50 protein-coding genes and 2 tRNA genes (2 of these 52 running past the window's edge) are annotated in these 57,386 nt (G+C 57.6%); 14 read left to right on the top strand and 38 right to left on the bottom strand.

What is annotated here, in order from left to right:
• On the bottom strand, window positions 1-1,013 hold the 5' portion of the coding sequence (locus tag ACFQDI_RS12660; protein ID WP_377167059.1) for a hypothetical protein. 49 nt of this gene lie to the left of the window's left edge; only the first 1,013 of its 1,062 coding nucleotides appear in the window; the start codon lies at window positions 1,011-1,013; its stop codon lies beyond the left edge, outside the window.
• 136 nt (window positions 1,014-1,149) lie between these two features.
• Here ACFQDI_RS12660 and ACFQDI_RS12655 point away from each other — a divergent pair, with 136 nt between their 5' ends.
• From ACFQDI_RS12655 to ACFQDI_RS12645, 3 genes are all read left to right on the top strand, one after another.
• Window positions 1,150-1,377 (top strand): hypothetical protein, encoded by a 228-nt coding sequence (locus ACFQDI_RS12655; protein ID WP_377167057.1) that lies wholly within the window; start codon window positions 1,150-1,152, stop codon window positions 1,375-1,377.
• A 247-nt stretch (window positions 1,378-1,624) separates the two neighbouring features.
• Window positions 1,625-2,332 (top strand): class I SAM-dependent methyltransferase, encoded by a 708-nt coding sequence (locus ACFQDI_RS12650; protein ID WP_377167055.1) that lies wholly within the window; start codon window positions 1,625-1,627, stop codon window positions 2,330-2,332.
• Between the two features lie 40 nt (window positions 2,333-2,372).
• Entirely contained in the window at window positions 2,373-5,216 is a 2,844-nt protein-coding gene (locus ACFQDI_RS12645) for a DUF1553 domain-containing protein (RefSeq protein ID WP_377167053.1), read from the top strand.
• Window positions 5,217-5,235: 19 nt separating this feature from the next.
• Here the strand turns inward: ACFQDI_RS12645 and hemB are convergent, their stop codons facing one another.
• The 4 genes from hemB to ACFQDI_RS12625 form a co-directional block, all read right to left on the bottom strand.
• Window positions 5,236-6,210, bottom strand: a complete 975-nt coding sequence (gene hemB, locus ACFQDI_RS12640; RefSeq protein WP_377167051.1) for a porphobilinogen synthase — start codon at window positions 6,208-6,210, stop codon at window positions 5,236-5,238.
• 88 nt (window positions 6,211-6,298) lie between these two features.
• A tRNA-Met gene (locus tag ACFQDI_RS12635) sits at window positions 6,299-6,373 on the bottom strand.
• 8 nt (window positions 6,374-6,381) lie between these two features.
• Window positions 6,382-6,456: transfer RNA gene (locus ACFQDI_RS12630), tRNA-Asn, on the bottom strand.
• Window positions 6,457-6,547: 91 nt separating this feature from the next.
• Window positions 6,548-7,858: a phosphoribosylaminoimidazolesuccinocarboxamide synthase gene (locus ACFQDI_RS12625; RefSeq protein WP_377167049.1), complete on the bottom strand. Its 1,311-nt coding sequence runs from the start codon at window positions 7,856-7,858 to the stop codon at window positions 6,548-6,550.
• Window positions 7,859-8,022: 164 nt separating this feature from the next.
• On the opposite strand from ACFQDI_RS12625, the gene ACFQDI_RS12620 reads away from it, so the two are divergent.
• On the top strand, window positions 8,023-9,723 hold the full coding sequence (locus ACFQDI_RS12620; RefSeq protein ID WP_377167047.1) for a glutamine--tRNA ligase/YqeY domain fusion protein: 1,701 nt from the start codon (window positions 8,023-8,025) through the stop codon (window positions 9,721-9,723).
• Window positions 9,724-9,816: 93 nt separating this feature from the next.
• Here the strand turns inward: ACFQDI_RS12620 and ACFQDI_RS12615 are convergent, their stop codons facing one another.
• On the bottom strand, window positions 9,817-10,269 hold the full coding sequence (locus ACFQDI_RS12615; protein ID WP_377167045.1) for a hypothetical protein: 453 nt from the start codon (window positions 10,267-10,269) through the stop codon (window positions 9,817-9,819).
• A 131-nt stretch (window positions 10,270-10,400) separates the two neighbouring features.
• Complete coding sequence (locus tag ACFQDI_RS12610) at window positions 10,401-11,681, bottom strand: tetratricopeptide repeat protein (RefSeq protein WP_377167043.1); 1,281 nt, start codon at window positions 11,679-11,681, stop codon at window positions 10,401-10,403.
• A 157-nt stretch (window positions 11,682-11,838) separates the two neighbouring features.
• On the opposite strand from ACFQDI_RS12610, the gene ACFQDI_RS12605 reads away from it, so the two are divergent.
• Window positions 11,839-12,096, top strand: a complete 258-nt coding sequence (locus tag ACFQDI_RS12605) for a DUF1232 domain-containing protein (RefSeq protein ID WP_377167041.1) — start codon at window positions 11,839-11,841, stop codon at window positions 12,094-12,096.
• Between the two features lie 141 nt (window positions 12,097-12,237).
• On the opposite strand, the gene tgt is transcribed toward ACFQDI_RS12605, so the two are convergent.
• The 5 genes from tgt to ACFQDI_RS12580 form a co-directional block, all read right to left on the bottom strand.
• Complete coding sequence (gene tgt / locus ACFQDI_RS12600) at window positions 12,238-13,893, bottom strand: tRNA guanosine(34) transglycosylase Tgt (protein ID WP_377167039.1); 1,656 nt, start codon at window positions 13,891-13,893, stop codon at window positions 12,238-12,240.
• Between the two features lie 75 nt (window positions 13,894-13,968).
• Complete coding sequence (locus ACFQDI_RS12595) at window positions 13,969-15,978, bottom strand: ATP-dependent helicase (protein ID WP_377167037.1); 2,010 nt, start codon at window positions 15,976-15,978, stop codon at window positions 13,969-13,971.
• Window positions 15,975-17,084 carry a phosphoribosylglycinamide formyltransferase gene (gene purN, locus ACFQDI_RS12590; RefSeq protein WP_377167035.1) on the bottom strand — a complete coding sequence of 370 codons (1,110 nt, stop codon included), beginning with the start codon at window positions 17,082-17,084 and terminating at the stop codon, window positions 15,975-15,977. Before purN ends, ACFQDI_RS12595 begins: the two co-directional genes overlap by 4 nt.
• Window positions 17,085-17,272: 188 nt before the next feature.
• On the bottom strand, window positions 17,273-18,067 hold the full coding sequence (locus ACFQDI_RS12585; protein WP_377167033.1) for a hypothetical protein: 795 nt from the start codon (window positions 18,065-18,067) through the stop codon (window positions 17,273-17,275).
• A gap of 149 nt (window positions 18,068-18,216) precedes the next feature.
• The gene (locus ACFQDI_RS12580; RefSeq protein WP_377167031.1) at window positions 18,217-18,549 is read right to left on the bottom strand and encodes a HesB/IscA family protein; all 333 of its coding nucleotides are present in this window, start codon (window positions 18,547-18,549) and stop codon (window positions 18,217-18,219) included.
• A gap of 136 nt (window positions 18,550-18,685) precedes the next feature.
• Between ACFQDI_RS12580 and mutL the strand changes: the two genes are divergently transcribed.
• From mutL to ACFQDI_RS12555, 5 genes are all read left to right on the top strand, one after another.
• The gene (gene mutL, locus ACFQDI_RS12575) at window positions 18,686-20,629 is read left to right on the top strand and encodes a DNA mismatch repair endonuclease MutL (protein WP_377167029.1); all 1,944 of its coding nucleotides are present in this window, start codon (window positions 18,686-18,688) and stop codon (window positions 20,627-20,629) included.
• 230 nt (window positions 20,630-20,859) lie between these two features.
• The gene (locus tag ACFQDI_RS12570) at window positions 20,860-22,155 is read left to right on the top strand and encodes a DUF1501 domain-containing protein (protein WP_377167027.1); all 1,296 of its coding nucleotides are present in this window, start codon (window positions 20,860-20,862) and stop codon (window positions 22,153-22,155) included.
• Window positions 22,156-22,479: 324 nt separating this feature from the next.
• Window positions 22,480-22,890 carry a hypothetical protein gene (locus ACFQDI_RS12565; protein ID WP_377167025.1) on the top strand — a complete coding sequence of 137 codons (411 nt, stop codon included), beginning with the start codon at window positions 22,480-22,482 and terminating at the stop codon, window positions 22,888-22,890.
• Between the two features lie 396 nt (window positions 22,891-23,286).
• Window positions 23,287-24,573: a phosphopyruvate hydratase gene (gene eno, locus ACFQDI_RS12560; protein WP_377167023.1), complete on the top strand. Its 1,287-nt coding sequence runs from the start codon at window positions 23,287-23,289 to the stop codon at window positions 24,571-24,573.
• Between the two features lie 8 nt (window positions 24,574-24,581).
• Window positions 24,582-24,905, top strand: coding sequence for an FtsB family cell division protein (locus tag ACFQDI_RS12555; protein ID WP_377167021.1), 324 nt, complete (start codon window positions 24,582-24,584; stop codon window positions 24,903-24,905).
• 295 nt (window positions 24,906-25,200) lie between these two features.
• On the opposite strand, the gene ACFQDI_RS12550 is transcribed toward ACFQDI_RS12555, so the two are convergent.
• Together ACFQDI_RS12550 and ACFQDI_RS12545 are read right to left on the bottom strand one after the other, a co-directional pair.
• Complete coding sequence (locus ACFQDI_RS12550; protein ID WP_184337899.1) at window positions 25,201-25,440, bottom strand: acyl carrier protein; 240 nt, start codon at window positions 25,438-25,440, stop codon at window positions 25,201-25,203.
• Between the two features lie 94 nt (window positions 25,441-25,534).
• A complete protein-coding gene (locus ACFQDI_RS12545) occupies window positions 25,535-26,275 on the bottom strand; it encodes a hypothetical protein (RefSeq protein ID WP_377167019.1) in 741 nt (246 codons plus the stop codon).
• A 142-nt stretch (window positions 26,276-26,417) separates the two neighbouring features.
• Between ACFQDI_RS12545 and ACFQDI_RS12540 the strand changes: the two genes are divergently transcribed.
• Window positions 26,418-27,113 (top strand): zinc metallopeptidase, encoded by a 696-nt coding sequence (locus tag ACFQDI_RS12540; RefSeq protein WP_377167017.1) that lies wholly within the window; start codon window positions 26,418-26,420, stop codon window positions 27,111-27,113.
• 43 nt (window positions 27,114-27,156) lie between these two features.
• Window positions 27,157-28,230: an alpha/beta hydrolase gene (locus ACFQDI_RS12535; protein WP_377167015.1), complete on the top strand. Its 1,074-nt coding sequence runs from the start codon at window positions 27,157-27,159 to the stop codon at window positions 28,228-28,230.
• Here ACFQDI_RS12535 and ACFQDI_RS12530 read toward each other — a convergent pair.
• The 20 genes from ACFQDI_RS12530 to ACFQDI_RS12435 all read right to left on the bottom strand — a co-directional run bounded on the left by ACFQDI_RS12530 (window position 28,202) and on the right by ACFQDI_RS12435 (window position 51,558).
• A complete protein-coding gene (locus ACFQDI_RS12530; RefSeq protein WP_377167013.1) occupies window positions 28,202-29,419 on the bottom strand; it encodes a glycosyltransferase family 4 protein in 1,218 nt (405 codons plus the stop codon). The genes ACFQDI_RS12535 and ACFQDI_RS12530 overlap by 29 nt on opposite strands.
• Window positions 29,420-29,534: 115 nt before the next feature.
• Entirely contained in the window at window positions 29,535-30,470 is a 936-nt protein-coding gene (locus ACFQDI_RS12525) for a GDP-L-fucose synthase family protein (protein WP_377167778.1), read from the bottom strand.
• A 178-nt stretch (window positions 30,471-30,648) separates the two neighbouring features.
• Complete coding sequence (locus tag ACFQDI_RS12520) at window positions 30,649-31,824, bottom strand: glycosyltransferase (RefSeq protein WP_377167011.1); 1,176 nt, start codon at window positions 31,822-31,824, stop codon at window positions 30,649-30,651.
• A 1-nt stretch (window position 31,825) separates the two neighbouring features.
• Complete coding sequence (locus tag ACFQDI_RS12515; protein WP_377167009.1) at window positions 31,826-34,126, bottom strand: glycosyltransferase; 2,301 nt, start codon at window positions 34,124-34,126, stop codon at window positions 31,826-31,828.
• Window positions 34,123-35,013: a glycosyltransferase family 2 protein gene (locus ACFQDI_RS12510; RefSeq protein ID WP_377167007.1), complete on the bottom strand. Its 891-nt coding sequence runs from the start codon at window positions 35,011-35,013 to the stop codon at window positions 34,123-34,125. Before ACFQDI_RS12510 ends, ACFQDI_RS12515 begins: the two co-directional genes overlap by 4 nt.
• 30 nt (window positions 35,014-35,043) lie before the next feature.
• Window positions 35,044-36,492, bottom strand: a complete 1,449-nt coding sequence (locus tag ACFQDI_RS12505; protein WP_377167005.1) for a hypothetical protein — start codon at window positions 36,490-36,492, stop codon at window positions 35,044-35,046.
• 301 nt (window positions 36,493-36,793) lie between these two features.
• Window positions 36,794-37,513 (bottom strand): class I SAM-dependent methyltransferase, encoded by a 720-nt coding sequence (locus tag ACFQDI_RS12500; RefSeq protein WP_377167004.1) that lies wholly within the window; start codon window positions 37,511-37,513, stop codon window positions 36,794-36,796.
• A 56-nt stretch (window positions 37,514-37,569) separates the two neighbouring features.
• The gene (locus ACFQDI_RS12495; RefSeq protein WP_377167002.1) at window positions 37,570-38,694 is read right to left on the bottom strand and encodes a glycosyltransferase family 4 protein; all 1,125 of its coding nucleotides are present in this window, start codon (window positions 38,692-38,694) and stop codon (window positions 37,570-37,572) included.
• 27 nt (window positions 38,695-38,721) lie between these two features.
• On the bottom strand, window positions 38,722-39,945 hold the full coding sequence (locus ACFQDI_RS12490) for a glycosyltransferase family 4 protein (protein WP_377167000.1): 1,224 nt from the start codon (window positions 39,943-39,945) through the stop codon (window positions 38,722-38,724).
• Window positions 39,946-39,963: 18 nt separating this feature from the next.
• Window positions 39,964-40,863 carry a hypothetical protein gene (locus tag ACFQDI_RS12485; protein WP_377166998.1) on the bottom strand — a complete coding sequence of 300 codons (900 nt, stop codon included), beginning with the start codon at window positions 40,861-40,863 and terminating at the stop codon, window positions 39,964-39,966.
• 210 nt (window positions 40,864-41,073) lie between these two features.
• Window positions 41,074-41,805: an FkbM family methyltransferase gene (locus tag ACFQDI_RS12480; protein WP_377166996.1), complete on the bottom strand. Its 732-nt coding sequence runs from the start codon at window positions 41,803-41,805 to the stop codon at window positions 41,074-41,076.
• 76 nt (window positions 41,806-41,881) lie between these two features.
• Window positions 41,882-42,967 (bottom strand): glycosyltransferase family 9 protein, encoded by a 1,086-nt coding sequence (locus ACFQDI_RS12475; RefSeq protein ID WP_377166994.1) that lies wholly within the window; start codon window positions 42,965-42,967, stop codon window positions 41,882-41,884.
• A 6-nt stretch (window positions 42,968-42,973) separates the two neighbouring features.
• Window positions 42,974-43,762: an FkbM family methyltransferase gene (locus tag ACFQDI_RS12470; RefSeq protein ID WP_377166993.1), complete on the bottom strand. Its 789-nt coding sequence runs from the start codon at window positions 43,760-43,762 to the stop codon at window positions 42,974-42,976.
• A 140-nt stretch (window positions 43,763-43,902) separates the two neighbouring features.
• Window positions 43,903-44,784 (bottom strand): hypothetical protein, encoded by an 882-nt coding sequence (locus ACFQDI_RS12465; protein WP_377166991.1) that lies wholly within the window; start codon window positions 44,782-44,784, stop codon window positions 43,903-43,905.
• Between the two features lie 69 nt (window positions 44,785-44,853).
• Complete coding sequence (locus ACFQDI_RS12460) at window positions 44,854-45,831, bottom strand: exostosin domain-containing protein (protein WP_377166989.1); 978 nt, start codon at window positions 45,829-45,831, stop codon at window positions 44,854-44,856.
• A 25-nt stretch (window positions 45,832-45,856) separates the two neighbouring features.
• A complete protein-coding gene (locus ACFQDI_RS12455; RefSeq protein WP_377166987.1) occupies window positions 45,857-46,693 on the bottom strand; it encodes a methyltransferase in 837 nt (278 codons plus the stop codon).
• A 40-nt stretch (window positions 46,694-46,733) separates the two neighbouring features.
• Window positions 46,734-47,666 (bottom strand): hypothetical protein, encoded by a 933-nt coding sequence (locus ACFQDI_RS12450; protein ID WP_377166985.1) that lies wholly within the window; start codon window positions 47,664-47,666, stop codon window positions 46,734-46,736.
• 146 nt (window positions 47,667-47,812) lie between these two features.
• Window positions 47,813-48,691 carry an FkbM family methyltransferase gene (locus ACFQDI_RS12445; protein WP_377166983.1) on the bottom strand — a complete coding sequence of 293 codons (879 nt, stop codon included), beginning with the start codon at window positions 48,689-48,691 and terminating at the stop codon, window positions 47,813-47,815.
• 19 nt (window positions 48,692-48,710) lie between these two features.
• Window positions 48,711-49,979, bottom strand: a complete 1,269-nt coding sequence (locus ACFQDI_RS12440; RefSeq protein WP_377166981.1) for a lipopolysaccharide biosynthesis protein — start codon at window positions 49,977-49,979, stop codon at window positions 48,711-48,713.
• Between the two features lie 190 nt (window positions 49,980-50,169).
• Complete coding sequence (locus tag ACFQDI_RS12435; protein ID WP_377166979.1) at window positions 50,170-51,558, bottom strand: lipopolysaccharide biosynthesis protein; 1,389 nt, start codon at window positions 51,556-51,558, stop codon at window positions 50,170-50,172.
• Here ACFQDI_RS12435 and ACFQDI_RS12430 point away from each other — a divergent pair.
• The gene (locus tag ACFQDI_RS12430) at window positions 51,536-52,276 is read left to right on the top strand and encodes a glycosyltransferase family 25 protein (RefSeq protein WP_377166977.1); all 741 of its coding nucleotides are present in this window, start codon (window positions 51,536-51,538) and stop codon (window positions 52,274-52,276) included. The genes ACFQDI_RS12435 and ACFQDI_RS12430 overlap by 23 nt on opposite strands.
• A 72-nt stretch (window positions 52,277-52,348) precedes the next feature.
• Here ACFQDI_RS12430 and ACFQDI_RS12425 read toward each other — a convergent pair whose 3' ends face one another.
• The gene (locus ACFQDI_RS12425) at window positions 52,349-53,179 is read right to left on the bottom strand and encodes an FkbM family methyltransferase (protein WP_377166975.1); all 831 of its coding nucleotides are present in this window, start codon (window positions 53,177-53,179) and stop codon (window positions 52,349-52,351) included.
• Between the two features lie 69 nt (window positions 53,180-53,248).
• On the bottom strand, window positions 53,249-53,845 hold the full coding sequence (locus ACFQDI_RS12420; protein WP_377166971.1) for a WcaF family extracellular polysaccharide biosynthesis acetyltransferase: 597 nt from the start codon (window positions 53,843-53,845) through the stop codon (window positions 53,249-53,251).
• A 332-nt stretch (window positions 53,846-54,177) separates the two neighbouring features.
• Here ACFQDI_RS12420 and ACFQDI_RS12415 point away from each other — a divergent pair, with 332 nt between their 5' ends.
• Window positions 54,178-55,863, top strand: coding sequence for a formylglycine-generating enzyme family protein (locus tag ACFQDI_RS12415; RefSeq protein ID WP_377166969.1), 1,686 nt, complete (start codon window positions 54,178-54,180; stop codon window positions 55,861-55,863).
• Window positions 55,864-55,870: 7 nt separating this feature from the next.
• On the opposite strand, the gene ACFQDI_RS12410 is transcribed toward ACFQDI_RS12415, so the two are convergent.
• Window positions 55,871-56,251, bottom strand: a complete 381-nt coding sequence (locus ACFQDI_RS12410) for a RidA family protein (protein ID WP_377166967.1) — start codon at window positions 56,249-56,251, stop codon at window positions 55,871-55,873.
• Window positions 56,252-56,391: 140 nt separating this feature from the next.
• Window positions 56,392-57,386 carry the 3' portion of an efflux transporter outer membrane subunit gene (locus ACFQDI_RS12405; RefSeq protein WP_377166965.1) on the bottom strand. 415 nt of this gene lie beyond the right edge of the window, so 995 of the gene's 1,410 nt are visible here — the last part of the coding sequence; the start codon falls outside the window, past its right edge; the stop codon is at window positions 56,392-56,394.

The following is a 57,386-nucleotide window of genomic DNA, read 5'->3' as shown; positions in this document are numbered from 1 at the left end:
ACGTCGGCCACGCCGTCCCAGGCATAGGGGGCACGGGGGCGGCGGCGCATGGCTTCGTCACGCTCCAGGAAGCGGGGCATGAAGAATTCCTTGGTCAGAGTGGTGAGCTCCACGCGGCCCCAGGCGTCGTATTCGACGGTCTGGTCGGTGTTTTTGGGGTCCACGACACGGAGCACCGCGCGAGGCTGCGGGGCGTAGTAGGTGACGGAGAAGTTGTCTTCAGGAGTGAGGGGCACGCTGGCGGCCAGGCCCATGAGGGTGTTGCCGTAGGTGGGGTAGAAGCCGATGCGGTTTTCCAGCACTTCCTCGACGATGAAACGCACGTACTGGGGGGTCATGGTGGTGCCGCCCACGAAGCAGCCGCGAATGCCGGCGTCGTAGAGGTCCACTTTTTCGGCGAGGGCTTCCAGCAGCTTTGGGGTGGTGAAGATGGCGGAAATCTTGCGATTTTTGAGGAGCAGCACTGCCTGGTCGACCACGTGGTCCATGTACTGGCGGGCCACATCAAACTGCTTGTTGGAGATGAGCTTCTTCACGAAGCGGGGATCGAGATCGACAAAGTAGCAGGAGCTGCCGCGATAGTTGGCCAGGTGCTCAACGGCCAGGCGCAGGCGGCGGGGGCCGGTGGGGCCGACCATGATCCAGGATTCTCCCGGCGGGAAGTGCTTGTCGTCGAGCTTGTGGCTGAACTCTTCGTAGTCCACACGAAAGTCATTCCAACCGATGCGCTGCTTGGGCATGCCGGTGGTGCCGCCGGTTTCAAAGACGTTGAAGGGCTTGCCTTTGAAGGCGGCTGGGACCCAGACTTCCGGCTGCTGATCGCGGAGCCATTCGTCCTGGAAATGGGTGAAGTTTGCCAGGATGTCCTCGTAGCTGTTCACCTTGCCGCGGGGGTCGAAATTTTTCTTTGCCCAGTCGAGCCAGAAGGAGCAGCCGGTCTCCGGCGAGAAATGCCAGTTGATGATTTCGCGGACTTGGTTGTCGAGCTGGGCTTTGGCTACGTCTGGAGTCATGGGAGGCTGGTGGATTGGGGAGCAGTACTGTGAAAAGGGCGGCAGTAAACGAAAGTAGAAATCGCGGCCTTTCGGGCATTCCGCGCTGAATTTTTTTTCAGCAGCCTCGTCCCATGGGGCTACTAATTCGATTGCCATGAAAATCAAACATCTGCTCCTGTGCTCGATTGCCCTGCTCGCGATGACCTCTTGCTACGTAGGCCCTCCCTATGGGCGCCCCGTGGTGAGGCCTGTGGGGCGGCCCGTCATTGTCCCCGTCGGCGCGCGTCCTCACTACCATGGTGGCGTGAGATATTACACGCACCGGGGTGTCTGGTACCGCCCGCATGCCGGCGGTCACATCATTGTCCCGCGTCCGTACTGAATCTGGCCGCAAGGGAGTGGCAGGTCGGCTGAATGACGCCCTGCCGCCGCCTGACGGTGGACCGCCTGCCTTAGGCTGCATGGCGGCGCTCTCCCCTGCCCTTCATCCGCCCCTCGCCGGGCAGCTCTGGGCATGGCTGAAAAAATATGACAGCCAGAGCAGGATGTGCAAGGAAGCTGCCCCGCATGCTCCCCTTCAGCGCGGTGGCAGCGCTGCTCTGCTGCGCCAGCCCCGCATCCCGCCCATCATGAGCCTATCCCTTACCCAAGACGACAACACCGCGCTCTTTCGCAAAGCCTGGACCCTTTACGATGCGATCTCCGAGAAGAACTACATGTTTCACCGGGAGATCTACAGCCACGTGACCCGCATGCTGCAGAAACGCCATGAGCTGGGGGCCTACCACTTGCTGGATCTGGGCTGCGGCAATGCGCGCTTTCTGGCGCCATGCCTGCAAAGCGCGCCCCCGGCCAGCTATGACGGCGTGGACCTCTCAGCCTCGGCCCTGGAGGAGGCGCGATCGTACCTGAACGGGCTCTCCAACACCGGGCTGCACCACAAGGACATGCTGCTGGCGGTGGAAGACACGGACTCCGCCTTTGACATCATTTTCAGCGGCTTCGCCGTCCATCATCTGGATGCTGCGAGCAAGCAGCGCCTTTTCAGCGCCTGCGCGGAGCACCTGGCCCCGGAGGGGCAGTTCATCCTGGTGGATGTGGTGCGTGAAGAGGGGCAGACGCGGGAGCAGTACCTGGAGGCTTACCTGAACTGCATGCGCACGCAGTGGACGGAGGTGCACCCTGAGCACCTTGCCGAAGCCTGCGCGCATGTGGAGTCCTATGACTTCCCCGAGACTCTCGCCGAACTCGGCCAGATGGCAAAACGAGCGGGGCTTTCCGAGCCGCAGGTCATCGACAGCTACCAGCAGCACCACATCTTGCGGTTTACCGTCTGAAAGAGCCTGCAAACGGGTCTCGTTTGCCTCTGCCACTCAGATGATCCGCCGCGCCTTTTGCTTTGCTTTGGTGACCGCCGCCGCCAGTGCGGCGGACATGACGCATTTTGAGCAGCGCATCCGCCCGCTGCTCATCGCGAACTGCATCGACTGCCACGGCCCCGACAAGCAGAAGGGCGGCCTGCGGCTCGACTCCCGCGCCGGTTGGCAGACGGGAGGCGACTCCGGCCCTGCTCTGGTGCCGGGCAAGACCGCCGAAAGCAAGCTGTGGCAAGCCGTGAGCTACTCCGACCGGGATCTGAGAATGCCGCCCAAGCGCAAGCTCAAGGACAGCGAGCTCGCCGATCTCAAGCAATGGATCGAATCTGGCGCGCCTGACCCACGCGACGAAGTGGCCAGCAGCAGCGGGAGTGGCAAATCTGCGCGGGCGGATGGCAGCTTTTGGTCCTTTCAGCCCCCCAAGCCTGCGCCTGTCCCCGGGGTCAAAAACACGGCCTGGCCTGCCAATGACATCGACCACTTCATCCTGGCCCGGCTGGAGGCCAATGGGCTGACGCCTGCACCGGACGCCGCACCTGCGGTCTTGCAGCGCAGACTGGCCTATGACCTCACCGGACTGCCGCCAGACCTCAGCCTGCCCGTGCCCACAAAGCCTGAGGCCTATGAGAAGCGCGTGGATGAACTTCTTGCCTCCAGCGCCTTTGCGGAGCGTTTTGCCTCGCACTGGCTGGACATCACCCGTTTTGCGGAATCCTCCGGCGGGGGGCGCTCCCTGCCCTTCAAAGATGCGTGGCGTTTCCGGGATTACGTCATCGAGTCCATCCGCGACAATGTGCCGGTGGACCGCATGATCACCGAACATCTGGCAGGCGACCTCCTGCCGGCCAAGGACGCTGCCGCAAGGCGCAGGCAGGTGACAGCCACAGGCTTCCTGGCCCTGGGGCCGACCAATTACGAGGAACAGGACAAGGGCATGCTGCGGATGGACATCGTGGATGAGCAGCTCGACACGCTGGGCCGTGCCTTCCTGGGGCTGACCATCGGGTGCGCCCGCTGCCATGACCACAAGTTTGACCCCATCTCGGCCCGGGACTACTACGCACTGGCGGGCATCCTGCGCAGCACCAAGACGCTGAAAAACTACACCGACAACGTCGCGCACTGGATCGACACTCCGCTGCCGCTGGACGGGGAGGCCGAAACAGCGCTGCAGAAACACGAGCAGCAGGTCAATGCGCTGAAGGACCAGATCGCCGCGCTCAAAGACAACCTGCGGGATGCCGGCAGCGCGGACCTGCGGTCGCGCAAGAACATCGCCCTGAGCGACCTGCCTGGCATCGTGGTGGATGACAGCGCTGCGCAAAAAGTGGGCATGTGGAAGAGGTCCACCAGCTACGCGCCATACATCGGCGCAGGCTATCTCAGTGACAACAATGAGGGCAAAGGAGAGAAGACCATCACCTTCACACCGAAGATTCCGAAGACCGGACGCTACGAGGTGCGTGTGGCCTTCAATGCCGGGCCCAACCGCGCCGAGAGCGCCACAGCCACCATCCTGCATGCGGACGGAGAGGAACTGAAAGGCGTGAAGATGACCACTGACAGCCTCAAAGGGCTGCAGTTTGCCAGCCTGGGAACCTACCGTTTTGAAGCGAACGGACAGGGCTTTGTGCTCATCTCCAACGCGGGCTCGCAGGGCTACGTCACCGTGGATGCGGTGCAGTTTTTACCTGCAGATGAAACGCCTCCGGAACCGCTGGCGGCGAAAGCCAAGGAATCTCCCACCGCGGCCAGGCTCAAGCAGCAGCTGGCAGAACTGGAGAAGGAACTCAAAGCGCTGCAAAAGAACCAGGCTGAGCGCCCAGAAGCCATGTCTGTGGCGGATGACACTGCGCCTGAAGACGCCAAGATCCACATCCGCGGCAGCATCCGCAATCTGGGAGCGACCGTGCCGCGCGGATTCATCCAGGCCGCACTCCATGGCAGCGTCCCGGCCATGCCAGCAGATGCCAGCGGCCGCCTGCAACTGGCGCAGTGGATCACCTCACGCGACAACCCGCTGACGGCACGCATCATGGTGAACCGCGTGTGGCACTGGCTGTTTGGAGCAGGCATCGTGCGTACCACGGACAACTTCGGCTCCACCGGCGAGGCCCCGAGCCACCCTGAGCTGCTGGACCATCTGGCCCTGAAATTCATCGAAGACGGCTGGAGCCTGAAGCATCTGGTCAAACAGATGGTCATGAGCCACGCCTACCGCATGAGCTCCGCCCATGGAGGCGCGGCAGCGCAGCAGGACCCGGACAACCGCCTGCTGAGCCACATGAACCGCAAACGCCTCGACGCGGAATGCCTGCGAGATGCCATGCTGACCGCCGCAGGCACTCTGGACCGCGCCTTCTGCGGCCCGGGTGTGAGTGAAGTCAAGGCGGTGGATGCCAACGACCAGAAGATTCAGAACATCGAGTACGGCTACCAGTTCCTCGACACGCGCCGCAGCCTCTACACCGCAGCATTCCGCAATGTGCGGCATCCGCTGTTTGAGGTCTTTGACTTTGCGGACATCAACCAGCCCATCGCCCAGAGGACGACGAGCACCGTCGCCACCCAGGCCCTCTTTCTGATGAACTCCCCCAAGGTCATCGAGCAGGCGCGCAATGCCGCCGATGTGGTGCTCAAGTCATCGCCTGAGACTGGCAAACGAATCGACACCGCGTTCCAGAACTCCTTGCAGCGTGGCCCCACGGAGAAGGAGCGGGGACAGGTGCGCGAGTTCCTTGAATCCAGCCAGTCAGGGAATGCGAGCGCGGATGACGTGAGAGACCTCTGGGCACGGTTCATCCAGACGCTGTGGGCCACGCCAGAATTCCGGTTTCTCGACTAACCGAGGGATGGCCAACGCTTCACCGCCACGCAGCGGCCCACTGCTTGGCAAAGTAGGTCAAAATCATATCCGCACCTGCACGGCGGATGCCGGTGAGGGATTCATTCATGATCTTGGTTTCGTCGATCCAGCCACCGGCAGCCCCGGCTTTGATCATCAAGTACTCGCCGCTGACCTGATAGGCCGCGATGGGCAACATGGTGGCGGCGCGAAGTTTGGCGATAATGTCGAGGTAGGGCCCTGCGGGCTTGACCATGAGGATGTCTGCGCCTTCGGCCTCATCGAGCGCGGCTTCGCGCAGGGCCTCACGCGCATTGGCGGGGTCCATCTGGTAGGTCTTCTTGTCCCCGGCCTTCGGTGCTGAGTCCAGGGCGCCACGGAAGGGGCCGTAGTAGGCGCTGGCGTACTTGGCGGTGTAGCTCATGATGGAGACGGACTGAAATCCGGCGCCATCCAGCGCAGCACGCAGAGCGGCCACGCGACCGTCCATCATGTCGCTGGGAGAGACGATGTCCGCGCCGGCACGCGCATGGCAGAGCGCCTGCTGGCAAAGGACTTCCACGGTTTCGTCGTTCAAAATGCGGCCATCATCGGCGACAAGGCCGTCGTGGCCGTCGCTGTTGTAGGGATCGAGCGCGACATCGGTGATGACGGTGAGCGTGGGGTGGGCGCTTTTGAGGGCGCGGATGGCGCGTGGGACGAGGCCGTCGTCCGCATGGCAGGCTTCGGCTCCGCGGGTTTTGAGTTCGTCGGGAATGCGCGGGAAGAGCACAACAGCGGGAACGCCGAGGGCGTGTGCTTCGCCAGCTTCTTTGACCAAGCCTTCGAGGCTCCAGCGCGTGCAGCCGGGCATGGAGGCGATGGGGGTGTTTTCGCTGCCTTCCTGAAGGAAGAGCGGGTAGATCAAATGGCCCGGCGTCAGCTCTGTTTCACGCACGAGATCGCGAATGGCGGGAGACTGGCGGTTGCGGCGGGGGCGGATTGGGAGATTCATCTGCCGTGAATATTGGCGGAGAGAAAAGCCAAGGGCAAACGCCGAATTTTATCGGCTGCGATGATGCCAACCACGTGTGGGGTTATCGTGGTGGCAGAGGGGAGATTTGAACTCCCGACCAAAGGCTTATGAGTCCTCTGCTCTACCCCTGAGCTACTCTGCCGTTGACGATGGCTCCTGAGGTAGGGTTCGAACCTACGACCTAGTGGTTAACAGCCACCCGCTCTACCGCTGAGCTACTCAGGAATCACTTTTCCCGCTCCCGAAGAAGGGGGCGAGATGGATAAACGTTCTCGCCAATCGCGCAAGCGTTTTTGGCATGTAATTTAACTGTTTTTCAAATCACCGCGTTTGCCGCGAGCAAATCCCCCAGCAAACCGCGCTGGCGGTAAAACTCGACTTCCTCGGCACCTGCGGCTTCGAGATCCGCACGGATCTCTGCGGCATCGCGCTCTGCGGCGACGTGCTGGCGGATGAGCGCCGTCTTGCGGGCCTGCAGATCAAGGAACTCCATGTCCACCACGGGTGTCTGGGGCCATTTGCCATCTGCCTGGCCGGCCTTGAGCACCTGCTTGAAGGGTTTGCCGATCTTCTGCGCCTGCACCTTGGCTTCATTGATACCGGAATACCAAGCGGGATGCACGATGCGGTAGTAGTCGCGCATGGCCTGCTTGTTGTAATGGATGACCAGCTTGCGCCCTTCCACATCGAGGAAGGTGGTGCCACGGAAGGAGTCGGCGTCGATGGTGTCCACGAAGAGCAGCTCTTCGCGATCCACGGCAAACTCCCACTTCAGATCCCAGAGAAGAAGGCCTGCGCTCTCCAGCAGCTCGCGCACGGCCCAGCCGCCGAGAATGGCGAGCTTGACGGTATGCAGAAAATCATCGCTGCTGAGGCCGGACATCATGAGGGCCTCCTGCTTGCTCACGGCACGGTCTTCGGGCTCGTACTTGCTGGTGAGGTCATAGATGGGGCGCTCCAGCATCTCCCACACGCCCATGGGCTTGGAGAGGCCGAGCTCCTGCTCGTAGCTGCGTTTGGCCGCATCGCTCAGGCTCTGGTACTTTTTCAGGATGGACGAGCCGCTGGTGACCCCAAAGCGCACGATGTACTCCAGCGGCACCACGTACGTGGCGCTCTGGTGAAACTGGGCGTAGTCAAAGACATGGGTACCCAACAGCGTGCGCTGCGGCGGGTGCATGACCGGGAAGCGGCGCACGACATTATAGCAGCTCGGATTGGCAGGCAGCCCTGTGCGCACGATCTCCCCCGTCACGGCGTCCACCATGCCGACATGGTGGGTGGCGGCGCCGTGCTCCAGCATGGTCTCCATGGGGCCGGTGAGGAGCTCCTTGCGCCAGGCGGCGTCCATGGGGGTGTTTTCGATGGCGGCTTTCACACGCTGCCAGGTCTCCGGCTGGCCGAGCCTGGAGTACATGGCGTGGCGGAAGATGGCGCGATTGAGGTCGTTGCCTTCGATGTTGAAGATGGAGCCCACGTCAAAGACGGAGCCTGCCGGGGTGGTCTCGCACACGACGTAGCCAGGGTGCCCTGGCACGGCGTAGAGGTTCTGTACCGAGCCGCGATAGACGGGCTCGCCGAGTTTTGAGAGATCGAGATGCGTGGGCGCTGGGGCGGGATGGGACATGGTTGCTGGGAAAAACAACGGATTCCGCCCCTGTGCAACTGGGAACAGAGAAGCGCGAACTTTGAACTTTAAACTTTGAACTTTAAACTTCCGTCTCCTACTTTCGCCCTCCTTCGACCCCAATGTCCGTGAAATTAAATCTTTGGGCCGAAACTCCGCCCTCCATGTCCGAAGCCGCAGCCTCCACCCCAGCCTCCCTCGATTTCATCCGTGAAATGATCGCCGCCGATCTCGCCGCAGGTCGCAATGGCGGGCAGGTCGTCACCCGTTTCCCGCCGGAGCCGAACGGCTACCTGCACATCGGCCACGCGAAGAGCATCTGCCTGAACTTTGGCCTGGCCCAGGAACACGCCCCGAATGCCCGCTGCCACCTGCGCTTTGACGACACCAACCCCACCAAGGAAGAGGTGGAGTATGTGGACAGCATCATGGCCGATGTGAAATGGCTGGGCTTTGACTGGGGAGACAACCTCTTCTACGCGAGCGACTACTTTGAAAAGCTGTACGCCTTTGCCGAGCAGCTCATCACCAAAGGCCTCGCCTATGTGGATGACCAGACTCATGAGGAGATGCGCGCCAACCGCGGCACGCTGACCTCCCCCGGCACCCGCAGCGCGGGCGCTGACCGCAGCGTGGAGGAGAACTTGGACCTCTTCCGCCGTATGCGGAAGGGTGAATTCAAGGAAGGTCAGTGCGTGCTGCGTGCGAAGATCGACATGGCTTCGCCGAACATGAACATGCGTGACCCGGTGATCTACCGCATCCTGCATGCGCACCACCACCGGACTGGAGATGCCTGGTGCATCTACCCCATGTACGACTACGCGCACCCGCTGAGCGATGCGCTGGAGAGCATCACCCACAGCCTGTGCACGCTGGAGTTTGAGCACCACCGCCCGCTGTACGAGTGGCTGATCAACAACGTGGACGGCCTGCCCGGCGCGCCGTACCAGCGCGAATTTGCCCGCCTGAACCTGACTTACACCGTGATGAGCAAGCGCAAGCTGCTGCGTCTGGTGAAGGAGGATCTGGTGAATGGCTGGGATGACCCGCGCATGCCCACCATCAGCGGCATGCGCCGCCGTGGCATCACCGCCGCTGCCATCCGCAGCTTCTGCAAGACGATCGGCCTGACGAAGTTCAACTCCCTCACCGAGATCGCGCTGCTGGAGCACGCCATCCGCGAGGACCTGAACAAGGTGGCGCGGCGTGCCTACGGCGTGGTGAGGCCCATCAAGGTGGTGATCACCAACTACCCCGAGGATCAGGTGGAGTACTTCGAAGCGCCGAACCATCCGGAAGACGCCTCTGCTGGCACGCGCCAGGTTCCGCTTTGCCGCGAGCTCTACATCGAGTCCGACGACTTCATGGAGTTCCCTTCCGACGGCTTCCACCGCCTCAAACCCGGTGGTGAAGTGCGCCTGAAGTTTGCCTTCTGCATCATCTGCCAGGAGATCATCAAGGATGACGCAGGCAACATCGTGGAACTGCGCTGCACCTACGACGACGCCACCCGCCATGGCAAAAAGCCGGAAGGCCGCACCAAGCCGAAAGGCATCATCCACTGGGTCAGCGCGCGCCATGCCATCGACGCCACCGTGCGCCTGTATGACCGCCTCTTCACCGTGGAAACACCGGATGCGGATGCCGGCGAGGACGGCGATTTTACGAAGTTCCTGAATCCCGCATCGCTGGAAGTCATCACGAATGCGAAGCTGGAACCCTCATTGAAGGACGCCGCCCCCGGCAGCCTGTGGCAGTTTGAGCGCGTGGCGTATTTCTATGCCGACCCGATTGATTCGAAGCCCGGAGCGCCGGTGTTTAACCGCACGGTGACGCTGAAGGATGGGTGGGTGAAGAAGTGATCAAGCGCCCCCCCTAGGGCGACTTTGAGAGACAGGCTGCCGCTTGCATGCCTGCTCTCCGGGTGTGCCTACCGGTGGTATGAGGCGGACTTCTCAGTCCGCCTCTTTTGGGTCTGCGCCTCGCTGCTTCAGATGACAGAAATAGCAAACACCGAACCAGGGCAGAGTCTCCTCCTGCAGCAAAAGCTTGCTGCACGTGCGGCATTTTTTACCGAGATGACGATCCCACCAGTCCGGGCAGTCAGACTCGGGTTCTACAGGAGATGGAAAGAAGAATGGGATCTCCAGATGCTTTTCGATCAGCCGCCCTGCCTCGGAAGCTATCTGCGTCTCAGGCCACGGCGGCACAGCCTGATTAAAGATGCGCAAGTCGCCATCCGAACCTCTCAAATGGGCCACTTCTTCAATACCATGGGAGGGACCGTAGGCGTAAACGGCTTGAACACTGATCACCCAGCCGCTGCTGTCCCCGTCCCAAAGAGCCTGCACAGCCACGGGCCTGCGCTGCAGAAGAGCGACGGCTTCAAAGATGGCAAAGGCGGTCATGGCTTCGGCAGATCGCAGGTGGTTATCCGCAGCGCAGCGCCACGCGGTCGATTTGTTCCAGGTTCATGCACCAACGTTAAAGCAGGTGACGAGCCGGTCAAATGAGGGGGCGGAGAGCCAACCGGATGCGGTCAGCCCGGTGAGCCGCTCTTTTGGCGCTCCTTTTTTGCCTCCCCCTTGAGCAGGTCGGCCAAAATTTTGCGCGCGGTCAGGGTGTCCGTATCTCCAGGGCCCAGCACACGGGTGGATATGGGGATCAGGCTGCGGCACAGCTCTTCCGCCTCAGCTTTTTTTCCTTGCATCGCCAGCAGTTCAATGATGCAGATCTGGCAGCGCAGGGTCTCGCGGTGCTCGGGACCGAACACGCGGAGGAAGTCGGGCATGACCTTGCTGTATTCGCCGCCGGCCTCCTCCAGCCTGCCCTGCTGAAGAAAGATGATGCCCAGAGTTTTGCGTGCTTCCAGTGTGTCAACGTTATCTGGCCCCTTGGCCTGGGTGCTGCCGGCGATCAAACGGCGGCAGGCGTCCTCCCCTTTGGCGCCTTTGTGCTGCATGGCCATGGACCGGAGGTAAAAGGTCAGAGTGCGCAAGGTGCACTCATGCGCGAGCCCCAGCGTGCTCTCGCACGCGGGCATGAGCTGGCGGCATTCCTGCTCGGTGTCGGCCGTCTTTCCCTGCTCCAGCAAAGTCTGGGCATAATTGCACCGCGCGATCAGTGTTTCCTGATCTGCGGTGCCAAACTCACGCACGGAGAGGGGGAGCCACTGGCGGTACGTTTTTTCGGCCTCGGCATTTTTGCCCTGCTGACGCAGCGCATGGGCGAGCAAGGTCTGGCAGCGGATTGTTTCGGCCCCCTTCTCGCCATGGGTGCGCACCATGCGGGGCAGCAGCTCGCGCAGCTGAGTTTCGGCCTCCACGGCTTTGTTCTGCAAGACCAGCATGAAGGCAAGGTTTTTGCAGGTCTGCAAAGTGTCCTTGTCAGCCGCGCCGAGCACACGTGCCTGGACGGGGATCAGGGTGCGTGACATTTCGACCGCCTCTGCGGTCTTGTACTGCGAGCTGAGGGCCAGGATCAGGTGGAACTGGTGGAGGAGAGTCAGTCGGTGCTCCGCGCCATAGGCCTGCGACATCAGAGGCAGCAGCGCACGAAGCTGGGCCTCAGCCTCGTCTCCCCGTTTCAGCAAGGCGAGGCTCTTTACCAGCTGTATCCATGCCTCCAGCGTTCGCTTGTCCGCGTCGCCGTAGGCCTGCCCACGTGCCACCGTGAGTTCTCTGGCAGCCAATTCCGCCTCCTCATATTTGCCCCGTTCAAGCAGTGCCACGACGGTTTCGTAGGCCTGCGGGCTGGTGTCAGCCCCCAAGCAGTGCGTGGAAACAAGCAGCAGGCAGGTGAGTGCAAGAAAGGGCTTCATGGGGAGGATATGGCGGCTGGATGCCCGCCGAAACTGGCGCGACTTTTATAGACGCCGGATGGCAGACTTCCAACGGCGGGATTCCAAAATTTGCCCAAGGATGTTTTGGCGTGGAGATGCGCGGGAAGGCATACTGCGGCATTCCTCCCTTTCCCCTATGAAACTGATTCGCGACCTTGTGGTGCTTGGTTCGGGCATCGTGTCCGCACTCTATCTGCTGAACGTCGGCTTTGGCATTGTGGAGTTCATTCCCGACAACACGCCCATCTTTGGCAATCTGGATGAGGCGGCGGCCACGGCACTCTTGATTAACTGCCTGGCCTACTTCGGCGTGGATCTGGGGCATTTTTTCAAGCGCAAGGAAGAACCGGGAAAACCGGAGCCGAAGACGCATGACATTGATGTCAGCAAGTGATGCGACGCACGAGGCGTTGAGTAAAAGCGGAGCGCTGGATGGCTTGGAGGAGGGGGGCCATCCTGGTCCCCTTGCGGATGCGCGACGCGATACAGGGTCTGGCTAAGGCGGAGCGCTGGATGAACGCGGAGCGTTGAGGGATCAGGATGATCCCTCTCCTGCCAGAGGCTCGCGAGTACTTTCCACCACCACATCGGGCGCAGGTCCTTCCCCAGCGTTGTCCTGCACCAGCGTCCACTTCAGTCCCACGCAGTAGCGCGACTCCCATACATCCCTGCGGATCAGCGTATCAGCGGCACCGTGGCGCAGGTAGGGAAAATGGCGCTTGTGGTGGAGCGCGAGGCGCAGGGGCGAGAGATCATCGCTGAAGCTGACGAGGTGCAGTGGGCGCACGGGGCCTTTGGCGGCTTCGGCTTCGTAAAGAAGGATCACCCCAAGGGCGGTGGCGGCGGCGGACAGGTGCGTGTCCCACACGACGAGCGGTGGTGAGTCGGCGGGGAGTCGCAGGTGCTGGATGATCTGGGACTCGGTGGTCGCATCGAGCTGCGGCGTGGTGCACACGATGCGCGCGGTGGCGCTGTGGCGGATTGTCGGTGGATCGCCGCACAGCTCGTAGTCGCCCACATGCTCCACTTTGGTGGAGGTGCGCTTGGGAGGCGTCACAGGATGGTCCACGTCTTCGATGGGCAGGATCTCGCGGCGTTCCTTGTAGAGGGGGAGGAAGCGGTCTTCCAGAATGCTCTGGCGCACCTCGCGCATGAGCTGGTGGTAGAAATGGATGTTGTGCTGGCCCACGAGCGTCCAGCCCAGCGGCTCCTGGGTCTTGGTGAGGTGGTGCAGGTAGGCGCGCGTGTGCGTAGCGCAAACGGGGCAGGTGCAGGAGGGATCGAGGCGGTCCTCGCTGAATTTGTAAACCGAGCGGCGCAGCTCCACGATGCCACGGGAGGTGAAGGCGGTGCCGCGCTTGGCAACCTGTGTGGGGATGATGCAGTCAAACATGTCCACACCGCGATGCACGGCCTCCAGCACATCCAGCGGTGTGCCCACGCCCATGAGGTAGCGCGGGCGGTCTGAGGGCAGCAACGCCGCCGTCAGTTCGCACACGTCCTCGCGCTCGTTCTTCTCCTCGCCCACGGCCAGGCCGCCGATGGCAAAGCCGTCAAAGTCCAGCTCCATGAGCCCTTCCGCGCTCTCACGCCGGAGCTGCGGATACAGCGCGCCCTGCACGATGCCAAACATGGACTGCGGCGAGTCCTCCCGCGCAGCGAGACTGCGCGCGGCCCAGCGCCGGGTGATCTGCAGCGCCGCGCTCGCGGCCTGCTCATCCGCCGTGGAGGGAATGCACTGGTCCAGCACCATCATGATGTCGCTGCCGATGGCGCGCTGCATTTGAATGCTGAGCTCCGGGCTGAGCAGGATGCGCTGGCCGTCCACGTAGCTCTGAAACACCGCGCCCTTTTCCGTCATCTCGCGCGAGTGCGGCAGGGAGAAAATCTGGTAGCCGCCGGAGTCGGTGAGCACGGAGCCGGGCCAGCGCATGAACTTGTGGATGCCGCCGAGCTTCTTGAAAACCTCCGGCCCGGGGCGCAGCAGCAGATGGTAGGTGTTTGCCAGCAGGATCTGCGAGCCGGACTCATGCAGTGTCTCCTGCGTCTGCGCCTTCACGGTGGCCTGCGTGCCCACCGGCATGAACAGCGGCGACTGGATGGTGCCGTGCAGCGTGCGGAAGGTGGTGGCGCGTGCGCGGGAGCCGGAGGCCTGGGCATCGAGCTGAAACTGGAGACGGGAGGGCGACATGCGGGACGCTTGGGCGAGGGCGGCGGTTTTGTTGCGGGCAAAAGTGCCCGCATCACTGGTCACTGGGAAGCGCGGTTACTTCGGATCTGCGAGCATGGCGCGCAGACCGGAGAAGAAATTGGTGTTCTCCTCCTGCGTGGTGGTTTCGTTCATGTGCTTGGTGTAGTCCAGCTCCTCGACGTACGTGCGGTCCAGCTCCTTGAGGAAGGTGCTGGGCATGCTGCTCTGCACCTTGCCCCACTTCATGCGCGTGCGGGTGTAGCTCATGGTGAGCTTCTGCTTGGCACGGGTAATGCCCACGTAGAAGAGACGGCGCTCCTCGTCCACACGGCCTTCGTCAAAGCTGCGCTTGTGCGGCAGGATGCCCTGCTCCATGCCGGGCAGGAAGACGACGGGAAACTCGAGTCCTTTGGACGCGTGCATGGTGATCAGGCACACGCCCTTTTTCTTTTCGATGTCGTCCTTCTCTTCGCGGTCGTCATTGAGGCTGACTTCATCCAAGAACCCGGCGAGGCCGCTTGCGCGGTCGCGCTCGGCATGGTTCGTCATGCTTTTCAGCAGTTCATTGATGCCGTTCTCCCAGCCTGCGAAATCATCGGGCTCTTTGGCGGCCTTCTTGAGATATTCCATGTAGCCGACCTCAAGGATCAGCGCCTGGGTCATGTCCACCAGATTGGTGCCGGGCGTGCTGGCAGGGCCTGCGTACTTGGTGATGAGTGCGGTGAAAGTGCGTATGGCATTGCGCCCCTTTTCAGGGATCTGGCGCAGGAAGTCCTCATCGCACAGCGCCACCCAGATGCTGTGGTGCTTCTCCATGCTGCGCTCACGCGCGAGCTCGGCGGTGGCGCTGCCGATGCCTCGCGTGGGGGTGTTGAGGATGCGCAGCAGCGCCATGTCATCGTGCGGATTGTGCAGCACGCTGAGATAGCTCAGGATATCCTTCACCTCCCGCCGGTCAAAGAAGCTGCGGGCACCGACCACGCGGTAGGCGATTTTGCGCTGGCGGAAGGCCTGCTCCAGGATTCGTGACTGCTCATTGGTGCGGAAGAGCACGGCGAACTCTTCCAGCGCCTGCTTGTTGGCAAAGTGGGCGGTCTCCACTTCCTTCGCGATCATGTCCGCCTCTTCCTTGTCATCCTCGTTGGCAATGAGACGGACAAGGTCTTTGCCCTGGTTGCGGCTCCAGAGCGACTTGGGCCTGCGGCCTGCGTTGTTTTTGATGAGGCTGTTGGCCGTGTGCAGGATGGGCGTGGTGCTCCGATAATTTTCCTCCAGCTTCACCACGTGCGGATTGGGGAAGAAGTTTTCGAATTCGGTGATGTTGGTGATCTCCGCACCGCGCCAGCCGTAGATGGACTGGTCGTCGTCCCCCACCACGCACACGTTGTAGGGTGCGGGCACCAGCGCGCGCAGCAGGCGCATCTGCAGGGAGTTGGTGTCCTGGAATTCATCCACCATCACGTAATGGTGGCGGCTCTGCACCATGGCACGCACCTGGGCGTTTTCCTCCAGCAGCTTCACACCGAGGATGATGAGGTCGTCAAAGTCCATGACGTTCAGCCCGCGCATCTCGTCCATGTACTTTTCCATGACTGCGGCATCGAGGCTTTCTTCGGGATTCCCCAGGCTCTCGCCCGCATTCTTGGCCTTGCTGATGCGCATGAGCGCCATGCTGGGGTCCAGCGTCTCATCCTTCACCAGCAGGGTCTGCAGCACGCGCTTGATGAGCGTCTCCTGCTCTCCCTGGCTGTAGATGGCGAAGTTGTTCTTGTAGCCCACGTGCTCGGCAAACTCGCGCAGCAGACGTACGCAGAAGGCATGGAAGGTGCCGACGACGACCTTTTTGCCGAGGCCGTCGCGCACCATGCCCTTGATACGCTCGCGCATTTCATTCGCCGCCTTGTTGGTAAAGGTCACCGAAAGGATGTTCTTCGGGTTGATGCCCTCGTTCACCATGTAGCTGATGCGCGCGGTGAGCACGCGCGTCTTGCCGGTGCCTGCGCCCGCCAGGATGAGCAGCGGGCCGTGGATGTGCGTGGCCGCCTCGCGCTGCTGCGCATTGAGTGTTCCGGTAAAGCCGCTCATGACGCACCCGCACCTCTGACGGGAAGACCACGTTCACACCATTCGTTCAGCACCTGCGGCAGCAGCTTGTGCTCCTCCACCTTGATCCGGGCATGCAGCGTCTCGGCGGTGTCGCCAGCGTGCACCGGCACCTTGGCCTGCGCCAGGATGAGACCCGCGTCGATTTCTGCGGTGACGAGATGCACGGTGCATCCCGTTTCCTGGGCTCCCTCATCCAGGGCCATCTGCGGCGCATTGGCGCCTTTGTGCTTGGGCAGCAGCGAGGGATGCACATTCACAATGCGCCCGGCATAGGCGCTGATGACGGGCTCTTTGAGAATGCGCATGAAGCCGGCCAGCACGACCACGTCCACGCGAGCACGCTCCAGATGCTCAAAGATCTCCTTCTGCGCGGCTTCGCTGAGCCTGTGCGGATTGGCACCGCCGTCCACATGCAGCGCAGGCAGCCCCGCCTCACTCGCGATCTTTCGGAAACCCGAGTCGGCCTGGTCCGTGAGGGTGACGGCAATCTCAGCCTTCAGCTTTTTCTCCGAGATGGCAGCGATGATGGCGCGCAGGTTGGACCCCGCACCGGAGCCCAGCACGGCAAGACGCAGCAGCCCGCTGCTTTTCGCCCCCGCATCCCCCGCCTGCATCTTGTTGATCGTCTTGGTGGTGGAGCGCCCGGGCACGAGAGGCAGGATGCGGATCTCAGCACCCGCCTGCTCCAGAGCCGTGCGCTCTTCACGGTTCAGAGACTCCACGGTGTAGTCCCCGCCTTTGGCGTACACGTGCGGCTGGATGGCTTCGATCAGCGACGTGGCGCGTTCATCTCCAAACACGACAACGGCGTCCACAGCACGCAGCGAGGCCATCACTTCGGCGCGGTCATTTTCAGCGTTGAGCGGACGGTCCGGACCTTTGAGCTTGCGCACGGAATCGTCGGAATTCAAGGCAACCACCATGGCGTCTCCCAATGCGCGCGCCTGCTCAAGGTAGCGCACATGACCTGCATGCAGGAGATCAAAACAGCCATTGGTGAACACCAGTTTTTTTCCCTGGGCGTCCAGGGTGTCACGCAGTCGCCGGACGTCGGCGATGGTGGCGGGTGTGTAGTCTTCGGGCATGCCTCTGCTAATGGCGTGAACCTTGGCGGATGCAAGGAACGAGCGTTCTGAAATGCAACGTGAGGCCGCATGCCAGCACAATGATTATTCAGTCGGCAGCCTCCGCTCTGCGCGCTGTCACTGCGCAGCCATAAAAAAGCGGAAGGGAGCGCCTTCCGCTTTTTTGAAAATCGCGATTTGCTGGATTCTCAGTCTTGTTTGGACACCACCTTGGCCGTGCTGCTTTCAAGCACAGCGGCGCCGGGATCGCGAGTGAGAGGCCAGTAGGCGTCCATGTTGAGCTTGGTGGGAGGCGTCATTTTAAACTGCTCACCAGCCTTGGTCGAAAAGCCCTGGTAGGCGAGCGGCATCAGAGTGACGCAGACGCGATCCTGATCAAACTTCTGCACGTGCAGCGCTGCGGCGAAGGTGCTCTTCTGGTCGAGGACCAAGGAGTCGCCCACCTGATAGGGATCCGCCTTGCCCTTGTTGCCAGGAAGAACGATCTCAATGTCCACGTCTTCGATGTCTGCGGAGCGGGCGCGCACGACCCAGCCTTCGGTGATGACGTCGGTGGCGGTGAGCGGGCGTGCATTAATCACCTGAAAGGTTCCCTTCACATAGAGGGGCTGCTCCTGCTTGTAGTTGCGGATGTAGGAGCGCTTGAGAAGGTCGTTTTTTACCGCAAGCTGCTCGCGGTTGAATGAATAGAATTCGGCCAGCAGATCGCGGGCGGGGAGGAACTTGCCCTGAGGCACGGTGTAGCTGGTAAACTTGCGAAGGGGGTCCAGCTTGTCGAAGCGTGCGAGCACGCGGTAGTTAAATGGTTTTTCAGGGTGAGCAAAGACCATGATGCTGAAGAACCAGCAAAATGTCGCGAAGCCCATCAGTAAAGTGATGAGAATGGTCCACCAGAAAATGCCTCCAGAGTCCTTCTTCTTGGAAAAACTCCCTCCACCGTAAGAACGGTATTCGTTGCCATCGCTCAAAAATCGAATTTGCATGACAGATTTGCGAAAATTTTAGTATCTATAAGTCAGGAATGTTCAAATTCTACAATATTGACGGAATTTGAAAAGGAATTTTTGTGAATAAGTTGGCAGCAAGTTTGCTCCATTTTTAGCTAATTAATCAACTAATCCGAAGCTTAGATTTAGGTAGGCTGAGGTTCAAATGAAGTGCCGCAGCCGCAGCTCCGGGCAGCGTTGGGATTGGTGAGCTTGAAGCCGGCGTCCGCCAGCGAATCGACGTAGTCAATCTGGCAGCCGCGGAGGTAGCCGAGGCTCTCGGGGTCGATGATGATGGAGACGCCGTCCTGCGAGTGCACCTCGTCACCGACCTGGGAGTGGTCCAGGGCCATGACGTACTGCATGCCGGCGCAGCCGCCTTTCTCCACGCGAAGACGCAGTCCGGTGCTCTCATCTGCATTTTTTTCGGCGATGAGAGATTTGAGATGTTCGACGGCGCTGGAAGTGAGTGAAATCATGCGGGTGCAGGCAATGGATGGCATGTGTCTGATGGCCGAGGAGCACGGAGATTGCAAATCCCCATCTGGCAGCCAAGATAACATTTCCGGGCGGTGGTACAGGCTACGCTTCCCATTCCTCACTTTATCGAAATACATGGCTAAAATACGCATTCTTCCAGACGCACTCGCCAGCCAGGTGGCCGCGGGCGAGGTCGTGGAGCGCCCGGCCGCGCTGGTGCGCGAACTGGTGGAAAACAGCCTGGACGCCGGCGCACGCCACATCGAGGTGCATGCCCAGCGCGGCGGCATCGCGATGATTCGCATTGTGGATGATGGGAGCGGGATGGACCGGGAGGACGCCATGCTGTGTCTGGAGCGCCACGCCACCAGCAAGATACGGACCAAGGAGGACCTGGGAGCGATCCACACCTTCGGATTTCGCGGCGAGGCACTGCCCAGCATCGCCAGCGTGTCGCGCTTCCGGCTTGCCACGCGTGAAAGGTCCGCGCTGGTGGGCACGGAGATCGAGGTCAATGGCGGCAAGCTGGTGGCCGTGCGCGACCATGGAGGTGCCTCCGGCACGGTCATCGAGGCGCGTTCGCTGTTTTTCAACGTCCCCGCGCGCCGCAAATTTCTGCGCACGGAAAACACGGAATTTTCCCATGTGGAGCAGCAGCTGAGGCTGCATGCCATCGCCAACCCGCAGACAGCCTTCACCCTGACCCACAACGGGGAGCTGGTGCTGCACCTGCCCGCCACGCGCGACATGCTGGAGCGCATCCGCGGCCTGGTGGGGGACGAACTGGCCTCCCGCCTGCTCAAGGTGGAGGAAGCCACCTGGCATGGCATCACGGTGTCCGGCTACATCGGCGGCCCGGGCATGAGCCGCTCCAACCGCCAGATGCAGACCACCTACCTGAACGGCCGCCCGATCGAGAGCGCCAGCATCTCCTACGGCCTGCGGGAGGGCTACCACACGGCCCTGATGAAAGGGCAGCACCCCGTGACCTTCCTGTTCATCCAGATGGATCCGCATGCGTTTGATGTGAACGTGCATCCCGCCAAAAAGGAGGTGCGCTTTCATGACGGCCACAGCGTGCGCGACGCCATCTCGCGCTGCGTGAGCAACACGCTGGAAAATGCCGCCAAGCTCCCCTCCGGCCATGCGCCGGCACGCGCCATGCCTGCGGCCTCCGCCCCGCGCACGCCCGTGGTGCCAGACAGCCGGCAGGAGCAGTTTGCGCTGCCTGTCGCTCCCTCCACCGCACCGCTGAGGGACATCACCGTGCCCTCGCCGCTACCCGCGCCCGCCCCAGCCGCATCTGCGGTGTCTCATCGTGTGGCGGATGTACTGCAAAGGATCGCCGCCGCACGCAGAGACACCGCTGCGCAGCCCCCGCCTCAGCCACCCGCAGAGCAGGACGCCCCCCCCGCCACAGCGCCTGACGAGGAAGAGGAAAATGAGGAAGCGCCAGCCCCCGCCAAAGCTGCGCCCGCAGAGCCCCCTGCCCCGCCGGAGTACCGCATCATCGGCGTGCTGCAAAAGCTCTATGTGCTCATGGAGAGCAAAGAAGGGCTGGTGATGATGGACCAGCACGCCGCGCATGAGCGGGTGAACTTTGAGAAATTCCGCCGCGCCATCGAGACCGGCGGCGTGCCCTGTCAGCGGCTGCTCATACCCATCACCCTGCAGACCACCCCGCGCGACGCCGACCTGCTGAAGCAGAACCTCGCAGCGCTCAACCGCCTGGGCATCGAGATCGAGCCCTTCGGCCCCAACATCTTCAAGGTGGAGACCCTGCCCGCGTTTCTGAAGACCGACGATCCCGCCGCGTGGCTGGACCAGGTCATCGAAGAGCTCAGCAGCCTCAGCAGCAAATCCTCCAGCCTGCGCCTGAGCGAGGACGCCATCGCCACCATCGCCTGCCGCGCCTCGGTGAAAAGCAACGACGTCCTCTCCATCCCCGAGCTGCAGGCCCTCTTAAAAGACCTCTTTGCCTGCGAGATGCCCTACTGCTGCCCGCACGGAAGACCCACGCTGGTGCAGATCTCCACGAATGAGCTGGAGCGGAAGTTTGGACGCAGAGCGCCGGGTTAGCCAAGGGCGGCCACCACACTCCTCTCTGCTTGGCAGGCAGTTTCTTATCCGAAGATCATGGGCTTCGACGGCGGCTGGCTGAGGACAGTCAGCCCTGCCTACGTTGGGCATGCGCGTACCCACCGCGAGCAAGCCACCACCACCTCCACGGAACGAACCGCACAAATCTTGTGATAAGTCCTCCGCCTGCCAGCGTTAAAGGGGCGCAATCCCCATCCCCTGCCCTGTCCATGAATCCCCTTCGCAATGACCTCAGCCGCCGCGCATTTGTCTCCGGTGCCGCCAAGACCTTTCTCGGTGTCAGCACGGCAGCCCATTTCGGCTCCCGCATCCTGGCCGCCCCCGGGCAGGGAGCCTCGCCGCTGAAGCAGGCCGCCACGGCGCGCAACGTGATCTACCTCTACATGAACGGCGGCATGAGCCACCTGGACACCTTTGACCCCAAGCCGGAAAAGCCGGACATTATGGGGCTGACCAAGGTCATCAGCACCAAGGTGGATGGCATCCGCGTCTCGGAGAACATCCCGCTGATAGCCCGGCAGATGGACAAGCTGGCCGTCATCCGCAGCATGATGACGACGCAGGGCGCGCATGAGCAGGCCAACTACTACCAGCACACGAGCTACACCATGCGCAGCAGCATCCGCCACCCCTCCATGGGTGCGTGGCTGCAGAAGTTTCAGGACCGTGGCAACCCCACGCTCCCCGGCAGCGTGATGATCGGCAATGACAGCCGCCATCCCGGTGCGGGCTTCTTTGAGAGCCGCTTCGCACCGCTGATGATCAACGACCCCGAAAGCGGCATCAACAACGTCAAGACCAACCAGTGGTTCACGGAGGAGCGCTTCAACAGCCGCCTCAGCGTGGCCAAGCAGCTCGACCGCCAGTTTGCCGAGACCTACAACGTCAAAAACGTGCGCGCCTACGCCGACATGTACGATGACGCCCTCAAGATGATGAAGAGCGAAGAACTTGCCGCCTTTGACCTCAGCGCCGAGCCCGACGCCCTGCGCAGCAAGTACGGCACGGACCGCTTTGGCCAGGGCTGCCTGCTGGCGCGCCGCCTCGTCGAGCACGGCGTCCGCTTTGTCGAAGTCTCCTTTGGCAGCTGGGACACCCACAACGCCAACTTCACCCGCGTGCCGGAACTGTGCGATGAGCTCGACTCCGCCCTCAGCACACTCCTCCAGGACCTGGAAGCCCACGGCCTGCTCGAAGAAACGCTGGTGGTGCTCTCCACCGATTTTGGCCGCACGCCGGAGATCAATGCCAACGACGGCCGTGACCACCACGCCCGCGGCTTCTCCTGCCTCATGGCGGGCGGCGGCATCCGGGGCGGTCAGGTCTATGGAGCCACCGATGCCGGAGGAAACGAAGCCACCGTCAATCCCGTCACCATCCCTGACTTCAACGCCACCATCGCCTACGCGCTGGGCATTCCGCTGGATCAGGTGCTCTACAGCCCAAGCAAGCGCCCATTCACCGTCGCGGACAAGGGCAGGCCGGTGACGCAGCTGTTTGGTTAATGCGGAGGAAAAGGACGCTCAATCAGCGCGACAGCGTCTTGGACTGCGGTGGCAGAGATGCACGGCGCAAGCCTGCATCGACGATACCGCTTTCGCGGGGTACTGAGTATTCATGGGCCTAAGCGTGCCGTCCGGCCTGCGAAAAGCGGTGTGGCGCTGCGCTTCCCACCGCAGTCCAAGACGCTGTCGCGTTTTTTTCGTGGGCACTGGGCCGTATGCCATGGGTCATGCGCGCTCATGCATGACATCTTTTCGTAAAGCTGCTGACGAACCTCACGATCTATGGATGATCGACCATGTTAGCCAAACCATAATGCCGATGCGATGACAGACCTGCCTGAATGGATTCCACAGGACCATCCCAGTAGAGACATCCTCTCGAAGTTGTGGGGGCAGCGTCGCGGATCCATTGATTTCAAACTGCTAGATCGTTGCTACTATTCAAAGGAAGTTCTTGAGTGGGAGTCGTTGTTGAAGACCACCCTTGTGGGAGTCGGAGAGGTGGATCATGGCCACGGAGAGTTTTATGTAGCCTCTGATGGACGTTGCTTTGGCCTGAGTTGTGTTCACGATGCTTTTTATTATTACGGAGACTCTTTCGAGAAGTATCGCCTGAGGGCGCTTCTTGGCAGACGCGCAAGACCAATGCTGCGTCCAGAGCAAACTTCAGTGACGCTATATGGCATCGACTATACCAAAGAAAGCCCCGAAACTTATTTTCCACCGCAGCATTAACAGAACTCCGCTGTTTACGCCACTTTTCGAGCAACCCCGCGAGCACCACAGCCGAGAAAGGTGCCGGGGCTTTGGCACCGAGCCGCTCATGCCTGGCATCTTTTCCGAGCACCACTAAGCACCCGAAAGCGCATAGGCGCCCGAAAGCGGTAGCTGCGCTCATCCTTCGCTGCGCGACCGCACTACAAATGGCCTTTACGCTCAGCCGCCCCCCTTCCCGATCCAGCTCCCAAGGTCTTTCCCTCCCCCGCCGCTCCGGGCCATCTCTTGCACCTCCGTCAAAACCTACCATTTGCACCCCCGCTCCGCCGGTGTATGAAGCCCCTCCCCCGGACTTTTCTCGAAACCTTCTTGAAAAATCCCCATTAATTAGCAAAACTTAAATAATCTATCCTCATGGACGAACTCACCATCTCGCGCATCATCGGACGCGAAATCATTGACTCACGCGGCAATCCCACAGTGGAAGTGGACGTGTACATCGAAGGCGGCGCCATGGGCCGTGCAGCCGTCCCCTCCGGAGCCAGCACTGGCGAACACGAAGCTCTGGAACTGCGCGACGGTGACAAGAAGCGCTTCCTCGGCAAAGGCGTGCTCAAGGCCGTGGACGCCGTGAACAATGAGCTGGCAGACGCCCTCATCGGCGCAGACGCCCTCGACCAGGTCGGCATCGACAACGCCATGCGCGAAGTGGACGGCACCAAGACCAAGGCCAAGTGCGGCGCCAACGCCATCCTCGGCGTCTCCCTCGCCGTGGCCAAGGCCGCTGCCGCCACCCTGGGCCAGCCCCTCTACAAGTACCTCGGCGGCCCGAACGCCAAGGTCCTCCCCGTGCCGATGATGAACATCATCAACGGCGGCGCGCATTCCGACGCCCCCATTGACTTCCAGGAGTTCATGATCATGCCGAAAGGCGCCCCCACCTTCTCCGAGTCCCTCCGCTACGGCGCCGAGGTCTTCCACTCCCTGAAGAAAATCCTGCACGACCTCGGCCTCAGCACCGCTGTGGGTGACGAAGGCGGCTTTGCCCCCACCCTGAAGAGTGCCGACCACGCGCTGGAAGTCATCGCCCAGGCCGTGGACAAGGCCGGCTACAAGCTCGGTGAAGACATCTTCATCGCCCTCGACGTCGCCTCCTCCGAGTTCTTTGACAAGGCCAAGAACAAGTACGTCTTCAAGAAGTCCGACAAGTCCGAGCGCAGCGCCGCCGAACTCGTGGCCTACTACGCCGAGCTCAAGAAGAAGTTCCCCATCATCTCCATCGAAGACGGCTGCGCCGAAAACGACTGGGCAGGCTGGAGCACCATCACCAAGGAACTCGGCGCCACCACCCAGCTGGTCGGCGACGATCTCTTCGTGACCAACGTGGAATTCCTCCAGAAGGGCATCGACCAGGGCGTGGCCAACTCCATCCTCGTGAAGGTGAACCAGATCGGCTCCCTCACCGAGACCCTCGACGCCGTCGACCTCGCCCACCGCCACGGCTACACCGCCGTCATGAGCCACCGCTCCGGTGAGACCGAAGACTACACCATCGCCGACCTCGCCGTCGCCACCAACTGCGGCCAGATCAAGACCGGCTCCATGAGCCGCAGCGACCGTATCGCTAAGTACAACCAGCTTCTGCGCATCGAGCAGGAACTGGGCGAGAACGCCATCTTTGGCGGCCGCATGAAAGTCTAAGCCCCCCTATGAACTACCGAGAAGTGCGCGCATCCGAGCCCCAGTCACGCTGGGAAGTCTGGGTGCGCGCATTCCTCAAGGTGGCACGCTTCGTTCTGCTGCTGCTCGTAGTGCCTGTCGTGTACGTTTTGTGCGACAACCCCATCCACACGCAGAACGCCATGCGTACGAAGCTGGAGCAGCTCAAGAAAGAGCGCACAGTGCTCCAGGCTGACCGCGACAAACTCCTGCGCCGCATGGAGTGGATCAAAAACGACAACGCTTACCTCGAAATGGCCGCCCGCGACCGCCTGCACCTGCAGAAGGAAGGCGAGTTTGTGCTGAGGTTTTAGCAGGGGCGGGAATGCAGCCGGAAAAGCCGCATGCATGAGGTGACGCCGTCCACATGGCTCAGCAGGCAAATCACGTGTAGCAGCGCAACACGCGCCTGTCATATCACGAGCCATTAAAAAACAGGCCTGTGGCGGAGAGGTTTTATACCACCGTTCGTTGAAAACGGGTCTGTTCTCGATGTTGACCTCCCTGATGGCGGAGCCATCTGCCCCCCCCCCCGCGCAACCCACAGCAAAAAAGCCAGGCGGAATGAACCACCTGGCTTTTGTTTGAAATCCTTGAGGGGGACCGATATTACTCGGCGTTTTCTTCGACGTAGCGGACGACATCGCCCACGGACTGAAGCTTCTCTGCCTCTTCGTCTGGGACGTCGATGCCGAATTCTTCTTCAAAGGCCATCACCAGCTCAACGGTGTCGAGGGAATCGGCACCGAGATCTTCGATGAACTTGGCTTCGGAAGTGACCTGCTCGGGATTCACGCCAAGCTGTTCAACGATGATGTCGCGGACTTTTTCTGTGATGTTTTCTGCCATAGATGGGGGTTGTTGGGATGGGGCGGAGCTTTAGCGGCTGAGTTTGCTTTGGCAAGGGGAAATTCCCGCCTTTTTCAATCTCAAAGAGGTGCCATTATTTTTTCGCCTCTTCAGGTACGGTTTCGGCGCTCTCTGTTTCAATGATTTTTTCGATCAATTCACCGCTGAACCGGGACAGCAGGCGCTCCAGCACACGTCCGGCGCCGTCAAACTTCAGGTCATCGATCACCGCGCGCTTCTCCTTGCCGTCTTCCGTCCGGTACCAGGCATACGCCAGCGCCTGGTGCTCCCACTTGCGTTTGTCCACCCGGCACACATCTGCGTAGCGTATCTGCCGCCCCTCCGGAGTCACCCAGTGGTCAGCCTCTGCGCGCAGCACCTTGTTCCTGTTCAGCAGGACGAGAATGCCCACCACCAGGGCTCCGGCAAAGCAGGCGTAGGCCCAGTAAAACTGCTCGGCGATCTCACGGTCGCTGTACAGCTTGGGGTCTTCCTCCCAGCCGTTCTGCGCGGCGTAGCTTTTCCAGCGCGGCACGTCGCCATCCACGCCTGTGGGCAGCCCCTTGGCCTTCGAGTCCGCCATCCACTGCTCCAGCCGCCCCTCTTTTTTGGCAGCCTCAAAGGAGGGCAGGTACTCCTTCATGAACCACTCCTTCTTGCGCGCCAGCGCGGCCACCTCTGGGTAGCCCCAGATGCCGTCCTTGAGAAACATGCCGCCAAACACCAAAAACAGCACCGCCAGCGGGCCCATGCGGCGGTAGTAGTACCAGGACGCTATGCGGCAGATGATCGGCTCTGAAGCCGGTGGGGGAGAGGCGGGGGCGGCGGTTTCCATGAACGGCGGACTCAATCGCAGCCAAGCTGGGAAGCAACACGGGATTTGTGTGACAAACTAGGCCCATTTTTGCAATGCCCGCACGCTATCCAAGACCACACTGCGCGCGTAATCTTGCGCAAACATCATTCTAAAAAAAACCATGTACATCGACCCACTCTACCTCCTGCTTTTTCTTGGCACGATGGCGCTGTCCTTCTTTGCCTCCTGGCGCGTGAAAAGCGCCTACTCCCGCTACTCCCAGGTCCCGGCACGGTCCGGCTTTACCGGAGCGCAGATCGCCCAGCGGATCCTCGACATCAACGGCATTCGCGACGTCAGCATCCACCCCATACAGGGCCAGCTCAGCGACCACTATGACCCGGGGAACAAGCAGCTCATGCTCAGCGAGGAAAACTACTACGGCACCAACGTCGCCGCGCTCGGCGTGGCGGCGCATGAGTGCGGCCACGCCATCCAGCACCAGCAGCTCTACGCCCCGCTGCAGTGGCGCATGGCCGCAGTGGGCATCACCACCCTCGCGGGTCAGATCATCCCCTTTGTCGGCTTTGGCCTGCTCTATTTCGCGCCCAAGATCGCCCTGCCCATCCTCGCCCTCTGCTTTGGCGTCGTGATGCTGTTTCAGCTCATCACCCTGCCGGTGGAGTTTGACGCCACAGCACGTGCCAAGCGCATCCTGGCCAGCACGGGCGCCATCGCCCCGGGAGAAGAAACCGCCGCCATGAGCCGCGTGCTCGACGCGGCCGCGCTGACCTACGTGGCGGCCTTCATCAGCGCCCTGGGCACCTTCCTCTACTACGCCATGCTCCTGCTCGGCGGGAACCGGCGCGAAGACTGAGCAGCCCGCTAATAAACCCCACAGCGGCGGCGTATGGCTTTCCATGCGCCGCTTTTTTCTTGCCCTCACCCTGCCCTGCCTCGCCTTCTCAGAGGACGTGCCCAAGATCCGCGGCCTGAGCCGGTCCAACCTGCTGGAATATCGCGCCCAGGACGGCACGGTCAAGATGGCCCAAACCCCTGCCGAATGGGCGAGCCGCCGTGCGGAGGCGCTGGCAGGCTTTCAGCAGGTCGCAGGCCCTCTGCCCGGCCCTGAGCTGCGCTGCCCGCTGGAACCGCAGATCGTGGAGGAAACCGACTGCGGCAGCTATGTGCGCCGGCTCATTACCTACACCTCCCAGCCCGGCGGCAAGGTCACCGCTTACCTCTGCATTCCCAAAACGGCGCTCGCAGGCACGAAAACGCCGGCGGTGCTCTGCCTGCACCCCACGGAAAACAAGATCGGCTTCAAGGTCGTCGTGGGCCTAGGCGGCAAGCCTCACCGACAATACGCGCAGGAGATGGCCGAGCGCGGCTTTGTCACACTCTCCCCCAGTTATCCCCTGCTGGCGGATTATCAGCCAGACCTGAAGGCGCTGCACATGCCCAGCGGCACCATGAAGGCCATCTGGGACAACCTCCGCGGCCTCGACTACCTGGACTCCCTGCCCTACGTGGACCGCAGCCACGGCTACGCCGCCATCGGCCACTCTCTCGGCGGGCACAATGCCATCTTTACCGCTGTGTTTGACGATCGCATCCAGGTCATCGTCTCAAGCTGCGGCTTTGATTCCATCCTCGACTACAAAGGCGGCAACATTCAAGGCTACATCCAGGAGCGCTACATGCTGCGCATGGCAGACTATCTGGGCCACCCGCAGGACTGCCCCTGGGACCATTATGAGCTCATCGCCTGCCTCGCCCCACGCCATGTGTTTGTAAACGCCCCTCTGCGCGATGCCAATTTCCAGTGGCAGAGCGTGGACCGCATCGCAGCCGCAGCTCTGCCCTTGTTCAGGCTGCACGAAGCAGAGTCACGCCTGCAGGTGGCCCACCCCGACTCCGACCACGATTTCCCAGATACGGAGCGCTTTGCCAGCTACGAGCTGATCAAGCGAGTGCTGCGGCCTGCTCAATGACCCGCACCAGCCGCGGGCACAGCACCGAATGGGAAAACTCCGCCCCCAGTGCCATGGCCGCCGCATTGACCGGCTGCGGCCCCAGCGTCAGCGCCTCACGGATCTGCCCCACGATGCCCGCCACATCCCCATTCCGCGCCACCCGCCCCTGTGCCGGATCACTCAGCCGCCGCGCCAGATCAGCCCCATGGCTTTGATCCGGCCCGATGAAGAGAAACGGAATGCCCAGCGTGAGGATGTTGTAGATTTTGCAGGGGTGCACGATGCCCACAAAAGCATCCCCCATCACCACCAGATGCAGATCCGCCGCCGAAAGCGAACCCGAGAGCTTCTCCATCGGCTGATACGGCAGGCAGGTGATGTTTTGGAGCGCCTGCTCTTTGGCAAAAGCCTGCACCTTTTTGAACTCGCTGCCACCGCCCACAAACAGGAAGTGCAGCCGCTCCTCCCCCCGCATCTCCTGCGCCGCCGCCAGCACCGCATCCAGCGGATGGCACGGACTGTGATTGCCGGAGTACATGACGACAAACTTGCCCGCGAGCCCATGCTCCGCACGGAAGTCCTCGCGCCCTACCCTGTCGTATCCTATCGCCTGATCGTGAGACCACGGCGCATCCGTATGGATGACCTCCGCGCCCGCCCCTTTGGCCATCAGGCGCTCCGCCATGAAGCGGTCCAGCGCGATGATGCGCGAGGCACGCCGAAAGCTCCAGTTTTGGATGAACGTGAGCGTGCGCTCCACGATGCCCCCGGCCTTCAGCCACCCGGCAGCCACAGCTTCATCCGGATTCAAGTCCATGACCCACGGCACCACCGAGCCGCCTTTGAGCTTTGCCACGACGGTGCCCAGCGTAGAGATGAGCGGCGGCGAGGTCAGGCACACCGTGACGTCCTGCCGAGGCAGAAAGAACAGAATGCGCGTGGCATTGCCCCAGAAGATGGCAAAGTCCACCAGCCTCCGCCACTTGGCCTTCTTGCCAAGCCCCGGCGTCCAGATCCGGCGGATGTCGATGCCCCGCCACGTCTCGCGCACCGGATAGCGCAGCTCCGGATTGTCATACCCACGCGACGACGCCACCACCGTCACCTGATGGCCGCATCTGACCAGCTCATGCGCCAGATCCGTGAGATGCTGCGCCGTCGCCACATGGTCCGGATGGAAGCACTGGTTGAGCAGAAGGATCTTCATGGCCTGGCAAACGGGCAACCGCCCCTCAGAACGAGAGACACTGCAGGATAACACCTGCTACTCCAAAGCTACGTCTGCGCCGCCACCCGCAGCGCACACAGTTGCCACGCGGCACTCAGCCGCGCAGCCGGTGGGTCTGCATCTCCTCCAGGAAGGATGCATAGGTCTGCGACAGACCGTCCCTGAGCGAGATCTGCGGCTGCCAGCCGAGCTGGTTCAGGCGCGTGGTATCCAGCAGCTTGCGCGGCGTGCCATCGGGCTTGGTCTTGTCCCAGACGATCTGCCCCTTGTAGCCCACCACTTCAGCCACCATTTCCACCAGCTCGCGGATCGTCACATCCGTGCCGCAGCCGACGTTGACCAGATCCGGCGGATTTTCCAGCTGCAGCAGAAACGCGCAGGCATCTGCAAGATCATCCGCATGCAGGAATTCACGCTGCGGCCGGCCCGTGCCCCAGGCCACCACCTCAGGCAGCTCCGCCAGCCGCGCCTCATGAAAGCGGCGGATCAGCGCCGGCATCACATGGGAGTTCTGCGGATGGTAGTTGTCATTGGGGCCGTATAGATTCGTCGGCATGGCCGAGTGATAGACCACGCCATACTGCTTGCGGTAGTATTCGGCCATCTTCAGCCCCGCGATCTTGGCAATGGCATACGCCTCATTCGTCGGCTCTAGCGCCGAGGTCAGCAGGCAATCCTCCGGCATGGGCTGCGGAGCCAGCTTCGGGTAAATGCAGGAGCTGCCGAGAAACAGAAGACGCTTCACCCCGGCCTTGTAGGCACCGTGGATGCAGTTCGTCGCGATGGCCAGATTTTCATAGATGAACTCGGCCGGATAGGTGTTGTTGGCGTGAATGCCGCCCACCTTGCCTGCCGCAATGATGGCCGCGTCCGGCTTTTCCGCGAGATAGAAGGCCGCAACCGCCGCCTGGTCAGAAAGATTCAGCTCCTGGCGTGTGCGAGTGACGATGGTGACACCCGAGATCTTTTGAAAGCGCCGCACCAGCGCGCTCCCCACCATGCCTGTATGACCAGAAATAAAAAGCTTCATCATGCTTCAGAGTAAATTCACTATATTTCGTGTTCAGCCAGCTTGAGAGCAACGTCCAGCTTTTTTTAGCAACTATGTCAGCAGTGGCAAGTCTCACCAGCGCACAGCCCCTGCGCTTTCGCGGCCCGTCCACGCAGAAAGCGTGAGCCGCAGCAGCCGCACTGACGGCAGCTGCCTTCTAGCAGCGCTTCCCGGCCTGCATGTCCTCCACCACATCCAGAAAGCGCCTTCGCGCCTTTTCCATGTCAAAATGGGCCAGATAAAGCCGCCGCGCATTCTCCCGGCAGTGCATTTTTTCATCCGCAGATTTGGCCGACCAGCCCTGCAGCAGCTGCAGAGTACCCGCCACGCTGTCGTCAGCCACCAGCCCCGCGCTGTATTCCTCAATAAACGGCGCCGTATTCACCTTGTCAGACAGCAGCACCGGCACTTGGCATGCGAGAGCCTCGGCCACCACAATCCCAAAGTTTTCCTGGTGTGACGGCAGCACCAAAACCTCCGCAGCAGCCAGCTCACGCCATTTGCCCCTGCCATTCACCCCACCCGCAAAAGAGACATCCTCGTCCATTTTCAGCCCCAGGTCTGCGCATTGCGTCACGAGTCTCTGCATGAAATGGTCCGTGCACGGCGGCCCGACAAAGCGAAGGTGCACCGTCCTGCCCGCATCATGCGCCTCTCTCCAGCGGGCAAACGCCTCAAGAAGCAAATCACAGCCCTTTTTGGGATGCAGCCGCCCAAGAAACAGAAAAATCCGTTTTCCTGACTGCGCAGGATGGCTCGGCTCGCATTCGAGTCTCAGAGACTCCGTTGACGCCGGCGGCCCCTCAACCCCAAGAGGCACCACAACCTGCCGCGCGCGAATGTTTCGCAGCTTTGGCGCCGCAAGACGTCGCTCATCCTCCGTCGTAAAACACACACAGGAGGCCAGCCGGAACACTCGACGATTGAATGCCCACCAGGCTGTCAGTTTCAGCCATCGCGACTGCCGCAGCGCCCAGGGATCCAGCATGCCATGCGGATAGATGATCACCGGCACCCCGGCCTTGTCCGCCGCTCTGGCGGCCGCCACGGCATGGTACTGCCAAAGACCATGCACAACAACAACGGCCCCCGGCTGCAGCAACTCTCCCAGCCCAGCCCCCCAGTTCGGCGTCCAGCCAAACTTCGACTTCGCAGGCCCCAGCAGCCGAACCTCACAGGGCCAGTCACTGCCCCACCGAGTCTCTGGATCATCTGAACTGATCACCACCGACCTCAAATGAGCCGGAGTCCGCGACAGCAGCCTGACAGCCTCCGTCGTGCCCCCATGCGCAGGGTCGATGGAGTGTATGGCATGGATGATGGTCAAATTCATTTCACTCCCCTTGAGCCTTCTCTGTAAACATTCCGGCGTAAACCGCCCTCATCTGCTCGCCAAAGTGATTGATCGAAAACATTTCCGCACGCTGACGGCCCATGAGCGCACATTGCCGGCGCCACACATCCCCCTGCTCCAGCCGCTGGGCAATCAGCATGGCAGCCTGCTGGGGAGCCTCAGGATCGATGTATTCCGCCGCCCCACCTCCGACCTCCGTCAGTGGAGCTCGATTCGATGCGAACACCGGACACCCACGGGACATGGCTTCCAACACCGGCCAGCCAAAGCCTTCTTCAAGGGAGGGAAAAATGAGAGCCAGCGCCCGATCATAGGCACTGACAATCCATGAAGTAGGAGGCCGCGCCATCCAGACAACGGAGGATTCGATTCCCAAATCCGCAGCCAGTTGCCGTTCAGCCTCAGTGGCAGGATCCCCCATCATCACCATGGACGGGACCGCCTTCAGCCCCGAGTGCCGCACCAGCGCCGCATAAATACGCAGCACTCCAGCACGGTTTTTGTACCAAAGCCCGTTGCCGACATGCAGCAAAAAGCTGGCCGGCAAATCCGGCACCCCATTCTCGGCTTTGAGCTGCAGAGCAAACTCTGGATCGAGCGGGTTTAACACCACATGAAAATCATGTCCCTTGCCCACCAGACGCTTACAATCCTGAAGCGTCTTCTCTGAAACACAGACAATGGTGGAAGGAAACCGAAGCGCCCACAAAATGCATCGTTGAAACCAGCCGCCCCACCAACCCGTGGAACCCATGCCGGGTATTTCCCCGATTGAGGCCCTAACCGCGATCAAATCATGCACCGTGACCATGACGCGAAAGCCCCCCATCCACGGAATCAAAGGCCCCCACCCCTGATCGGTGACATGAATGACGCAATGATAGCCGCACATCGCCAAGTAAGCGGCATGCCCCCGTAGAACCATCGGAAAAATAACGTACTTGTCGGCAAACCCCAGCATCTTTCGCAGCCGTGAAGGCATCCAGGCCCGCCCCCCCAGTATCACCGGCGGCTCAACACACTCCACAGCCCCCGCCCACTGTTTCGTAACCAGCTGAATGAGATTCACGTAGCGCTTCATGCTTCGCAGACCATCAGGAGCGTAGGTTCCTGTCAGCAGCAAACGCGTGGCGACTCGTTTAGACTCTGCGCGACGGCAGTCAAAGACCGCCATAGCATCGTGTGCAGCCGCCACAAAGCGCCTGCGCCCATCATCCAGCGTATGCCCTTTGACGCTTTCACGCGCAGCAGCACTTCCCTGCGCAAGTTCCTCTGCAGGAATTTTCGCAAGCAGGCACAGGGCATTCTCAATGGCTTTGGCGTCAGAATTGGGGAGCAGCCACCCGTTCACCCCATGGCTGACCATTTCCAGTGCCGCCCCCGCATCCACGGTCGTGATCACAGGCAGCCCCGCCGCCAGTGCTTCCGGAATCACCATGGCCCAGCCATCATGCCTCGTAGGCAGGCACAGCACATCTGCACGGGCATAAAAAGTGGGAATCTCATGCCATTCGCGAAAGCCTTCCCACTGCACCTTTTCAGCCACAGGAGACAGAATCTGGCGCATTTGCTTTTCCAAAGGGCCAGAACCCAGAATGATCAAACGCAGGTTAGGATGAATCTTGGCAGCCGCCTGAAACCCCTCGGCCATAGCGAGAACACCTTTACGCGTGTTGAGCAGACCGGAATATAAAACCACACGTTCATCCGCAGGAGCACTGCGAGGTTGAATGCGAAAGCGGCGCAACCCCGAAAAATAAGGCAGATTGACGTACGTTTTGGCCGCCCCCCAGTCCCGCAGATATCCGGCAACACCAGCACGCCCGATAGCCCAAATGGGCGCCTTGCTCTTTGCGATGGGGTAAAGCAGAACCTTGCGGGCTAGCCGCCCTAGCCAGCCCAGCCGTAGAAATCCGGGACGCTCCCCCCAAAACACCCAGGGACGAGCGCTCAGGTGCCGCAAATGAAGCGCCGTCAGCGCGAACCAGTGCGTGTAATAATTGCACACCGTCAGATCGGCGCCCAACACCCACCGTATGGCTTCACCGGTCACCTCATACTGCCCCTCCAAAGCCAGATGCTCGTGCATCAGCTCCATCTGCCCCCACGGGTGCTCGCTGTGCTGTTTACGCAGGTAGATGACACGCAGGACAACCTCGCCACCGGCGGCGATGGCATTGAAAAACTCCACTTGGTAAGGTGAAGTCAGGTAGGTGATCACACAGACGGTCAAGGGGCCGGAGACCTGCCTGTCTTGCGCATGGAAAGAGAAATCAGTCATGAAGACGCAGGAGAAGAAACGGCAGCGACCCGCACTGGCGAGCGCCGTAGCAACAGCCAGGAAAGCGCACTGGCAAATTTAACAGGAGCTCGCAGCGGAAAATATTTCCGCACCGCCCCGGGCAGCGCCAAAAACGAACGGCCAATGACCTTCCACTCACCATTCAAAGCAAGCCGCAGCAAACGGCGAACGATGCTTCCACATGCCTGAGGCCACAACGCCACAGGATAACGCAGCAGCGGAAAGATCACGGTATTGATCATCATCGCCACCTGGGTGTTCTCATCCTCACGCTCAGGCGGCAGGTGATCATGAAACACACGCAGCTCCCCGGATTGCAAACACATGCCCCCAAGTTCATGCAGTTGCAGGCTCACATCCACCTCCTCCAGGTTGTAAGCGATGGGCACCGGCTGATAGCCCCGCGTTTTCATGAACCATTCACGATTCATCAAATGGCCGCAGCCAGGATAAAAAGCCTGAAGCCAAAGCCCCTGCGTATCCGGCTCCTCAAACGGAAGAATGCTGGCACAAAAGACAGCCGTCTCAGGCATTTTGGAGATAAGCGCCCAAGCTTTCGCAAAATAATCAGCATCCAACGGGAAAGAATCATCATCAAAGTGAGCAATCCATTTGGAGGAAGCTTCCCGCATCATCCGCTCCCGTGCCCCCCCGGGGCCCATCAAGACTGCTGAATGCAGCAGCCGCACATCAGGAAATTCCGCCTGCACCATCTCGCGCAATGCAGCATCGTTACCATCGAGATGCACGAGGATTTCAACTGGCAGCGGTTGACAGGCATGCAAGCGCTCCAGGGTCATTCGCAGCTGGGCAAAACGCTGACAGGCTGGCACAGCCGCTGTTATTGGAACGCTAGCAAAGCCCATTGAACATCATGCGCGCAGCAAAAGCAGCTGCTATCGGCTGCCACGCATCGCCGGTTGTCGTGTGAGAGTAACACCAGACTGCCGCACCTGTCTGGCACGGCGAGGACGATGCACCAAACTCTCCAGCCGTGGAATGAGACAGAATCCCCATGTAGCGCAGAGAAATAGATTGGCCGTGTGATTCAGCACCATTTGACCAGAATACTGTAGAAGATGGAAACAGGTAAAACCCAGTGCCAAAGATCGAAAGATGGAAGGTGGCGAGCGTCGAAAACTTGCCCAACAGTCCATTAACATCATGGTCCGAAATGCATACCAAAGCAAAAATGCAGGCCAGCCCAATTCCGCCATGCACTGGCCAATCTCTGAGTCGTAATAGGGACACTCCCTTTTAGGATTGCTTAATTTGAGCGCACGCCGAATTCCCAGAGTTGCCGGATGTGAAGTGCCGATGCCAAACCCCATAAAATCCACCGCCTTCGCCGCAGCCGTAACTGCAATCAGGGGGTGGGATAAAACCCGGCCTTCAAAAGTATCACCCGCTGTTTTATTACGGGTCTGAAACGCATCAATGGCCTTGCCAGCAAAAACCGTCACCCCGCCCGCTGCAACAATGAATCCAATGAGCATGTAGATGAAAGTGTTTCTTGCTTTGCCGACTCGGCTCATACTTGCTGTCAAGCCGACAATGGCGGCAATTCCGAGCAAGCTAAAAACCGTGTAGCGCGACCCAGTCATGAAGGCGTTGGCTAGAAGCAGAGGAAGATTGCCAAACAGCAAAACCAGTTTTCGCCGTCCCTCCATCCCCAAGAACAAACAGAGCGAAATGATGAAGAACAAAACAACGAATATATTATGACCGCCAATGTAGGAAAATGTGCCGGTGATCCTCGCTCTCGCGGCTTGTCCCGCACCAAAAGTTGCCACAGTCTGCACTCCAGCCAGATCACTGGTGGCATAGGTGTTTATGGGCGAATCAGGCCCCGCAAAAAACTGCGCCACGCCAAGAAGGCAGATAGGGATTGCAAAGAGGGAGTAGCGGAAAAAAAGCGTTGTCAGATGCTGTTCATCTCGGAATAACAGAGGCACCATGAAAGCCAATGGTATGTACCAAAGATATATCTTGAGCCCATAAACCGCCAGAACAGCCGAACCTATGTTCGGATTCAACGCCCCAAAAAACACCAGAATTAGGCTGACACAGGCGATGAATGTGCCAGGAACACGCAGCCGCCAACACCGGACATCGGGATCGGGAAACATGAAAAACTTAATGTAAGCACCGAGAAGAATGATGTCTTTAAAAAAGTAAACTAACTCCGACCCTTGTGGGAACACCCATTTGCGGATGGCACCTTCAAGCAACGCAACAATCAGCGCCGCATGCACAGCCCTCCGCCAGTTCATCATGGCCAGGAAAACGATAACCGCGGTGCCAATGGCACCAAGCGCCATCATTTGTGAAATTGTCAACTTCATATCAAAAATGTATTGTGAACATGCTCTTCAAGAATAGGCCCCACCAGCGCATGCCGGACAGAGCTTCGATCAGACGCGCAATAAACGAATGGGGAGCAAGAGTAATACGACGCCCACAGGCCATAATCTCCAGCCATATCAGCTCCAGGATTTCATACAATGCGGGAAGCAGATGAACAAGCACTTTACGCAGCCGCATTTCGGCCAGAACAGCTGAATAAACAAATGCCAAATGAAAGCGACTTTGCTAACATGCCACTTACCCCAGGCAGCCGACTACAGTCAGCATCGCCATTTTTTCTCACGCTTTCAACTTAGCAGACATCACGATCGTGTCACTGAACCAACGTCCCTTGAGCAGACCCGCGGATATCTGTTGCCAGCTGATATGTGGCAACTTGGGAACTCCGCCATGCGCCACGTAGCTGAACCTGATGTTTATGAATCCGGCCTCCTGAAACACCCGAAGAAGATCCTTGCGCAGCAGGGCAGTGATGTGCGCCGGATAGCAACTGTCTTGAAACAAAGCAAAATGTCCCGTCACAACAAGGCTTAACAACGAGCGCAGACTCTCTTGATTTGGCGTGGTAAGGATTACCTCCCCCCCTGGGCGCAGTAGCCGGGCAAATTCCCTCGCGACTGCCCGAGGATTCTCCAAATGCTCAATCACCTCGGTGGAAACAACGACATCAAAACCGCCCCCAGACCATTCCAAAGGCAGGTTTAAATCCGCTTGCAACCAAGTGACTTGGTCCGGCAGGTCTTCCGGTCGCTCGAAAAGATCGGCACCTGTGATAGGACCGCTCCATCCAGATGCAATCAGACGCCTGATCAGGTCTCCCCTGCCAGCCCCATACTCAAGCAGGCTCCGCGTGCCCCCTGCCCCCAACGCAACACTCAAGGCATGATTAATAACTGCTCCACTGCTCGTCCCTTTAGACTCTTTGGAAGCCTCGATGCGGCGTTCGAGCAGATCTTTGTCATTAGTCTCTATACTTTTTTCTAACATATAACGTTGCATTTATATATGATAGCCACACTTGATATTTCGAATTAAATTCGAAGATCATTTTTCACCTACTTATTTTCAATGATACTTTGGTAATGATCCACGTATTTTTGGGTCAGCGAATCCTCGGCAAAAGCTTTGATTCGCTCAGCAGCTGCATGCAGACAAGCGCGACACGTTTCTGAATTGCCCAGCATCGTGCTCATCTTCTCGGCAAGGTCGTCAGCATTGCCGTTTTTAAAATTGACCCCTGCATCGCCGACACACTCCGACATACCTCCATTCCTTGAGACAATCACACTTCGGCCCGAGGCAATCATTTCAAGGGCAACCCCACCCATAGGTTCCTCATAAGCTGAAGGAACGACCCCCACCGTAGCAGATGCCATGGCGTGAAGCAGCGACTCCCCTCGGAGCGCACCAGCAAATCGAACTGCCTTTTCGAGCGATAAGTCTCGCGTTAGCGCTTGCAGCGGCTCGCGTAAAGGACCATCTCCCACAATCAAAAGCGTAGCATTGGCGCCATTCGGACGCATGCGTAAAATTGAGAGTGCCTTGAGGAGAGTTTCGACTCCTTTCTCGTTCACGAGACGCCCCACAAACACAAAATCATAGGCCTCTGGAACAGAGATTTTGCGAGAGAGAAATTGTCCCAGAGGATACGGGGTATAAAGCACGATTTGTCGTGGCAGTGGCTGCCGCTTGGCGATCCAGTGAGTGGCTGCCGCGTTGAAAGCGACGTGATGGGCAACCCAACGGCGGATTCCCAAGATGATTAAAGCACGACAAGCAGACCAGAAGCCTCGGATTTTAGCGTGATGCATGGCCGAGGCCAAAGGCGTCATAGGCGTTGGACCGGTCGCATCCCAACCCAAGCCGTCGATGCAACTAACTTGATAGCCGTTGTGTGTCCAAAGAAAGGGTTTACCGGCCAACAACGCTAAGGGAACCATTTTCAAGCTTGCACCATTCGAGTGAATGATGTCGACATTACGAGCCAGTTTGAGAAGAGTGCGAAATGAGGCTCCACGCACCACTCGGTAAGAAAAGCTGTCTTTTTCCCGAAAAGGGGTCTCGGTCACCACGAGCACGTCATGCCCCGTTTTCACGAGGTTGTCCGCCAAAGTGGCCGAGATGGTTTCTACACCTCCTACGGCAGGATGAAACGTATGGGAATGGAGCAGGATACGCATGCAGGCAGGGTTTACTGGCCTTGGAACTTAGTTTGTGCCCGCTATTGGAGAAAGCCAGTCTGCGAACTGCTGGCGAACCCGCTCACGAAAATGGACTGGAATAAACTGGGAGGCAAAGGAGCTACACTGTGCAGCGCACTCTCCAAGTCTGTCCGGATGATCTAGATAGAATTGCAAACGAGCCGCAAGGGCCACCGCATCCATGGCGGGTACACGCCATGCAGGGTCAGGAACTGGTGCACCACAGTTTTCCGACAGTAACACAGGAATGCCACAGGCCATGGCCTCTACTGCCACCCATCCAAAGGCGTCGGCGACGGACGGCAGCACCAGCAGGTCATGTTCGGCATAGAGCTCACGTAGGCGGTGTTTGGTGAGCGGACCCGTGGCAACGATTTCGGCACGACCAATACGAGAGGGCACCACGATCTGATCAGTGGGCCGACCAGCCAAAGTGAGACGCACAGGGGCGCCTAGCAGTTCCAGCGCTTTGAAGAGGAATGGCAGGCCTTTGCGAATAGAAAGCTCGCCCACAAAGAGCAGATGAAGTGTCCCAGTCGATAACGAAGAGCGTTTTACAGCGGTGACAGGTTGCCAGAAATCGGTATCGACCCACAGTGGGTTCTGAAAGAGCCTTTCAGGAGCCACCCCCTGGCGCACAAAACTCTGCCCATGGAACTCTGAATAGACCATGAGGCGGCTGGCCAGTTCATATTCCTGCAACTTCCTCTCCATCATGGCTTCACCATCTGGAAATCCTTTCCAAGGAAGATCACAGGCATCCGAGGCTTGCTGCATAAGCTTTTCAAGCTCAACAGGGTGCAACTGAGGACAGTCGTGGACGGTATGAATCCCAAGACGCGCAGCAATCTGCAAGGACCTAAGTGCACTCCGCTCAGTGCTCACAAATAGATCTGGCGGTTGCTGCTCCAACTTTCGCGCGCAGTGCGCATCGAATGCTGTAAACATCATCATGGACTCCCCCTTGGCGCCAAAACGTCGCACCAGAGTATCAATAAGCCAAGGCAAAGGATACTCACAGATATGCCTTGGATCCAGTCCATCCACCCTACGATTGCGGAGAGCCTCGCCCCCTAGGTAGCGGCTTGCCAAGCCCCCCCATTTGCCGGGAGCATCATAAATGGAACAGTGAAAATTTCGCAGCCATCCACACTCCTGAGCTGCGAGCGCACATTCAAACGCTGTATGCACGCCGCAGTAACCGACATCGATGGCGCGGGGCGATGACATAAAAGAATTCACCAGAGTTTACAAATATAAACGGCTGCCGTTTTGCAGCCGGTCTGCTGCATTCATATATTCTGCAGCAGTGGTTATCAGGTCATGTTGACGATACCACTGAAACAATCCCTTCTGCACTTTTTCGGTCTCCAAAGTAGTAGATTTATCGCAGAGACGTAGATAGTGTAAGCCTGCAATTAATCCATCAGGAAGAGTCTTGTCAGTAACGGGAATGAGCGGAATCACCCCATGAGCAGCAAAAGCCGCGAAAATACCAGACTTTCCAAGCAGCAAGGGGCCAAAAAATGCATAGCCAAAACGAGACTGACCTAGCAGTTCAGAAACTTTTTCAGTTTCCAGAAAACCAGTTTGCTGAATAGGAAACGGCACTTCAGGCAACAAACTCACCGGTCGACCGATGAGGACCACACGCTCTATGTGATGTAGAGCCACTGTCTGGGCGACACACTGCCAAAACTCTGGTGTCGGATTCCCACGTCCAAAGTTTGAAGTGAAAATTACCAACTGTGAGTGACGATCATTCACAGAAGCAAGCGTGGCTGGTTCGCCAAAATTTGAAAAAACCGGAACAATGCGAATCCCTTCTTTGGTGTTTGGTTTGGCTTCACATAGAATATTAGCATTCATTGTGCAATTCGTGAACACTCTGTCTGAAACCTTCCGCAGACGTTTAGCCACCCAGAGCTGCAACGGCCGTGTCCAAAACGCGCTTGTGTGAACAGGACCCGAGGCAGCAACTTCATGAAACATAGTGAGCCAAGGAATGTTGGCATGCAGTTTCCGAAATCGTTCGACGAATCGGACAAGCCAAACAGGAGCCCCTCGTCTTGCGTAGCCATAACCAGAATAGTGCAGGATCACCGCCCGCGAATGCGCATTTTGGGGATCAATGGGAAGCGAAGTCATTACTCGGCAAGTTTGAGCGGCCACAGAATACACCTGATTATATGGTTCAATTTCCCCATACCAAGTTTTGGCCAAGCACCTTGCATAATCTTTCACCCCACATGAGCCAGTAGCCGGAGGTATAAACTGAACCATTTCAGCCATTAGCATCTATTAGCTATAATTGCAGTTGATGAAATGAACGCCACTTTCTCAGACAGCCACTATAAACTAACGTCTAGCCTGTAGAAGACCAAAATCGGCACCCGCCATTTCTTGATATGTGATGGTAAAACCCAAATTTTCGACTGCCTGGCTTAGCTCCTTGAACGTGTAGCCAGCCCAAAGATGAAACTCCATGGTAAGATAATTCACCTTTTTCCAACTTTCGTGATCTTTTAGAATGTCCCACTCCGCTCCTTCACAATCTAACTTCACTAAATCGGCCCCCCCACCCAGCCGCTCAATCACCTCGCGGAAAGAAATTTGAGCAATCCCCCCTGATTCCGAGCTTTCAATTCTCGTTTGCACCGAATCTGGATGAGTTAATAGAGACACTGTTTCAGCTTTTAAACCAACAGCTTCGAGGTGCCCCCTGAAGCCCACCTGCTCTGAATGCTTAGCCCAATAGGGTTGCATGGCAGGATTAGGATCGTAAGCATGAATCATAGCTTCATGCCATTGCAACCGTGCCGCAATGGAAAACAGCCCCGCATGGCAACCGATGTCAGCCACTGTGAGCATCTTTCGGGGAAGTCGCCGTAATCCGTAACAGTCATCAAGGAGCAGATCAATAAATGCCGTACGGCTGCCTTCATCTTCCGGCAGCTCCAGTTGCAGCCATTTTCCCGATTGAAGCCGCAAGCGACTTGGCAGTTTAAACGTCGATGCTCGATGGAATGTCACCCCCAACTGTCTGGCAGAAAAGAAGCGTCGTATTAAAGTAGTAATTCTCGTAGACATCTTGTCCTCTCATTTTTTATCGTTCAATTGTTATCTCCCACCAAACAAATCTACGAGGTGATCCAAAATCTGTATTTCATAATTTTGAAACTAAATCCAGCACCTCTTCCGGTGAGTATATATCCTCATGCTCCTGGTCTCTTCCACATACATGTGTCAGAGAGCCATAGCCCCATTGCAAGGCATGTAGAGCGGCTGAATCAAACCATTCCCCCAACAACACAACAGATGGTTTTTCAAAGGCAGCCGCCACGTGCATCAACAGGCTTGAATTGCAAATCACCAAGTCCGCCTGGGCCACCAAGGAAAAAGTTTCACGCAGAGTTGTAAGCCCCGTCAGGTTTCGCACAGCAGAATTTCCGCACGACAACTGAGCCCCAACCGCCATCTCTCGCGGCCCACCTACGACAACCACTTGATTACGAGCATCCAAAGTCAAAGCACGAATCAATTTTTCATAATGCCCCAGTGGCCAGCATTTTTCGGCAAAACCAGCTCCGGGACCGATGACGATTCGTCTCTTGCGCCCACCATGTTCAGCCCACATTTCATCGCCATACGCCATTTCCTGAGCCGTTAGAAAAATTTGTGGCTTTGCTGAGGGAACTTGCATCGCTCCTAACAATTCGGCAAAGAGCAAGGAGGAGCGCCCGACATACTTGCAATAATCGAGGTCAAAATATCGCTGGGCTGCTGAATGCCCCCCGGCGTAGCCTTTCACCCCAAGGCGGAAAGGAATACCACCCCTCATCAATAGAAGAGAACCAAACTGGCTGCCAAGCACATCAATTCCAATGTCAAATTGACGCGACTTTAACAGCGAAACCTCATGCGAGCGCAATATGTAGCGAAAAGCGCCCAGAGGCGTCTGGCCTGGCACAATATGATTGTGCCAGGGTGCATTTATTGATAGCACTTCGCTGACATGCGGGTTGTTTTCTAGTATTGGCCGACTCCAGTCGCCCACACCTGCAACAATCCGAGCCTCGGGATAGAGCATCTTTAAAGCCTCAAAAAGAGGTGTAATGACAAGCAAGTCCCCAAGGTCATTGTTTCTTAAAACAAAGATAGATTGAGGGCTGTCTGGACATTTGTTCACGCTTGCAGCAAAGCGTGACGCAATCCAAACAAGGCTTTCAAGTGCTGACCGTTTCCACCCCATGTGTCCTCAGATAAGACTCATTCGCTCAATACGCTCTGCGTGAGCAGCAGTGACGCACAACACATTTACAGAAGCTGTCACCGGAAGCTCAGCCAAAGCCCTCTTTATGTCACTCGTTCGTTCCACTTTATTGCCCGCAATAAAGAAGTCTGTATACCCATGGTCCAAAAGAAATGCAGCCAGATCGGGAGGAGCGCACTGAAAATTTCGCATCCAAGACTCGCACACTTCAAGAAACAGCATTGGACGAAACCGGCCAATCATCTTTTGAGAGCCCCTAAGAGCATGAAGTTCTGCGCCTTCCACATCGATCTTCATAAAATCCACTCGAGAGATCTGATGCTCGTTTATATAATCATCTAATCGGATGGCACGAGAACAATACGTTTCGATGTTTTGAACATCTTTCCAAGATCCAGCGTCTTGAACACGCATTGAGGCTTGCCCAAAATCTTTTTCTGGGACATGTAGCATGACGTCACCAGCTTCGTCTGAGCAGGCAAACAAGTTTAAACAATAATTGTTATACACCTGCATTTGAAGTAAATTAGCTTCGGCTTTTCTGAAAGTCGGGGGAACTGGTTCAAATGCGTGTACTTTACCACCACTGCCAACAAGATCCGAAGCCAGCAAAGTGAAATAACCTTCGTTAGCCCCCACATCGAAAACAACATCGCCAGGACGTATCAGGGCAAGAAAGATTTTTTTTTCAATTGTGCCACGCTTCAACAAACGAAGCATATACAAATACAAGCTTGCATGTCTTGAAAGAAGTGAATGCAGCAAACGTCGCATAAAAGGTTGATGTCTAAAAAATTACAATTTACTTTAACTCAACTTAGATAGGCCCAAAGCATTAGTGAGGCATTTTTAAGAAAAAATATCCCAATTGCAGTATGTATTCGCTTTAATTCAGAACCAATTTGATGAAAGGCTCATTCTGAGAATAAGCTCATTTTAAAACATCTTATTGCACGATATAGTCGCCATGGAATGGAACGTAAAATTCCCGATACGCTACTGCGCGCGCAGCTTTCGACATCACTGCGCCATGCTTTTAATTCGTCTGGATTCAAGAACCTCTCCATGAGTCCATCGATTGGGCGGCGTTTATCCATAGCACAACCCGCCCAGTGCAGCAGGTAGGGTTTGCGATCGACATCGCCCCAATAACTTTCAAAGTTTGAACCAAGATAGTCACCTGCCCATGTAGATTCCATGTTCCAAGGCGGCAGGGTGAGATTGTGAACAGGAACGCCCGAAGAAATAACGAGAAGATTGATACCCGGCTGGTCGCAATTGTTATACGTCAGGCATGTCTCCTTAAACTTGGATTCACAACATTCATAGATCGACTCCCGGGTGTGTAATATGCGGTCACTAGCCCACTGCCCAGAGTTAAACACCCATTTCTGCCACATTGTGGACATGCTTGCAAAGATCGGCCACGACTGCCGTGTAACCGTATGTCCGGTGTTTCTCCAATGTCCACAGGAAGTTACAAACCCATCCAATGGTTTCAAAATTTCGGCCGGGTTGCGCAAAAAAATGACATCCGCATCAACAAACTGAAAGTTGGCAATTGTTAAACATTGACACTTTCTCATGGCAGGATGCGCGCCACGGGATTTCAGCCATTCTGACATTTCTATGTCCTCCCACCATTCGGCGTTGGCGGGCAGGTCAAATCGACCCTCATTATAGGGAATGACACGAAGGGGCAAATTGCAACCGGTGGCACGCAAGGAGCGCTCCATGGCGATGAAGCGCAGCCGAACTTCGGGGCTTGCCAAGGTGACAATAGATTCAAGTTTCATGAAATTCAGATCACCAGCTGAGGCATGTCAAAAAGAATGTGAGCCGGTCAAGAGTGCCCCTAACAGATATTAATTAACAGCGGCAGCCCCATGAAGCAGAATACGTCTGACCGATGCGGCCAAAATGCGCCAGTGGCTGGGGGAACGCAGTTCCATCAAGTCCAAGATACGCTCGCGTCTGCCATAAGGAACTGCCAGCAGTTCACAAGCTCGCTCCAAGAGCCCCATGGCCGCATTGTGTGAAGAGAAATGCTCCCCCCAAACTGCACGCGCCCTCGCCCCCATCTCAATGGCACGATGACGAAAGGTGCCTAGGATTTGCGGGATCTGTTCAATCTCGGTTTCCGGAACAAAAATTGCAAACTCCTGCCATGGAATCCCCGAGACTGGAAGCCATGAATCACCGATGATGACGGGCACTCTTCCAAGTTGCATCACTTCAAACAAGCGCATGGAGGTTGGTCCATGTCCTCGAGGGCAAAGCACAAATTGGGATTCAAGAATGGTTTGCAGATAACCTTGCTGAAAAGGAGCACGTTCACTCTCGTTCATGAACGTGGCGGAAGTGCCTGTCACAGCTTTCAGCAATGCATCAGGACGTTCGAGGGCAAGAATACGTGAACGAATTGGATGACTGTTGGGATCCCCCACAAATGAGAACAAGTAACGAGTCGGCACGTCGGCCAAAGCCATTTGATTCAGATAGGGATTGTCGTGAGCACGAACGACATAGGAAAAGCTGCGGCGGCACTGGAGATTTGAGTGATTTTTGTCAATTGATGGAGATATCGTCCGGCACAAAGTTTGAGTAATGTCACTGATATGGTACAGCACACATTTCTGGGTAAAACGACGAAACACGGGATGTCGGATGACATCCAAAAAATAGGGGTCGAGTCCTGCATAGGTTTCCGCAAAGAGAATCAATTCCGCGTCGATGGGATCGGCTGTCAGTTCAAAATGCTCAGAACGACTATGAAGTCGAAGCCATTCAGGCACCGATGGCTCTTCACGAACAGGGTAACAACTAAGCAGGTGAACCTTCAAAATTTTTAATCAAAAACACCTCAAATTAAATATTCAAGTGTGGCGTAAGGAACAGCCACTCCATTATAACTGGCCGCCCCTCTGCGTAAGCCAACTGTTTCGCTTCAAAATCGAGATTGCTTGCAAGGTCACTTTCATATGTGTGTGCTTTTTGCAGGTCATCAATACTATGCAGCACTTGGACTTGATGAGTATTTGCAAACAAACCGATCAGATACTTGCTAATTCCATCCCTGATAAAATCATGTGTTTCTATAAGTAAATCAGACTTATAAAACTCACCCACGGTCTTATGATTGAAGAGATTCCTCTCAAATCCTTCACAATCGCAGACAATGAGACATCGTCGTTCCTGGATAGTATCGGCAAGTTTTTCAGCAGTGACTTCCCCTGCAACAGCAACTCTATCTTCCACTTTATTTAAACGGGCATTTTTACGGCAGAGTTCTTGGGCGCGAAAATCAGTATCAAAGGCATAAACATGGCAGCCAGGAAACTGTAAGGCGAGACCAATTGCGTAATAGCCTTCCGCACAGCCAATGTCGACAACTTGCTCATAGGCATTCGCGAATACACGTTCAAACACAGAGTCGAGTTCAGATTCATACGTACCGAGCAATTTGGGTATGACTGCACTACAAGTAGCTTCAATGGCTGCGTAGCGCATGCCTGCGAAACGCCCCTGCCGCACCTCCGGTTGCTTCCGCAATTTTTCCATCAAATGCTCAATTTGCATCCGTGTTCGGCGACGGCGCAAACCACGGCTAAATCGAATCAGCGTCGCTTCAATTGGGCGCCAAATTATATTCACAGTCAGCGCCCGATCCAATGGGAGAAGAATTTTATCAATGAGCGGATGCATTCGGAAGCACAATCAAATTATTTCGACGCAATCGAGCTTTTCATCCCTTCAAAAGATGAGAAAGAAGCTTATCTGCAAGATCAGCGTGCCTATCATACTGATGCACTATCCTTACAGGCTGGCCATTAGCCGCCAACAACCCACTCGAGGTGCCAAAAGTGAACTCACTCAAATTACTGGTGCATAAAGTGGCGATGCAGTCCTCGCCATTGGACGTGAGCCGTACTCCCGAAATTTGACCGGTTCGCAACAACCCGATGTGGACGCCTTGATCAAGGTAGGGATGATGGATCATGCGCGGCAGTTTATCCATGAACTCGGCGCAAAGGCGTTTCAGATAAGAGGAGATGGAAGCGGTATCTCCGAGGGTGACACCAGAGCAGATGACCTTCTCAGCCATAACATCAGCCATTGGAAAGGAGGGATCATCTCCATATAAATGCTGCAGCCACTCGCAGTTGCCTGGCTGATCGCGTACCAGTCCACTCTCGAGTCCAGTTGTCAGACCGCTTGGAAGCCCCTCGAAAGGATCACGCTGAAAGACCACATCCCGGCTGTCGGCCAGCATGACATGGTCATAACGATCACCCACCTGAAGCAGAAATTGTCGAGCAAGGAAATAACGCGAACAGGTGATATTGAGCAGGTAGGCTGATTTGTGCTCGATCTCCACCCGGCGCTCGGGGTGATGCTGCCAAGCGTGCCGCATCTTGCGTGCCACTAAGCGCGCCAGCGACGGGAAGGTCGTAGCGAGACGACGAAAAATGCGGTACCGCTGTTTGGGTATCGGCACCCAAAGGCGAGCAGCGGGCATGAGTGCAGCAAGATGCTTCCTATCCGCAGCACTTCCATGGTTGGCTATAAGAACTACATCAGCCTGACAACCCGTCGCACGTAGACTACGCAGAAATGCTTTTGGCATTTCAAGTTTACGACCGGCATAATTAGCAGTCAGAATTAAATTTTTCGGCATTACTCAATTACATTTAATCAAAATTAATTACATCCTTCAATATTTGGACCCATTGGAATGTTTTCATTTTTGTCATCAGCAATGATAAAACAGAAGTTAAGCCTTTATCAAAAATGAAGGTGCCTGCTGTTGAAAAAGCAAAACAATCAGAATTCTTTTAGAATTATCCTTTGATCCGTCGAGAATCTTTCCAAGATTGATGGCGGCATCAACGATCCATCTTTTTGCAAAACGCAGTAGCCCCATAAATCTAAGAGACTTATCAAGTCAGCAACTAAACGCCCCTCTTGGGCGACTCTCTGTGGGTGATACTCCAGAAAAATAAGAGGTTTATAGGTTTCAATTACAGATGAAAGTCCTTTTAGCACTGAAATCTCATGCCCCTCCACGTCAATTTTGACGACATCGGGCTTAAATGAAAGTTTTGAGCAGACTTCGTCACCGCGCTCAGCAGGAACAGAGAACGTGGTTGAATTCCCTGACGACATGCTAGCCACAACAGCATGTTCCCACTCGTAATGCATCTGCAAAAGTGCTGACTCATCCGACAAAGCACACTCTACTGGAATCACCTGCCCAGGAGCATTCTTGTGAACGTTGTAGAGAAGCCGGGCAAAGGCGAAGGGAGATGCATCCACAGCGACAGCCTTTTTATCAGGGCTTGATGCGGTGAAGGCAAGTGAAAAGACTCCATGCAAAGCTCCTACATCCAGCAGGTTCAGCCTATCTTTGGTAAGTGCAAGAAAAGAGTCCATTTCCTCCACCATTTCAGGATAAACATAACAAAAAGCCTCAAAAGGTTCGAATGATTCGGGATGCAGGTAAAAATGCATGCCTTCACGCAAAACAAACTCTCCATAAGCCAAATTCGAATTCAGACGATTATGTGCTACTTGAAGTCTTTTAGCTTGGGTGTCTGGAGACGCACTATGCCATCGCAAGCGAAAATGACGGACTGCTTTAGTGATCCAAGATTGGAGAATCGGCGGAGCCAACTGCTTGAAAAGACGTTTAATTAAGTTCATTTACGATCTGAGTATAACATCATTCACAACTTTTCCCTGACTTGAAACCATAAATACCGATGGCAGTTTGGAGTCCCAGCCCCACACAGGTGCTAAACAAACCGAATTTAATAACCGCAAGAGTATGACTGAGGTCCATTGTCAGCAAGCATACAGCCTGAACAAGCACTGTAGATCCTATGTAAACAATGGTACTCCACCAGAAAACCCAGCGTCTGGCGGCGTGTATCGTCCACATCACACCACCCAGATAACATAGACTGCTATTCAAAATGACCCAGCCAATCTCTTCATGCAAGCCCGCGTACTTTTGGCCAAGAAGCCAGAGTAAAGGCTGAGGTATCACGAAACCGACCGTAGTGATGATAGCAGATATCCCTACCGCCGCTCCGAGAATCTGGAAATACCTTCTACCAAGAATGGCAAGTGACACGCGCGCAATATACGGTTCGATAAAAACGGCATTGAAGGCTGCTAGCAAGACGAAGAGCTGACCTATGCGTCCCAAAGCGCTTACTTCTGCGATGTTCTGGGTAGAACCAAAAACCGCGATAATCCCGACCAGTACCTGGCTTTGGAGGGCTGTGAAGGCAGCTGCGGGAATGATTGGCGCGAGATACCGGAGCATCTCAGCATTTCGTGACGGTTCACAATTCAGTGGCTCCTGAACGTAGGTTCGGGATGAGCGACGATAGCTTATGCCTGTGTAACCAAGAAGAAGTGCTGCACTGATAGCGGCAGCACATGCAGAAAGCAGCCCGGAGATGTAGAGTCCTGCACAAAAAGCCAGTCTGAGCACTGCCCCAAAAATCTGCGGGGTATAATATTTCCACAGTGCACGATGAACTAGCAAAGCTGCGCCATACATGTTCCAGTTCTGAAACAACACCCCCATAGAAATACTTATAAAGAGCAGCAACTTAACGGACGTATCCCAAGGCTGCTTCCAAACGATCAAGGGAAAAGCCACAGCCGCCAGCAGCAGTATGCCCCCCTGCAATCTTGAGCGCCAATAGCGCGCCGAGTAAAGATACCCTCCCAAAACTTCAGGGTCATGGCTACGTGAACCCGCAAGTGCCACCACGGAACCAGAAAATCCAAGGTCTGTCAATTGAGTGACAGTGGACTGAAATGCGAACGTGATCCCAAACATGGCGTACTCTTGAATATCAAGCCAGCGCACCAAGCAAAAGCCTGTGAAGAGGTTCAGAAACTGAACCACAGGCTGCCCCATTAAAAAGGCCAGCAAAGGACCGCGCCATCTGGCTATACGTGATGCTGAAAACATCAAAGCCTTCGTTCCGTGCACCGCATGTCCTTCTGCTGAAATATGAAATCAGATCTCATGTTGTTTGTCCTCCCCTTACACGAGGTTAGCCTGCAGGCAGAAGTAATCGAAGCTGATTGCGGATGATCCTGTGACAAGGTGCTTGATTCACAAATAAGGGGATTAGAGCGAAAGGCTGATTTTTCCTTCATCACGCCGGAGTTGGAGAACTGCAAGGGTCGTGGCTGAATCCCCGTATGCAGGAAAGTAGGGCATATGAGCACTGGACCGACGCCGTAGTGATGGTGAACCAGGCCAGGCCAGCCACAGTATTGAGAGGCAACAAAAAAGCGGCAGTAGTCTGAGCAGCTAGGGTCAGGGGGATGTTGAGCCAGGCAAGATGGTTCCATCCACGGGCGGCATTAAGTGCCCAAACGTAGCCGGCCAGATTTGTGAGCGCCATACCCGTGAGCACCAGCAGGAGCTCCCCTTGAAGATGCGTGTATTTGCCGCCAAGAATCCAGAGAAACCAGTCGCCATGCCAACCAGCGAAAATTAGCACTGTAGCGCTGAAGAGCGTCGTGCCCGCCACCAGTGCGAAAGCGATAGCCCTCAGTCGTTTTTTATCTCTGGCGCGTGCAAAGGCTGGAAATACAAACTGTGCCAGCGGCCCAGCAAGCACGGCAAAGATAATCGCCAACCGGTTCAGCGCGCCCAAGTCCGAGACCTCGCTGGCGGTGGCAAAGACGCTAATAAGCCAGGTTGCGATCTGTCCCTGCACACAGATAAAAATGCAGTTTGGCAGCAGTTGTTGTACAACCTTCCAAATGTGTTCGGTGTGCATGACAACATTCGAAGGAGCAACACCTCCCAACAATGGCAGCACCTGAAAGCGGACAATGCCATACTGGGTGAGATGAGCGAAGAGCACCGCCAGCAAAGCGGTAATTGGGGATAGCCTCCCTAGTAAGGCCAGAGCTGCTGTAAGAACTGCGCGCACCAGTGCGGGCACTAGATCGGCCACCTGCAGCTGCCGGGCGCGCGAGTGCAGCCGGTTGACGCCGCTGAAAATGGATGTGGTGGCAATGTGCCAGATTGGGGCCACCACCAGCAAGGTCAGCGCCAGCGAAGCGGGCAGCCCCGCGCCATTGCGCAAAAGCAGCCAAATCGAGATAGCCGCGACCAGCACTGAGGCAAAAGCGGACAACTTCATCCGCAAACGCAAAGCCGCAATTACCACCCCCTTCAAAGAGGCTTTGTTCTGCCAGACGCCTCCGCCGATGGATGTCACTGCATGAATGATACCCGCATCCGCCAAAACAGCAAGAGCAGCGCTCATGCTACTCGCGATAGTAAACCAGGCATAATCCGGCTTATCCAGGGTGCGCACCAGCAAAAAGCCTGCGCCTGCATTCAGCAACTGAACCAAAAGCTGCACCACCGCAAAGCCGCCAAAAGTCACGCTCCATCGGTACAAGCGAAGCCGATTATGATGGTGTGACAGCCATAAAAACATTCGAATTAAATGGATACCTAACAACCCACAACTCTTACCAGTTGCAGGAACAATGTGACGCGTGAAAGACTGGCTGATGCTCATGGAAAAAGCAGCCGTCGCCTTCAATTCGGAAAATCTGCAAATCCATGTGATTCATTACACCCGCCTGACTGAGCGCAGGGCACACATGGAGCGGGCGCTTCGAGAGCATGGCCTGAATCGCTTTCCCGTACACTGGATGACAGCCCATGACCGTGAGGAGGTGCTTGAGGGGGGCGCTTATGAGCGCGGCGAATGGGGAGACCCTAAAGCGATAGCAGCAGGCTCCATCTCGCTGATACTAAAGCACCTGGAAGTGTATCGTGCAGTGGTGGCCAATCCGCATGCCTGGCACCTGATCCTGGAGGATGATGTCTTGATTCGCCCCGGGTTTCTACCCGCACTGAGCGCTTGCCTCGCTGCACTGCCCACAACTTGGGAGCTGTGTTTTGTCGGGCTGGGATGCAATCTGCATGTGCCTTGGTGGCTGCGTCGTCCGGAAAAGCACATCTACTGGCGCGGATGGAAACGTGGCTTTTTGTGGGGTGGCGGTGGCTGCTCCCGTTGCACCGAGGCTTACCTGATTCATCCCCGCTATGCAGAGCGCATTCTAGCCAGCAGGTTTGCCGCTCCACCGTTTGATCGGCCTATTGACTGGCATTTGAATGCCGCTGGAAATGCCTTTAAAGTTCAGTCTTACTGGGCAGAGCCCCCTCTGATCACTCAGGGGGCATTTGAGAGCTGGATGAACGACAAGCACCTGAATCCCCCCAGACCCTAGAGATCCAATTCTCGCTGATATTCAGATCTTGGTGCATCAGGCACAAGAGATAAGAAACTTTGCGTACAGCAGTTAGCGGCGCATTGCCAGCCAGTTGCCGACATGCCTGCGATAGTTTTCAATGTTAATGGGGGTGCCACCTTTATCGTCTTGGTCAGCATTGCTCACTTCAAACCCAGCAGTTTCCAAATGGGCCAGCAATTCGTCAGCGCTGCTGCCATGGCGCACTGAATTTGGATCCCCTGCCTCTATCAAAACCTTGCTTGTACTCTTGAGCAACCTGCTGGCACCGCGAAGAACAGCAAGCTCCGCTCCTTCCACATCGATTTTCAGGAGATCACATCGCGGCAGATCTGAAAACATAACGTCCAGCGTGCTGACAGGCACCGTGATTCCTTTCTGATTCATGGATGAATGCCGCTCGCATCCTGGAGCGATCACGAAGTTCATATCATCTCGGCGGCTGTCCGTGAGCAGCCCCCCCTTCTCGCTTGCCGCCTCGCCTACAGCGACTGCGTGACACTGCACCTGTGGCGGAGCCATCTGATTGAGAGCGAGATTTTCCTTCAGCCATTGGTGAATGCGAGGATGCGGTTCAATGGCATGAACCACACCATTCACACCGACTGCCTGAGCTCCCTCTATGGCGGTAAATCCAATATTGGCTCCGACATCGATCATGGTATCTCCGGGTTTGAGAAGATCACGAATCAGTTGCATGTCCGCATCACGCTGGTGGCGGTCCACCCAAAGCTGCCAGGCAAGATTGGCCGGATGCAGATGAAGCCTGAACGCACGCAGGGGGAATTTCATCCGCCGCCCCCAGCCGGTGCGCCAAAATATCTGCGCGAGCAAAAATCGAAGCGGCTTCGGATGATGCAGCAAGCTTGCAAGACGGCTCATTAAAGAAGTGCCTAACACCCAAATTGATCCCGGAGCTTACATCAGCGCTCATGGCTGAGAGCCCAAACTTCACGCCTCTGTTTCACGCTCGCTAGCTTTTGCCGGTCCATCAAGGGGGCTGTCGAAATTCCTCGCCAGTGTCTTTATCACGACGGCAGGATTTCCTCGGACAAGAGTGCGTGCGGGCACAGAGTTCATCACCACACTGCCCGCACTGACCACACTGCCACTGCCTACTTCCACACCAGGGCCTATAAATGACTGCGCGGCGACCCAACTGCCATTCCCCAGGGTGATGCCACCAACAATCAGATCAAACGTTTCTTTGCGATGGTCATGTGACCCAGTGCATAAGAAAGAGCGCTGTGAGACACACACATGTGAACCGATGGTCACCGGGGCAAGACTCAGAATCATGACTTCCTCCCCCAGCCAGACATAGTCTCCAACAACCAATCGCCAAGGGAATGAAATGTTGACATTCGCCCTGATGACGACCCCAGCCCCCACTTTGGCACCAAACCATCGCAGCAATGCTGCTCTCAGAGCGGACGGCCAGGGAACGGAAGTTTGGAAGAAAACCCGTTTGACCATCATCCATACAGCTTCTTTCCAGCGCTGCGCGCCACGCTCAAATCCTTGATTTGAAAACTTCGACAGATCCATTGTCAAAAACTTCAGAGGTCAAACCTGCCGCGCTTCAAGGTGCCAAAATGGCACCGCAACACTTAAAGGGAATCAAGCAGCCAAGCTGCCGCCCTTGGTCGCTTGAGAGGCGACCTGAATGGTTTGCCGACGGTGGAACGGCATTTAATCAAATAAAGGAGCGAACTGTACCATGCTGATAGCCAGCGCAAAGGATAAAGTTCCCAGCTATGTTAACAGTTTGACACCAAGCAGGGCTGGCAGCGTTCGTTTTTCTCCTTCAAATTGTGCACCTGGTGTTTGCCCGGAGTTTTTTTGGATGAACCCGCCCTTTTTTGCATCTACCGAATGCCATGCGCAGCCCCCCTTTCCTACTGACTGTCTTTGTTTTTGGCCTGGCCGCGTGTTTTGCCGCTCATGCCCAAACCGGCAACACACTGGGTGGTGCAGGATTGGATGCGCCAAAAGTGAGCAGTCTGGGCACCCGGTTCACCAGTGTGCCTGGGACGACGGTGCAGTTTGCCATATGGGAAACACGGCTCTCGGAGTGGAACGAGTTTTTGCGGCAGAAGAAATATCCTTGGTCTTACCAGCCGCACTTTGAGCAGTCGCCAGAACACCCGGTCGTAGGGGTGAATTTGCAAGATGCCGTGGCCTTCTGCAACTGGCTCACTGAAACTGAGCGCGAGCGGCATCTGATTGACGGTTCTCAGAGCTATCGCCTTCCGACCCCGGAAGAGTGGGACTCCGCCGTGGGCTTGGCTCGTGGGCGCAAGAAGGTCAGCCTCAGCACCGAAGACCGGCTCTTGGACGACAAGATCTACCCTTGGGGGCAGGACTGGCCCCCACCCGCAAAGGCTGGCAATTTTGCCGATGGTGAGATTCCCGGTTATGCGAATGACGGCTATGCCTTCACCGCACCGGTGGGAAGCTTTCCTCCCACCCGGGAGGGATTGCATGATCTCTCGGGCAATGTTTGGGAATGGACCCAGCCAGTGGAGATACGTGCACAACCCATGGGGGTCCTGCGCGGCGGCTCTTGGGCCTATTTCCGTGCGGAGTGCCTCGCCTCGGGCTACCAGTACATCGTCCCGGCGGATCTCCGCGCCCCCACCATCGGTTTCCGTTGTGTCTTTGATGACAAACACCGCACAGCAAGCCTGCTGGCCGCATCTGATGCGGAGAAAAAGCAGGCCTTGGAGGAACGCATGAAGTCCATGACTGAAAGCCGCAAGGTGGACTCCACTGCGATAGAGGCCCTGCGCAAGAAAATGCAGGGCAAGGGTGATGATGCAAACCTGCCAGACCCAGCCAGCCTCAAGCCGGCCGTGGCAGATGGCAGCATCTTTATGAATGCTCTCGGCATGCGTTTCGTCCCGCTGGAGGACAAAAAAAGCACCCTCTTTTGTGCCACTGAAACAAGTGTGCGTGATTTCGAAGCCTGGCTGCGCGATGCGGGGCGCACCTGGAGCAAGAAGCCTTCCTTCCTCCTGGGGGGAAATCATCCTGCCGCAGGTGTTTCGTGGGAGGATGCCATGGCTTTCTGCGCATGGCTCACCGAGCGCGACCGCGCTAGCAAGCTCATCCCCGCCACTGCTTCCTACCGCCTGCCAACTGACACCGAGTGGAGCCTGGCGGCTGGCTTGAAAAATGAAACCGGTGCGGATCCCGCAGCGCGGCACCTTGCCGATAAGACACACTATCCCTGGCCCTCCAAGGCGGATGACTGGAAGCCGCAGTCACTTACAGCCAATCTGGATGCCACCAAAATCCCCGGAACCACGGACAACTATTCATATACCGCACCCGTTGACAGTTCGCGTGGCAACGCCTTGGGCTTGCATGAAATGGGGGGCAATGTCTCTGAATGGTGCATGGACGAGTGGCCTGGCGCGCCGGATGAGCATGTCATTCGTGGCGGCAGCTGGCTGAGCTTTGACAAGGATGCCCTGCTGACATCAGCCCGTTATCATGCCCTCAAAAATGTCGCCCGTGCAGACCTGGGCTTCCGTTGCGTGCTGGATCTTGGAAGGCCTTGAGCAAGCCTCAGGACAGCGCGGCTGTCACTTCGATCTCCACCAGGGCCCCCAGGGGGAGTCCGGCCACAGCCACCGTTGACCGTGCGGGTTTGTGCCCAGCAAAGGCTGCTTCGTACAGCGGGTTGACCTTGGGAAAGTCAGCCATGCTTTGCAGAAACACAGTGGCTTTGATGACCGCACTCATCGTGAGCCCCTGAGCCTCCAGCAGCGCACGGATATTGGCCAGCACCTGGGTCGTCTGCCCCTCCACATCAGTTGCCACGATCTTTCCAACCGCGGGGTCGATGGGAATCTGGCCTGAGCAAAAGAGCAGGCCGCCATGTTTCACCGCCTGCGAATACGGTCCTACGGCAGCCGGCACCTGGGGAGTGTTGTTGATGAGTTCCATGCGGCTCTCATAACGATCCAACACTGCGATTCAAGCCCCGACATGCTTTCGCTACAGATTCGTCCTCCTCCAGTTTCAGGCTCCTCCTCGGTCTTTCCAGCCGTCATTCATGCCCCCCCCCGACACCGATGGGGCACTGTTCACCAGCCCCCTCCCAGCGCCTTGACCAAGGCGACAGTGGCGTTGAGTCGGCGCGAGCGAAGATCGATGGCACTGCGCTCTGCATTCAGGGCCGAGGCCTGCGCGGTAGTCACGTTGATGTAGCTCAAAGTACCCGCTTCATACTGGTTGTTGGCGATCCGCTCGCTCTCCCGTGCTGCTCGGACAGCCTCGTCCTGGGCGGCTGATTCGGCAGCAAGAATCCGCAGCGTGGACAGCGCGTCTTCAGACTCCTGCATGGCAGTGAGCACGGCCTGACGATAGTCCGCCACCGCCTGCCTCCATGTCGCGTCTGCCTGTGCCTTCGCGGCCAGACGCTGTCCGCTGTCCAGCAGGTTGAGCGTGGCATCAGGCCCGAAAGACCAGAAGTTGTTGCCTTGCGCAAAAAGATTGGCCAAGGCACGCCAGCCGGTCGCGGCCCCGAGGCTGATGGTGGGGAAAAACGCGGCGATGGAGGCACCGATACGCTCATTCGCCGCAGCCACACGCCGCTCCCCGGCAGCGATGTCTGGCCGCCTCTGCAACAGCGTGGAGGGAGCCGTGGACGGCACAGCAGGAATGTGTGAGGCCAGGGTCGCTGGCTTCAGGCCAAAATCTGCGGGAGCACGCCCGGTCAGTACCGCGATCGCATGTTCCATCGTCGCCCGTGTCACGCCGGTTTCGATCAAGGCCGCACGCGAAGTGGCCAGCTGCGTGGCAGCCAGGGCCACATCCGCCTCAGATGCCACCCCCTGGGCTTTGCGGTTTTGGGTGAGTTGCAGAGACTTCGCATAGCTGGCCACCTGCCGCTCGAGCAGCTGCCTCTGGGCATCCGCGGCTCGCAGGGAAAAGTAGCTCTGCGCCGCCTGCGCCTGCAAAGTTAGCCGGGTGGATTCCACATCCGCCATCGCCGCCTCGGAGTCCGCCTTGGTTGCCTTGGCGGTGTGCCTCAGCCGCCCCCAGACATCCAGCTCCCAGTTGGCTGTGCCGCCGACAG

Origin of the sequence: Prosthecobacter fluviatilis (assembly GCF_042655725.1) — a bacterium.
In the GTDB taxonomy this organism is placed as follows: domain Bacteria; phylum Verrucomicrobiota; class Verrucomicrobiia; order Verrucomicrobiales; family Verrucomicrobiaceae; genus Prosthecobacter; species Prosthecobacter fluviatilis.
Note: the sequence above shows the minus strand (reverse complement) of the source record. Positions and strands in the feature narration are given on the sequence as shown.

Coding starts and splice junctions, on each gene's coding strand:
- ACFQDI_RS12655 (WP_377167057.1), top strand. CDS start 1,150: ATGAAAATCAAACATCTGCTCCTGTGCTCGATTGCCCTGCTCGCGATG.
- ACFQDI_RS12650 (WP_377167055.1), top strand. CDS start 1,625: ATGAGCCTATCCCTTACCCAAGACGACAACACCGCGCTCTTTCGCAAA.
- ACFQDI_RS12645 (WP_377167053.1), top strand. CDS start 2,373: ATGATCCGCCGCGCCTTTTGCTTTGCTTTGGTGACCGCCGCCGCCAGT.
- hemB (WP_377167051.1), bottom strand. CDS start 6,210: ATGAATCTCCCAATCCGCCCCCGCCGCAACCGCCAGTCTCCCGCCATT.
- ACFQDI_RS12625 (WP_377167049.1), bottom strand. CDS start 7,858: ATGTCCCATCCCGCCCCAGCGCCCACGCATCTCGATCTCTCAAAACTC.
- ACFQDI_RS12620 (WP_377167047.1), top strand. CDS start 8,023: ATGTCCGAAGCCGCAGCCTCCACCCCAGCCTCCCTCGATTTCATCCGT.
- ACFQDI_RS12615 (WP_377167045.1), bottom strand. CDS start 10,269: ATGACCGCCTTTGCCATCTTTGAAGCCGTCGCTCTTCTGCAGCGCAGG.
- ACFQDI_RS12610 (WP_377167043.1), bottom strand. CDS start 11,681: ATGAAGCCCTTTCTTGCACTCACCTGCCTGCTGCTTGTTTCCACGCAC.
- ACFQDI_RS12605 (WP_377167041.1), top strand. CDS start 11,839: ATGAAACTGATTCGCGACCTTGTGGTGCTTGGTTCGGGCATCGTGTCC.
- tgt (WP_377167039.1), bottom strand. CDS start 13,893: ATGTCGCCCTCCCGTCTCCAGTTTCAGCTCGATGCCCAGGCCTCCGGC.
- ACFQDI_RS12595 (WP_377167037.1), bottom strand. CDS start 15,978: ATGAGCGGCTTTACCGGAACACTCAATGCGCAGCAGCGCGAGGCGGCC.
- purN (WP_377167035.1), bottom strand. CDS start 17,084: ATGCCCGAAGACTACACACCCGCCACCATCGCCGACGTCCGGCGACTG.
- ACFQDI_RS12585 (WP_377167033.1), bottom strand. CDS start 18,067: ATGCAAATTCGATTTTTGAGCGATGGCAACGAATACCGTTCTTACGGT.
- ACFQDI_RS12580 (WP_377167031.1), bottom strand. CDS start 18,549: ATGATTTCACTCACTTCCAGCGCCGTCGAACATCTCAAATCTCTCATC.
- mutL (WP_377167029.1), top strand. CDS start 18,686: ATGGCTAAAATACGCATTCTTCCAGACGCACTCGCCAGCCAGGTGGCC.
- ACFQDI_RS12570 (WP_377167027.1), top strand. CDS start 20,860: ATGAATCCCCTTCGCAATGACCTCAGCCGCCGCGCATTTGTCTCCGGT.
- ACFQDI_RS12565 (WP_377167025.1), top strand. CDS start 22,480: ATGACAGACCTGCCTGAATGGATTCCACAGGACCATCCCAGTAGAGAC.
- eno (WP_377167023.1), top strand. CDS start 23,287: ATGGACGAACTCACCATCTCGCGCATCATCGGACGCGAAATCATTGAC.
- ACFQDI_RS12555 (WP_377167021.1), top strand. CDS start 24,582: ATGAACTACCGAGAAGTGCGCGCATCCGAGCCCCAGTCACGCTGGGAA.
- ACFQDI_RS12550 (WP_184337899.1), bottom strand. CDS start 25,440: ATGGCAGAAAACATCACAGAAAAAGTCCGCGACATCATCGTTGAACAG.
- ACFQDI_RS12545 (WP_377167019.1), bottom strand. CDS start 26,275: ATGGAAACCGCCGCCCCCGCCTCTCCCCCACCGGCTTCAGAGCCGATC.
- ACFQDI_RS12540 (WP_377167017.1), top strand. CDS start 26,418: ATGTACATCGACCCACTCTACCTCCTGCTTTTTCTTGGCACGATGGCG.
- ACFQDI_RS12535 (WP_377167015.1), top strand. CDS start 27,157: ATGCGCCGCTTTTTTCTTGCCCTCACCCTGCCCTGCCTCGCCTTCTCA.
- ACFQDI_RS12530 (WP_377167013.1), bottom strand. CDS start 29,419: ATGAAGATCCTTCTGCTCAACCAGTGCTTCCATCCGGACCATGTGGCG.
- ACFQDI_RS12525 (WP_377167778.1), bottom strand. CDS start 30,470: ATGAAGCTTTTTATTTCTGGTCATACAGGCATGGTGGGGAGCGCGCTG.
- ACFQDI_RS12520 (WP_377167011.1), bottom strand. CDS start 31,824: ATGAATTTGACCATCATCCATGCCATACACTCCATCGACCCTGCGCAT.
- ACFQDI_RS12515 (WP_377167009.1), bottom strand. CDS start 34,126: ATGACTGATTTCTCTTTCCATGCGCAAGACAGGCAGGTCTCCGGCCCC.
- ACFQDI_RS12510 (WP_377167007.1), bottom strand. CDS start 35,013: ATGGGCTTTGCTAGCGTTCCAATAACAGCGGCTGTGCCAGCCTGTCAG.
- ACFQDI_RS12505 (WP_377167005.1), bottom strand. CDS start 36,492: ATGAAGTTGACAATTTCACAAATGATGGCGCTTGGTGCCATTGGCACC.
- ACFQDI_RS12500 (WP_377167004.1), bottom strand. CDS start 37,513: ATGCAACGTTATATGTTAGAAAAAAGTATAGAGACTAATGACAAAGAT.
- ACFQDI_RS12495 (WP_377167002.1), bottom strand. CDS start 38,694: ATGCGTATCCTGCTCCATTCCCATACGTTTCATCCTGCCGTAGGAGGT.
- ACFQDI_RS12490 (WP_377167000.1), bottom strand. CDS start 39,945: ATGTCATCGCCCCGCGCCATCGATGTCGGTTACTGCGGCGTGCATACA.
- ACFQDI_RS12485 (WP_377166998.1), bottom strand. CDS start 40,863: ATGACTTCGCTTCCCATTGATCCCCAAAATGCGCATTCGCGGGCGGTG.
- ACFQDI_RS12480 (WP_377166996.1), bottom strand. CDS start 41,805: ATGTCTACGAGAATTACTACTTTAATACGACGCTTCTTTTCTGCCAGA.
- ACFQDI_RS12475 (WP_377166994.1), bottom strand. CDS start 42,967: ATGGGGTGGAAACGGTCAGCACTTGAAAGCCTTGTTTGGATTGCGTCA.
- ACFQDI_RS12470 (WP_377166993.1), bottom strand. CDS start 43,762: ATGCGACGTTTGCTGCATTCACTTCTTTCAAGACATGCAAGCTTGTAT.
- ACFQDI_RS12465 (WP_377166991.1), bottom strand. CDS start 44,784: ATGAAACTTGAATCTATTGTCACCTTGGCAAGCCCCGAAGTTCGGCTG.
- ACFQDI_RS12455 (WP_377166987.1), bottom strand. CDS start 46,693: ATGCATCCGCTCATTGATAAAATTCTTCTCCCATTGGATCGGGCGCTG.
- ACFQDI_RS12450 (WP_377166985.1), bottom strand. CDS start 47,666: ATGCCGAAAAATTTAATTCTGACTGCTAATTATGCCGGTCGTAAACTT.
- ACFQDI_RS12445 (WP_377166983.1), bottom strand. CDS start 48,691: ATGAACTTAATTAAACGTCTTTTCAAGCAGTTGGCTCCGCCGATTCTC.
- ACFQDI_RS12440 (WP_377166981.1), bottom strand. CDS start 49,979: ATGTTTTCAGCATCACGTATAGCCAGATGGCGCGGTCCTTTGCTGGCC.
- ACFQDI_RS12435 (WP_377166979.1), bottom strand. CDS start 51,558: ATGAGCATCAGCCAGTCTTTCACGCGTCACATTGTTCCTGCAACTGGT.
- ACFQDI_RS12425 (WP_377166975.1), bottom strand. CDS start 53,179: ATGAGCCGTCTTGCAAGCTTGCTGCATCATCCGAAGCCGCTTCGATTT.
- ACFQDI_RS12420 (WP_377166971.1), bottom strand. CDS start 53,845: ATGGATCTGTCGAAGTTTTCAAATCAAGGATTTGAGCGTGGCGCGCAG.
- ACFQDI_RS12415 (WP_377166969.1), top strand. CDS start 54,178: ATGCGCAGCCCCCCTTTCCTACTGACTGTCTTTGTTTTTGGCCTGGCC.
- ACFQDI_RS12410 (WP_377166967.1), bottom strand. CDS start 56,251: ATGGAACTCATCAACAACACTCCCCAGGTGCCGGCTGCCGTAGGACCG.